This is a genomic window from Staphylococcus sp. HMSC069D12 (assembly GCF_001810405.1).
GTDB classification, from domain to species: Bacteria; Bacillota; Bacilli; order Staphylococcales; family Staphylococcaceae; genus Staphylococcus; species Staphylococcus haemolyticus.
On sequence record NZ_KV801090.1, the window covers coordinates 1 to 40767 of the forward strand.

A 40767-nucleotide genomic window follows, 5' to 3' on the forward strand; every position below is an offset into this window, starting at 1 on the left:
TTTGGACTCATCAGTCCGATTTGACGTAGAGCCTAAGTTTTAAGCACTTAGAGTTCTGTTTGCATCTTATCTCTTTTCTAAGGGAATTACTTCAATTACTTCTGAAATTTTTACTAATTCACCATTAATTTCTGAGAATCCACTTACTAAACATTCTCCTTTATTTAAAGTTGATAAATCTTTTTCCATTTTTCTTTTTTCATCATTAGTTTTATTTTTGCTTAAAAAAGTAATTTGATCTTCTGGAGGTGCAAAATGAATTTGTTCTGCTGCATTAAACAACATTGATATATCTCCACCATTATTTTTAATTGAACTAATAGATTGAGTGGCTAACCATGATGACCATCCAAATTTTCTTCCCTCTCTTAGAATTTTAGTAGTAGGTGAACTTTCTTTGTGATTTAAGTTTTGCATCTCATCTAATAAAACTGGAACAGGAAGATTTTTATTTCCATGTCTTTCAGTGTAATTATATAAATCCCATAATAAAAACTCAGTTAATACTTTCTGAATGTCTGGAATAAACCCTTTTAGTTGCATTATAGTTACTTTCCCATCATTATTAAAAACTTGCTTCCACGTAAAATTATTGTCTTCATATATGAAAGGATCTCTATCTAATAACTTATCTATTCTTCCTAATAAAGTATTTGTATTAGTCGATTCTTCATTTATTAATCTTTGTTTTAATTTAGTAAATGTAAAATTTTCTCCATATATATCTAAGCCACTTTTAATTGATTCTTTTAATAAACTACTTTGTTGGATACCCAATCTAAATACAAAATCAATTATTTGTACTACTCTATCAGCAATATCATTATTTTCTTCTGGTACTATAAATCCACCTAAATCAATATCATTTCTTTTAAATGGATTTATAGGCAATTTATCTTTGAAAATAAATTTATTTTCAAGTTTACTTCCGAGTTTCATTTTAAATTCTTCTTCAAGTTGATTGTGTAAAAAACCATCTGTATAATCAATTACTAAACTATCTATTTTATTTTTTGCCATCTCATACAATAAACATTGCATAAAATAAGTCTTTCCTTGTCCTGATTTACCGCTTATTAATATATGACGATTAGGTAATTTTTTATGACCATATTCCCAATAAACTTTTTCAGTACTTCCCTTAACATTACCCAACAATATTCTTACATTTTCTAAGTTAGATTCAATTGAATCTTTTTTTATTTTCGGTTTATTTCTATAAAGAATTTTCTCTATTTTTTTTATATTAATACGAGGAATATTTACATTCTTATTTTCCTTGTTCTCATAAATATCTTTTGTCTTATCAAGATTTTTAGCTACTGAAAGATCTAAAAGTTTGGTTAAGTCAATTCCCCTTTCATTATTCAATATTTCATTTCTAATCATTTTATAATCTTTTTCAGCATCGTTGTAAGCATCGAACTCTGTCAAATGTAGTTCATATATATTACTATCTTTATCTTTAATAAGTTTTCTAAAACTACTTTCTTGATTAAAGAGTACTACAATTCCTATACCATATTCGTCTTTAATTTTATTTGAAAAAACAACATTATCATTCAAGATTTCGGCTCTTTTTTCATAGATAGAAAACATTTTTTCATCAATAATCACTTCATTCTCAATAAATTTTTTTAAATTACCAAAGTATAAGTTCATAAAAAATTGTCTATAAAATTTTTGAGTTAAAATGTTATTTGAGTTTTTTATTAACTCTCTTTCTAAAAGATTATATAAATGAGTGATTTGTTTCTTAGCTTTTGTAACTACATTATTTTGATTCATTCCAATTTTCACTTCAACTGGCATTAAATGTACGAAAGTTTTATCCTGTTGAATTTCCAGTCCGATAAATAATAAATCATCTGTAATAGAACCATTATAATTGAGTTCTTTTGCAGAAAAAACATCAGAACTTGAATCTAACCCTTGCTGACGACTTACTCTTAATATCTCTTCAAGTGAAATAGGAATCCAAGTAATATTCTTATGACTTAGTATTGAAAGTATTTGTTTATATGCTGAAATTATACTTAATTTTTCACGTATTGAATGGTCACTGGATTTTATATTTCTATTTCCTATAATTGAAAGTAACCATTCTCCATTAAGAATATTAAAAGATCTAATAATATTATTTACATTTTCTGGTATATAGTTAACATTCACCTTTTGTAGAAATTCTTTAAGAATATTAGTATATTGTTCAGTATTATTAGTTACTGTAATGGATTCATAATTAAACGAAGAAGTTTGATCATTATAATGTATTATGAATAAATCATAATTGTTGTTGTTAAAATAGGACAAGTCAACTGAAGGATCAATAAAAGTAACCCAATTTGTATTATTAAAAACTTCATCTAAGTCTTGATTTTCAATACTAATAATATTATTTACAATACCTTCATTTTTTTTGTATGGATTCAGCCTATAATTTTTATTACTTGAAACAAAACTATTCCATAATATAGCGCTATTAATTAAATCATTAGAATCGTAAAGCCCTTTAACTCCAAAGCCTGATAGGTAAGAATCGCCTATTTTAGTGTAGCTTATATTAGATAAAAGACCTCTATTTGTAATTGATGAGTTAATATCATTTAGATTACTCACACTAAACTTAGGTTTTTGGTTAAAATTAACAAAAGTAATATGATAAATATTTTCTTGTTTTTTCATGTCCTGTGAATTAATAAATATATTTATTTTGTTTTTAATATTCTCTATAATTTCTTCAGTGCCGAATCGTTTTTTTACATTACTTGGGATTTTTATTTTATATAAATCAAAAAGTTCATCACTACTTTTCACATTATATAAAGTATATAAATCACCTATATATTCAATGTTATCTAAATAAATATCAACTGGATTTAAAGAATAAAGAGATTTAACTTCTTTTATTTGATCTAAGATATGTTCTATAGTCCCTTTTATTATAGTATTATAATCAGTAACCTCTATATACCTTGTTTTCAAAGCATATTGACTATTAATATTAAATAAATATTTAAAATGTTGTTTATAATTATTTAATCTCGTTCGAATTATAAATTGCATTTTATTTGCACTCATTTTATTAGTAGTTTCAAAAGGTCTATAAGTTATCCAACGTGCCCCTTCTTCAGTGTAATTAGCGAAATAATAATTAGTATCCGTATCAACTACATAAGGTAATAAACCTATCGGATTATATTTATGGAATATCTTTTCACTTATTTCTTTATCCATAAAATATTTTGTTTTATATAATTCATATCTCAATACTAACGGATGCAAAGAGGTTAAATAAAAATTATTTTCATCTTTAATAGTTCCTAATTCATGTATATTTAGTATCTCATGATTAGTAATTTTTTCGTCATCAGAGAGATTATTTATTACGTTTTCTACAGAATTACAAAAATTTAATATTGATAATCGTATGTCTTCATCATAATACATTAAACTTGGCACTGTATTTTTTTCTATAATTAAATCACATAATTGTTTATATGTTCTAGCAACTGATGATGGTAAATTTTTAATCTCTCCAAAAAATTCATTTTTAATTAATGTGCCATTAGTAAAATAGTTGTTTATCATCTCTTGTTCGATTTGAAGTATATTCTTAAAACCACTAAATAAATAGTATTCATTAGTATCTTGAATAACTATATTATCTTTAAATATCATCGATTCTTTTTTTTCATAAACTTTTTTAATTAAATTCGAACTTGATACAGGAACAGGCTTATTCACAAATTCATTAAGTTTAATAATATAGTTTATATTATTAATAATTAAGTTAACAAAAATATTAGATTCATCAACATTTATGAGATGACTAAAATCCAAACTTGAAGTTGTTTCTAAATTATAAATTTCACCATTTTCATATACTTTATCTTGACCTTTATTTTCACTATTAATTTGTAATTTATTTTCAATGTTATCTAAGTTGAATTCAACTTTTTTCTCTTTAGTATTATATTTTAATTTATATTTAGTTTTTAAACTATCTATTTCAGAGCTATCAAAATTAACTAATAATATTCTAAATTTAAATGTCAATGAAGAAGAATTATTATGTTTATATGTAAATTCTATGTAATATTCTTCATCTCTTCTTATATTTTTAGTATTAATCACTAACTTATTTTTACTTCTTCCGACAAATTCAACTTGAGAAGATTTTTTAGTTGATAAGTTATAAATTTTAGCTCTATTTGTATTTACATAGGCAGATTGTATGTTATCGTTTTTATCAAAAGGAAGAACTATACAACCTAAATCTTTCATATCTTTAAATATAATTATATTTTTTTCTCTAGATTTTACTTTAGTAGTACCTGAATTTTTATTCCAAACTTCTAAATCTTCAAATTGATTTTGGAATTCTTCATCATTAAATTCTATCTTAACTTTTTTTTGTTTATCCACATTCTCTTTACTTTTTCTAACTGCTTCAAATTCTGCTTCATACCAGTTATTCTTTTTAATTTTAGATGGTGCATTGTCTCCAAATTTTTCTTCTACATCCTCATTAATATTACCTCTATCATGAATTGATGAAACTAACTCAAACAAATCACTATTTTCATCCAATCTTTTTTTAATAACTTTTGAAGAATTAGAATAACTTTTTAATTGTTTATCTTCAAATAAGCCTAAGTTAAGATAATCAATTTTTTTAATTTCTCCTTGTTGAATAATACTGAACACAGCTTCAAAATCTAATAATGTGTATTTTACAAGTTCATCTGAAAATTTTCTTTCAATTACAAATTTTAAAATTTCACTTTCATGCTTTTCAAGATTATGATATTCTTTATTAACTATTTTATCTAAATTCTGTTTTAACGAATTAGGATGGAAAGGCGCACCTTTTTTTGATAAATCTAATGCACCACCTGTTATACTATCTAAATCCTCTTTCATCATAAAAATTACTATTGAATTATGCCATTGCCCTTTTTGTAAAGATATTTTATTTCTAATAGTAACTAAAAAATCACTGGTAATACCATTATATGCAAACACAAAAATCACTTTTATGTCATTTACGTAATAATAAATAGTCTCAAAATCAAATTCATCTAATCGAAATTTATTTACTATTTTATCAGTAGATGAGGTAATCGCTTGTTTGAGATTAATTAACTCATTATCATTATTTAAAATAAGGAAAAATCTATCTCCACTATTTAAATTAGTATTACTCAAATAATTTGACAACTCATCACTCAAAAAATTATAGAACTGGTTTGACATATTTAACATCTCCACTATCACTTTTTTTATCAAGTATATTCATTTTTTCGTAGAAATTTACTACCTCTTCTTTTGTATATCGATCAAAAAAAACTCCTCTTTTTTCAAACTCTAAAAATACTTCTTTTACTAATTTTTTTTCATTTTTAACAATGATAGCTGTTAATAAAATGAGCATATCTTTTTTAATAGTCAAAGTTTTTCCTAAATTACCTCTGCCTTTTAGAAAATATAAATCTCCAATTTCATCTATAGATTTGGAATATCTAGAAACTGTTTCTCTAGTCAAATCATTAATTAACCATCTTTTTAATATTTGTAGATTATTTAATAAATCATTAGATATTTGTTCTTGTTTCTCTAATCTAGTTTTATATAAATTCATCATCCTTGATAATTCTATATTTAATTTTATTTTTCTATTATCTTCAAAATTTAAAATATCTGTAAATGAATAAAATACATTTGTATTTTCAATGTCATTAATTAAAATATTTAGATATCCCAATAAATTATCATTAGCTAAAGTATATTTTTTTCTTTCTTTAAGAATATTAAAGCCTTTTTTATATGTAATTCTTGATGCAGACAATTTTTCACTATCTATAGTGTAATAAAGAGGTACTAACTCAGGGCCAATTTCAAGTTTATTTAAATTGTCTATGTTAATTATTGTTTGTGTTATATATTGAAAATAATAAAATGCAAAAAATTTATCTAAATTTCTCAAAGCAAAGTCTTTATAATTTAATAGATAATCTAAATCTTCTGCTGTAGTTTCAAACAGATTATCAATAATTGTTGTAAAATGATTATGCGTCTCATTTTCATCAATTTTTTTAACAGATTCAAAAAAAATTTTTTCCATTAAATTATTATACTTTGCTGTATTTATAAAATTTATCCAAGCTGAATTTTCTTTTAACTTTAAAATATTACATAAATATAAAGCTATATTTACTTCTCCTTTTTTATCCGGACTATCACTTAATGGGTAATAACTTAAAACTCTAGGATGATTAATTGAAGAAATTGTATTAAAATCAAATAATCTTTTCAATAAATTGTTTTTCTTATTTTCCTCAAAAGAATCTGGCCCCTCCACATTTTCATAAATATTATCAATATTAAAATTTTCATAGTTATATTCTGTTCTAAGTCCTAAACTGTATCTTGCCATTGCTCCAACAATTGGCGTAAAACCATTTTTAAATTTTGCTCTTTCTTTTTCACGAGTAAAAAAAGGGAGAATGCTGAATCCAAAGCTTCTATTATATCTCGGAGATCCTTCGTCTAACTTCAAATGTTTTATTAATTTATTTGTTGGAAAATTATCCATTATTCAACCTCCTCAAGTTGATAACCTAAAAACTCATCTCTAATCATATATGTTTCATTTGTTGAAGGAATATTTACAATTGTACTTTCAGTAGAAGTGAGATTATTAACTATATTATCTACAAATTCTGTAAATACTAACGCATCAATTTTATCTTTTTCTTTTATTACGTAACCATTTTCCACTTCTTCTAATAAATTATATAAGTTAAAATCTATTTCAATTTCATAAATAGCATTATTTATTTCTAATTTAACTACTATATTATTCTTTCCGTTAATTTCTACCGATTTTGGTTTAGGTTTAAACTCCAATCCTATTCGGACTTTAGTCTCAGGTTTTAAACTTTCATTATATATATAGTTCTTATAAGGACTTCCTTTCCACTTTATAATTCCATTAATAACTTTATTTAATATCTCTTTCTTTAAAGTTTTATTGTTTTCTATTTCGCGAAGTAGTCTAATGAAATGTTTAAAACTTGTAGGCTCATATTCTTCATAATTAAATAAATAATGTAATCTAATAATCATTTCAAATTTTCTTTTGTGTTCTAATCCATTTAATAAATATAAATAATTCGCTATTTTTTTATAGTTTTCAACTCCAAATATTTCTTCACATTTAGCTTGTAAATCTAACGTGTTGAAAAGTTCAATATTCAACTTATCTAATTTTGAATTTTGGAAAAATATTGGATCTTGTTCATGCATAGAAGTTAATATAGCTGACTTACCATTACTACCAAATAATAAATTTACTAAGAATGAATCATTACTTTTTTGATTCATTTCAGGAACAATAATGTCGTATATAAAATTTAATAGCGCTCTCGTTGAAATAATTCTTTTATTTACTATTTGAGTTTTTATAATTAAATACTTAATCGTATTTTGAACACTTTCATCTAATATTAGTGAGTAATTTTGATAAATAGGCTCATTTCTATTAAATCCATCATCTTCAATAAATGCTTTATAAAAAGGATTATTTACCTCTTTTTTAAAAATTTTCCTAAAAATAGAATTATAAAAATCACTTTTAATTCCTATTTCGTTTTCAATTTCAAATGTAGTTTCATTTAAGAAAGATACTAAAGAAATATTATTCAGTTTAAACGTAGTAGTTTCCATACCTTTATTAGAAAAAACTTCACTTTTTTTGATAGTATTTACTATCTCTAAATCAATATTTTTAGATATTAAATACTCACTCAAATTATTTAGCATACCTACGTTAATTGCTATAACCATCTTATTTATTTCTTTTTTTTCATATTGTCTTAATTTTTCTACTAAAGTCTCAACGGCTGTTTTATAAGGATTATTACTTTCTGTAGCATCATTATATATATACACGTTCTGAAATAATTCTTTATTATTTTTATTAAGATAAGACAATAAATGGGACTTCCCATCTCCAACTGAGCCCACTAAAAAAATAATTCCATTATTTTCATTTTTTAACTTCACTAATGCTTCTTTTAATCTATCTTCAATGCGTCTATGTATATGCAAATATTCATTAAAATAGTTAAATTCTTCAGTATTAACTATAGATTCTTTTGAAGATGAGCTTAAATTACTAATTACTTGTAAAAATTTATTTGTAGTAATATCACTTTTAATACTTATATATCTTTCTAAATTAATTAAAAGTTCATTTAATTTCTTATAACTATTAATGCTATCGAACATTTGTATGTCTTCTATTTCATTACTTATACTTCTTAATAACTCATAGGCTGTATTATTTATATACTTCTTACTTCGTAATTTAAAAATTTCACTTCTTAACTCTTTTAGATTTATCTCACTTAACTCTAAAAAATTTAAATTTATTTCTAGTTCTTTTAAAATTTTAAAAATTTTATTCTTAATTTCTACTTCTAGTTTCATAATATCCCTCACAATACTATATTCATCTACAATATTACCTTATTTTATTTAAAAAATATATTATATAGAGCTAACTTTACATATAAATTTATGTAAAATAAATTAGTATTTAAGTTGTTTGAATACTAATTTCATTATTAACGATATAAAAATAATATGTTGCTAAAAATTCAAATCATTTAGTAATTAAAAAGAATACTCGAAAGACTAAAAACTTTCGAGTATTCTTAAAATTTTTATTTTCTATTCTGTTACTTTACTTTCAGCCACGCGTTTAGAAATTTTACGCATAATTGGATCTAAGACTGGTTTGACTAAGATGCCTAAAATAAAGAATCCTAGTCCAAATAGTATTAAGATAATCATTTTCGTAATTAAAATTTCTGGTACAATGCCACCTACCGTTTCACGTAAGGAATCTATCACATACGTGAATGGTAAATATGGTGAAATCGTTTGGAAGAACTTAGGTGCAGTTACAACTGGGAATGTTCCTCCACCACCAGCAATTTGTAATACTAGTAAAATGATTGCAATAGCTTTACCTGGGTTTCCAAGTAATGACACGCATGTATACACAATCGTATTAAAGACAATAGCACCACACAGTGCGACTAAGATAAACAATGTCGGCGATTCAACCTGCGCTTTCAAAATAACCAAGTCACCAATCGTTACAATCAATGCTTGAATGACACCCATCATTATAAAGAAAGCACCTTTACCTAAATAAATTTGACGTTTCGTTAACTCATCTTCCAAGGCTTCATGTTTATTATCTACAGACAATAAACTTACTAGTAATAATGCCCCTACCCATATAGATAATGACGTATAGAATGGTGTCATACCTGAACCATAATCTTTAACTGGGAAGACATCTACTTGTTTCTTATGAATAGGATTCGCAACCACGTCGGCTTGTTTCTTCAAGTCATTCTTCAACGCATCAATCACTTTATCTACCGCATCATCTTCATCTAATTTTTTAAATATTTTATTCGCTTTGTTTAAATCTTTTTCAATATCTGGCAAACGGTTTTCAGAGAAATTAGCTACGTTTGCTAACGCTTCTTTCGCACGTGGTTGATTTTGATTTAATAAATCAACGGCATTGTCATACTTATTGAACAATGTCGGTAAGTTCGTATTTACTGTTGCTGTAGCATTCGCAAGTTGTTGCTCTAAATCTGGCAAATCATTACGAACAAAGTCAGCTGCATTCGCTACGTCTTTTTTCACTGTAGGGAAATATTTCTGAGCAGTTTGCATAGCATTAATATAGGTTTGTTCTAAAGCAGGTAATTCGCTTTGAATGTTAGCTATACGATTCTGTCCATCTGTAACTATATCCTGACCAGCAATGATAACACGATTAATCGTATTTAATTTAGATTGAACGTCTGATAACGTATTCTGACCTTTGCTTAATTCTTGTGTAATTTGATTAGATACAACTAACAAACGATTGTTTAAGTCGTTTTTAATGAAATCACGATAGTTACCTAACGCTTTATTTAAATCTGGTAACGAACGCAATACGTTAACTGCTTCTGCTTTACCTGAACTACCATTTTTTAGTGCATCAATGAGTTGATTCGTTGAACGTAATGAATCGCTGATACGATTATTGGCACTCTCAACTTGTTTAATTTGCGACGATAAATCGACATGTTCTCTTTTTTCTAATTCTTTTAATACGTCTATCAATTGTTGATTACTTTTCGAGCTATTTTCAAGACGTGTTTTTAAATTACGTAACATGTTATTAAATTCAGTCGGTCGATTAGAACCAATAACACCATAAGATATATCTTTCAAGGCTTTAATGTCTGACTGTGTTGCTTTCGCTTGATTATCAGAATTACTTGAAAGTGTTAATAATGCTTCTGCAAGCGCACTATTCATAGACTTCACGTCATTGTTTGAGACAATTTGATTATCATTCACAGTGTCCTGGCTACTATCTGTGCTCAACTTCTGAATTTGATATTGAGGAAGTCCCGACGTACTTTGTTGACGCAATGCACTATTGGCTTGGTTATTTACTTCTTGAGCACGCCCTGCCGCTTCTTGATAATCACCTACGCGTTGCTGAGCAGATGTAAGATAACCTTGTGCATCATTTAAACGCGTATTCGCTAAATCAAGCCCCTCACTAGCAATATCCACGCCTCTATTAATCTTAGGAAATTGTGCCGGTATATCATTAGAAGCTACATCTAATAGTTTCTCAATGTTCGGCATATATTCATTAAGTGCTAAGATGAGTTTTGCCTTTTCGTTAAGTGACGGAATGGCTGCATTCACATCATTAAGCTTTTGTTGGGCGTCTAAAATATCGCCTTTGTAATTACCTAATGCACGGAATTGATTTGCATATTTATCAAGATCATCCTGATGATCATTCAAATATTCAATACGATCCGCAATTTTATTGATTTGTGGTAATGAGTCATGTGCCGCATAAACTGCATTTTTTATTTTATTAATTGTAGGTACTTCATCTTCAAGTTGAATACCCACTTTGTTCGCTTCTTGTAGTAACGCTTTCGTGACGGTTTCGTTGAACTGTTTATTTGCTTCGTCAACGATGACCGTTGACCCTGTATCAGTCATTTTCGGTGCGACGGCATTGATTTTTTGATTAACTTTATATTCGATATCGGCTTTTTGTGGTTTCTTTCTTAATGTGCCAGTAATTTGATGCGAGAATTCTTTAGGTATGTATATGCCAGCATAATATTTACCCATTTTAATTTCATGGTCTGCCTTTTCCCGGCTAACGAATTGCCAATCAAATTTATCGTTTTTCTTAAGATTGTCTTCTAATGTATTACCAACATTAATTTTCTTGCCACGAACTTTGTCACCCTTGTCCTCGTTCACAACGGCAACCTTGATATGACCTGTATGGCTATAAGGATCCCACATAGCCCATAAGTTGAACCAAGCATAGAAAGATGGTAATATCGCAAGTCCTGTTAGTATAACCCAAACTGCTGGCGTCTTAGCAACTCGCTTCAAGTCCGTTATAAATAATTTTAGTGCGTTTTTCATTTTCACACTCCTAAAAATGAAATATTAAGATTTTATCTCAAAATGATATTAAGTATTGTTTTTTTCTTTATAGAGTTAGTATAATACTTTTATTGAGCAAAGTAATAATTAGTTGATACTTATCAACTAAAAATCATAATAAATATTATATCAAATTCTGATATATTCGCATACCACCATAGTTAATTTGATAGGAGGAAAAGAGCGTAATGTCGAAGCATAAATTCATGATTTACTTTTTAACAACAACGCTAGTATTGCCAACATTTACGACTAGCATTGCACATGCTGAAGACACAAACGAAGATGCTAAGATGAAATCATCTAGCACACAAGAAGAACAGACTGATCATAATGAAGATGTAAATGACAATAATACTAATGAACCATCTCAACCAGACGATACTCAGTCCGATAACACATCTTCTGAAGCACCTACTAAGGAAGATTCGAAGAACAAGATAAAACGAGAAAAGTCTAAGTCATCAAATACGTCATCAGAGGAGAAAGATGATGACAACACAAGCGTATCTCGCAGTCATCAAAAGCGTGATAAAGATACAAATAACACTTACCGTACACCCCTTTCTCCAATCTTTGACGCAACTCATTCTAGTGGTTTACCTGCTTCTAACTTTTTAAATCCTGATTTATATCAAAACGGATTTAGCCTAACTCATTTAATTGCATCATTATTTAATTTCGATAGTGATATTTCAGATTATGAGCAACCCGCAAGCACTAATGAAACAGATGATGACACGCTTTCTACAAATGAGCAAGATACTGATTCACAAGACCAAGATCAAACAGAACATAGTGCTTCATCTTCTGACACAACGGATCGCGAACATGATGACATACAGCAAAGTAGTGAGCAAGCTAACCAATCAGATAAGACTTCACGACAAGATGAGATAGATACAAAACAACAATCAACTGCCAATCAAGATAAGGACGATGCAAGTGTTAGTAAAGCGTTAGATGCTATTGATGATTTCGTCTCAGATGAAACAGATGATGATAAAGATAATCAAGGAAGTAATAATACAGATACCACTAATCATCAATCAGATAATGACGACACAAGCACTGACTCAAAAAATGATTCTAGTAAAACATCATCTTCTGATAGTAATAGTCTATCTGAATCTGCCTTAGACACTGTGCTCGATAAGTATAGTGAAGATGCTAAAAAGACGCATCAAGATTTCGAATCATCTAAAAAGGATAACGAAACAAACACATCTAAGGGTAAAAAAACAAAAAACAACACGACTAAAGCAAGTAACCCTCAGTTGCCAACTAAGAAGGAGCTTGAACATAAAACTACACCTGCACAGTCATTTGAAGATGACTTTAAGCAAAATAATACGCGTTCAACTAGTCTGTTCCAAACATTACCTCAACTTAATGGTAGTGACGTAACGGATGGCGATATAACAGTTGTTGAAAATAAAGGTACGCGTGACTTTATTAAGTCTATCGCTAAAGATGCACATAAGATTGGTCAAGATAAAGATCTTTATGCCTCAGTTATGATTGCTCAAGCTATTCTTGAATCTAGTTCAGGAAACAGTACCTTAGCACAAGCACCTAATTATAATTTATTTGGTATTAAAGGTAGTTATAAAGGACAATCTGTAAACTTTAATACGCTAGAAGCTGGTAGTGACAACAGTATGTTTAGTATTAATGCTGGGTTCCGTAAATATCCAAGTACTAAAGCATCATTGGAAGATTATGCTGATTTAATTAAAAATGGTATCGACGGTAATCCAACAATTTATAAACCTACTTGGAAGCATGAAGCTATAGATTATCGTGATGCGACACGACATTTAAGCCGTACGTATGCTACAGACCCTAACTATGCTACTAAATTAAATAGCTTAATCAAACACTATCACTTAACTGATTTTGATAAGAAAAAAATGCCAGATTTAGATCAATATACTAAACAAACATCTAGTGGAGAAGATACTTCAGGTAGTGAGTTTAAATCATTTGAAATCACAGATTCGTCATCACCTTATCCTCAAGGTCAATGTACATGGTATGTATACGAACGTGTTCAACAATTTGGTAAGAAAGTAGGTAGCGACTGGGGAGATGCCCATAACTGGGATAATCGTGCAGAACGTGATAACTATGATGTCAGTCAAACACCTTCTACACATAGCGCAGTCGTCTTTGAAGCAGGACAAGCTGGTGCGCATGATGTATATGGTCATGTTGCCTTTGTTGAAAAGGTAAATAAAGATGGCTCTATCGTCATCTCAGAATCTAATGTCAAAGGTTTAGGCATCGTGTCATATCGTACAATTGATGCTAGCACAGCTGAAGCCTTACACTATATTCAGCCTAAATAATGCTGATGTGAGTTAAATAAGATAACATTTAAAAAGGTGGTGCACCCGATTTGGGTGAACCACCTTTTTAATTCATCTATTATGAATAAATTAATACTTGAGTGATAAGCATGCCACCACCGAAGATGAATACGAAGGCAACGACTGGCCATACGAATTTCAACCAGTGAGAGTACTTCATGTCTAACATTTGTAATGTTGCCATTATCAATCCTGTTGGTGCTAAGAATAACATTGCATATTGACCAAATTGATATGCTGTTACGATAACAAATCTAGGAATACCTACTGTATCAGCAAGTGGTGCAAAGATTGGCATTGCAAGCACTGCTAAACCAGAAGATGATGGAATAATGAAACCTAGGAAGAAGAAGATAATCAACAATATTACAATGAAGATCGGTCCACTTACACCTTGTACAAGTGATGAACTGAAGTTCAAGATTGTATCTGAGATTAATCCATCATTCATAATCATATTGATACCACGTGCCAAACCAATGATTAGTGATACCCCTACCAAACTTGATGCACCTTCTACAAATGCATCGACGACCACTTTCTCGCCAAGTCCATCTTTACCTAATGCTACCATTAACATGATTACAATTGTAAATGCTAGGAACATTGAGGCCATGATTGGGAACCACCAACCTTGTGTCATAACGCCCCATACCATGATTGGGAATGGTAAGATGAATAAAATTAAAATGATTTTTTTGCGTAGTGTAAAAGGTTTTTCTCCGCCATCATCGTTAATAACTGACCATTGATTTTCAAATTTAGTTTTATCTTCATATGTGTAAGATGCTTTAGGATCTTTTTTAATTTTTTTAGCGTACCAGTATAAATAACCTACTGTGAAAATTGTTGCCACAATTAAGCCAACAATTCTCCAATATAAACCATCTACGAATGTTGTACCTGCTGCATTTGATGCGATAACAACTGAGAATGGGTTAACTGTTGAGAATGTACTACCTACAGAACTTGCTAGGAAGATTGCCCCAACACAGATAATTGAATCATATCCCATGGCAATAAAGATGGGTACGAGTATTGGATAAAATGCTACCGCTTCTTCTTCAATACCACAAAGCGTACCACCTAGTACCATTAATACTGACACCATGAATACAAGTAAAAATTCATGACCTTTAGTTTTTTTAGTAAGTGCTAAAAGTCCTGATTCAAATGAACCACTCTTTTGTACAACACCAATGAGTCCACCTAATACTAAAATAAATACCATTACATCGACTGCTTCAATTGTACCGTTAACCATGCTTGATGTAATTTGATCTGGTCCAGCAGGTTTTTGTTCTAATCGTTCGTATGTTCCAGGAATTGAGATAGGTTTATTGATGGCACCTGATTTAAATTGGTCTACATCAATTTTCACACCTAATTTATCTAATTGTTCTTGTGTTCCAGGGACTGTTTTTGATTTATTATGAGCATCGACAATTTTAAATTCATGAGCACCGCCATCATAGGATAACTTAGAGTATGCACCAGCCGGTATCATCCACGTTGCCATAACAGCGATTACAGTTAAAATAAATAAAATTGTAAATGCGCCAGGCATCTTAAGCGAGAATCGTTTTTTCCGTCCTTTGCTAGTGCTATTAGTAACTTCATTTGTGTGTGTCATGCTTTTCAACCCCTTCAAGTATTTTTTATCTATGAAAATGCTATACACATTTAAAACGTATACTTTGTGAAAATTTATTAATTAAGCAACTTTGTGAAAAATTTCTCAATTTCTTTTTCCACTATTAGTGTATGTCTAATGCACTTTACAATCAATATGAATATTAAATAAAGTGTAAATATTTTAGATTATTCCATAATTATTTCACATAACTTTACCAATAATTTCTCAAAATTCACTTGCTATTTTCTAAGAATTGTGCAAGCGCTTTCTTAGCCGATGTTGAGTCTCTTTTTCAAAAAAATAGGCGTAGATAACATAAGTAAGTAATGATTACCCAGTTATCCACGCTTTAAGTTTGTATTTAATGCTTAGTGTTTTGTTGTTTACGACGACCTAACCCTATTAAACTGACCCCAGCAATCACTAATAACACTGTTACTGGTAGCCAAGACTTTTTAACTACTTCTCCAGTATTTGGTAAAGATAGATTCCCTTCATCATCAAATAAGCCACTTAAAAATCCATCATCATCGCCTAATTGTCCCAATGATAATCCTTGTACAGGATTAGGAATATCTTCAATATTGTCTAACAGACTTCCTCCTGAATTAAGACCATCTAATAGACCACCACCAGTTAGTCCATCTAGTAAGTGAGACCCTTGATTAAGAAGATTAGAACTTGATGTACTACCATTAATGCGATCAAATAGTGAAGGTCTATTGGTAATAGGATCTAAGATATAATTCAAATTATTTTTTGCAGTGTCGAGTTTATTTTGCAACTGTAATAAATCACGACCTGTACCGTTTAATGCATTTTTCACTAAATCTAACGCATCAGCTTTATCCGTTTGAGCTCTAGCAATAAGATCTGCCAACGCCTTCGCTTGTGTTTGATTTAACTTTGTAGCTAATAACGTTTCAATGGTTTGTTTAGGGTCTGACGATTTATCTAGTACGTCTTTAAGAATATCATCAGCTGTTACTGACTGATTTGCATTAATTTTTTGCTTCACTTGATTTACTAATTCTGAACTAGATAAATTCTCTTTAGCAAGCTGTTTAGCTATTTGTGATGCCTCATTATTTCCTAAACGTGTTGAAAGCAATGTTTTGATTAAAGCCTCTTTATCAGGTGCTTGATCAAACATGGATGCCAAAATATCATCACTTGTTGTCGTTTTGAGGTTGTCAATATGTTTCATCATTTGATCTGTTATTTGCTTATCTGACTGACCGTTAGTTTTAATCTGCTTGGCTATCTTTTGAGCTTCGTTTTTACTAAAGACACTTCCTAAGATTTGTTCGACTGTTGCTTGCTTATTTGAAGATTGTTCTAAGCGGCCACTTATTTCATCTCGGTTCGCTTTAACATTTTGTCGAACATTTCTAATATCTTTTTCAATATTTTGCTTTTGCTCATTAGTTAAACTGTTGTTTTGTTTTACTTGTTGTTCTAACTGTCTCAATTGCTCAAGTTTATGGTCACTATAACGTTTCGATGTGTTATCTTGTTGATTTTCAACTTTTGTAATAGCTTGATCAATTTTTTGATTAGCAGATAATTCGTCAGTTAATGCATCAATATGACCCTCTTTTGAATCAATCTTGTTTGACTTATGGCTGACATCATCTTTATCTATCTGTTTGATACCACTTAGAATACTTTTATCTGATGCAGTATTAGTATTATCTTTTGAATGCGATTCTGTTGAATTGTCATCTTGAATGGATGAGTCAGTTTGATCTCGAATATCTTCTACAGATGAATGTGCACTTTCTTTAGTTGATTCTATGTCATTTTTAACATTATCCATTTCATCCAATATTGAGGTATCATCATTTTCTTCATTCATGTGATTCGTAATGTCTTGAGAAGATGCTGATTGTCCACTACTTATTTGGCTATTTTCACTATTATTTGTGGAACCTTGTTCCGACTTCATATCTTCACTTTGTTGATGGGTATCAACCTTTTCAGATAGAGAATCTAAATCGGCTATTATTTTATCTAATTCATCTAGCTTATCTTCTTCATTCGTTGATGATTGCTCAGCAGTTGAGAGTGAAGATTCATTAGAAGTGCTTGCTTTTTCACCAGTTTCTCTAGCACTTTCCTCATTTGATATACGGTCTTCTTCCTGTGCATCCCTTAAAATTTGATCAATTTCAGACTGATTACGTGCATCTTCAATATCTTCTTTATAACTCTTAATATCAGTGGCTTGTAGGTACTTCAAACGGTCAATTTTTGTTTTCGCTTTATCTATCGCTTTATCAAGTTTATTTTGAACAGATGTCATTTCACTTGAAACGTTGTCGATGCGGTCATTTGATTGTGCAAATCCATCTTTGGTAAATCCATAACCCACTAATGTTCCACTCATTAACAACACTGAACATGACACTTTTAAATACGAATTAAATTTAGAATGTTGTCTAAGCTTCTTCACGCATATCACCCTTTTTATTAATATTCCACTTCATTATATAACATTTAATTTAAAACTTATACTTCTGTTTTTTGAAAATTAATTAAAGGTTCCAAACATTGACCAGTCATAGATTTTTATAATTTTATACGTTTAGTGTTGATTTTTTTAGTATCTGTAACCTTAACAGAGTATTGGTATGCATTAGTTAAATCAATAAGAGATAAGAACTTATTATGACCAGCCCCTGTATCAATATCTAGTATATTTTTCTTTTTATATAATTCATCGTTTTTTAACCCATAGCGATAATTAGGAATATGTCCATGTATCAAATATTTATTTTTAGGGATGTTTCTATTTAAATTATGGTTATAATGACCAGTAGTATATTCCTTAATCTGTTTATTTAAAGGTTTAGACGTATCTATACCAGCATGCGCAAATATGTAATTATCTATGACCTCGATTGTCGACAATTCTCTTAAAAATTTGTGCCAGCGTTTGATTTTTTTATCTTTACTTTCTAACCAACGCATCTCATGATTGCCAGCCAAGGCAAGTGCACCTCGACGTTTTAAGCGTTTCACTAACTTCAAAGTCCCAAATGAATCGGGTCCATTATTAACATAATCTCCCATTAAAACGAGTTGATCTTTTCTCACATTAAAATTAACTGCCTTTAAAAGAGTGACGAGTGCCTTCCGATGACCGTGTATATCAGAAACCACAAGTATCCTTTCTTTCATACTTCCTTCTCTCCTAACCTACGACTTATTGCATATTAATATAAAATCACTGTTTAACTAACTTTAAACAAATTATTAACGCGTCCTCAAAATTCTTTATTTATTATAGAAAATAGTATAAACAAAATATATATTTTGGGGAAATCAATTCATGAATACAAAGCAATTACTCATCTTTAAACATTTCGTTGAGGCACAAAACGAAAACGCCGTCGCTGAAAAACTTGGTATCACACAACCAACGGTAACTTTTCATTTAAAAAACTTAAGCAAAGAATGTGGATTACCTCTATATTTCAAAAAAGGTAAACATTTCAACCTCACTGAAGCCGGTGAATTACTCTATCGGAATGCGAATAAAATGCTTAATTTAATAGAAGAAACAACAGATATGATGGAAGATTTCAAACAATCTAAACGAGGAACTTTAAGAATTGGTGCGAGTCACGCTCCAATCTTTAGCATTTTACCGTCAACATTTAAAAACTATATGCATGAACATCCAAATATAGATATTAACTTAACAGTAGATACTGCGCCAATTATTATCGAGAAAGTTAAAAACCGTAAGATTGATATTGCTGTCATAGCTGAAAAAGGTTTTAACGAGGGTGAACTACAAGTCAAACGTCTTCATGAAAATCCATTAGTGCTTGCTATGGACAAACGTCACCCACTTGCTCAAAAAGATCATCTTACTTTAGAAGATATTAGTAGTTACCGTTTTATCATTCATAATAGCGGAGCAACTCGAGACAGTATAGACGAATGGCGTAACAAGAACTTTATCAACTTAGACGTTCACATGGAAACCAATAGTATTAGCAGTATCCTTACAACAATAAAAGATTCAAATTACTTAAGTTTAGTCAGCAAAAATGCTATAAGTCATCATCCAAGCATTATTAGTAAGACTTTGACTAATGCCCCAACCACAAGTTACATCTTACTCATATACCGTAATGATAGACATCTCACTTCTATTATCCAAGATTTCATCACATTAATATATAACACTAAATAGTTCCTGCAAATTTGAGCAATCACGTTGATTAAATATTTATTAACATGATTGCTCTTTAATACTATCCGTCCTTCTACAGTTGCTTTCTGTTTCTTTTCTCAAAATAATTCAAATACGTATAGTTTGAAAAGTCAGTTTATTATTACCTTTATAAAATATTAAGAATGTATAAATTTTGTTAATAAACATTCCGAAAAGTTATAACAATTTTACAATATATTAATAAATCGCTATAAAAAAATACGCTTACATAATATAATAAATTTGAAAGAAAGATATACATATTAATCAATTTGCTATTTGTACTTTTTGATTAGGAGGTACGGTTAATGCAAGTTCTTTCCATCATTTTATTACTTTTAGGTCTAATTTTAATCGGTATTAGTAGATTTGTTGCATACCAACGTGACATTGACCTCAGAGAAAAAATTTATATTCCTGGCGTAATTTTTGTCTTAATAGGCGCATTACTTCTCCTGTTTTATTTAATGAACTAACTACATCGCAAGTCTACATACCAAATTATTTTCAGGTATACCATCATCACGAGGTTACCTGTTTTCTTATATATCCCCTTAATACACGCTATTTTCACCAACAATTTTTCCAAAGTGTTGCATTTTCCAACGACGTAAAACTTTTAATGGTACCGAACGTGGGTATAACTTGTTACATTATCAAATGTAACATTTTAAATATGCTTAATTTAAGGTATCGATTTAATGTAATTGCTCACAAATCATCAACACATTACCCATACTTTAAGCGATATAAATTAATGAAATAGGGGGAAATGTCTTGGCAAAGCTATTATACAAACTAGGAAAATTTATAGCTAAGAACAAATGGCTAAGTGTTATAGGATGGCTTGTTATACTAGGTGTCATTATCACGCCATTAATGATAAACTCACCGAAGTTTGACAGTGACATCACTATGAACGGCCTTAAGTCATTAGACACAAACGATAAAATTAGTAAAGAATTTCATCAGGACAGTGAGAAAGCCTCGATGAAAATAGTCTTCCATTCTAATAAGAATGATGGACTCAATAATAAAGATACGAAGAAAGATATTGAAGATGCTTTAGACAATATCAGACAAAATGATGATTATATCCAAAATATCTCTAATCCATATGACAGTGGACAAGTTAACGATGAAGGCGATACCGCTATCGCTAATGTAAGTTATGTAGTTCCACAAACTGGATTAAAAGATTCTTCTAAACATATCATCGACAAAGAATTAAAAGATGTAACTGACAACCACAATGTGCAAATTGAAAAAACTCAAGGTGGCGCTATGAATGCTGAACCTGGTGGTACATCAGAAATTGTCGGTATCGTCGTAGCATTCGTAATCTTACTTATTACCTTTGGTTCACTTATCGCAGCTGGTATGCCAATTATTAGTGCAATCATCGGTTTAGGTTCAAGTGTTGGTATCATCGCATTATTAACATATATCTTTGATATTCCAAACTTCACTCTTACACTAGCTGTAATGATAGGTTTAGCTGTTGGTATTGACTACTCACTCTTTATTCTATTTAGATTTAAAGAACTTAAGAAAAAAGGTGTCGATACTGTAGAAGCTATCGCAACAGCAGTGGGTACAGCAGGTAGTGCTGTAATATTCGCTGGTCTTACAGTTATGATTGCTGTTTGTGGTTTATCACTTGTAGGAATCGACTTCTTAGCGGTTATGGGATTCGCTTCAGCGATTAGTGTGTTATTTGCGGTATTAGCAGCATTAACACTATTACCTGCCCTAATCAGTATCTTCCATAAAAGTATTAAAATTAAAGATAAACCATCTAAAAGTAAAGACCCTAAAGATCATCCTTGGGCAAAATTTATTGTTGGTAAGCCAGTTATCGCTGTTATTGTAAGTTTAATTATTTTAATTTTAGCTGCTATACCAGTCAGTGGCATGCGTTTAGGTATTCCAGATGATAGTTTAAAACCAACTGACTCATCAGAATACAAAGCCTATAAATTAATCTCAGATAATTTTGGCGAAGGTTATAACGGACAAATTGTCATGTTAGTAAATACAAAAGATGGTGGAAGTAAAAGCACTATCGAACGTGACTTAAATAATATGCGTAGTGATTTAGAAGACATTGATAATGTTGATACAGTTTCAAAAGCACAACTAACTGACAACAACAATTACGCATTATTCACAATCATTCCTGAAAAAGGACCGAACTCACAGTCAACAGAAAAACTAGTATATGATTTACGTGATTATCATAGCCAAGCGCAAGAAAAATATGACTATGACACTGAAATTTCAGGACAAAGTGTTATTAACATCGATATGTCAGAAAAACTAAACAACGCTATTCCAGTATTTGCAGGCGTTATCGTTGTATTAGCATTCTTCTTATTAATGATTGTGTTCCGTTCAATCTTAGTTCCATTAAAAGCAGTACTAGGATTTATCCTTTCATTAATGGCTACATTAGGTTTCACAACATTAGTCATTCAACATGGCTTTATGGGTAGCTTATTTGGTATTGAAAACACAGGACCATTACTTGCATTCCTTCCAGTAATCACAATTGGATTGTTATTCGGACTTGCCATCGACTACGAGCTCTTCTTAATGACACGTGTACATGAAGAATACAGTAAGACTGGCGACAATGATCATTCAATCCGTGTAGGTATCAAAGAAAGTGGACCTGTTATCGTAGCTGCTGCACTTATTATGTTCAGTGTATTCATCGCATTCGTCTTCCAAGATGACGGTGCAATTAAGTCAATGGGTATCGCATTAGGTTTCGGTGTGTTATTCGACGCATTCGTCGTACGTATGACATTAATTCCAGCATTGACGAAACTCTTTGGTAAAGCTTCATGGTACCTTCCTAAATGGTTAGGTGCAGTATTGCCAAACGTTGACGTTGAAGGTAAAGCTTTAGAAGAAGATAATCATCACGACACATATTCTGAAAAAGGTCATGTCAACGATAAAAATAATGAATACGCTAGACAAGACAAAGATAACTATGTTTATCAAAATGACAAACGTAACCACAATCGCAATTATAATGACGAAGATTATAACCGTTCTGTGCATTTAGATAATCATCATCGCCAACATCATTATGATAATCAACGTGATGATATCGACTATGAATCACTTTATACTCAAGATGGCGACCATACTTATCATGATGAACGTAATTATAATGATCGACACTATCAAGACAATTACGATAGAAACGATGATTATAGTCATAACAATCATGATCAACAAAATGATAACCATGATTATCATGATGCAAATTTCGATAAAACAACAAACTTATACAAAGAATTAACTGATAGCAATATTGATCAAGATGTATTATTCAAAGCATTAATGTTATACGCTCGTGAAAACAACAAAGGTGTTTACGATAGATATAACCGATCATCTCAACATCGTCATGATGACGAACTTAGAGACTAATATTAAAAAGGAGGAAACACGTTATGTTAAAACGACGTAGTTCGAAATTCTTAGGACTACTAGCCACACTAGCCTTAGCCATAGTGCTAAGTGCTTGTGGTAATAGTGGTAGCGGTAGTGGTTCATCAGACGATAGTCAAACATCACTTGGTAATAAAGAAATCGAAATACCTTATATCGCGAGTGATAATTCAACACCACGTTCACTAGTTATAGCAGAAGTATTGAAAAAAGCAGGTTATGATGTAACAACTACACCAGTAACAGCAAGTGGCCCGTTATATGCTACTGTATCAGAGAACTCTGATTCATTCCATGCATCAGGTATCTTCCCTACTACTGATAAAAGTTACTACGATAAGTTCAAAAGTAAATTAACAATTTATGATGATAAACATTTAATTGATAACGCAAAAGTAGGTTTAGCCGTACCTAAGTACGTGCAAGATGTCGGCTCAATTAGTGACTTAAAAAACAGTGACTTCGGAAAATCTGTAGATTGGACAATTCAAGGCACAGACGCACGTAATGGCGTTATGCAAGAAACTAAAGATGAACTTGATAGTGACAACTTGGATAAATATAGCTTGAAAGAAAGTTCTGACCAAGACCAATTCAAGAAAATTCAATCTGCTTTTAAACAACAAGAACCTATCGTCTTCACATCAATGGAACCTAGCTGGTTCTCTAAAGAATTAGACGTTAAAATGTTGAAAGATCCAGACAACATTTATGGTAATAATAATCAACATATTGACTTAGTATTTAACAAAGACTTTAAAGAAGCACATCCAGCTGCATACACAATTGCAACACGTATGGCAGATGATTGGAGTAAATCTGAAGAAGACAAATTAGCTAAAAAAATCTTTGTTGATAACAAAAATCCAGAACAAGTAGCTAAAGACTATGTGGATGATAATGATAATAAAGTAGATGAATGGTTAGAAGGTATTGAGACTAACTAATTACAAAGTTAAGAAAGACAAATAAAGAATATGCTCGTTTGGTGTAGCATATTTAAAACTCATAATGCAAATTTATAGTAGCAAACCGAGTTGAGAAGGCGCTTAAGACAAACTCTTCTCAATCGTAGCTATATTGCGAGGGAGTGAAACTAAACTCAGTTTCGCTCCCATTTTTTTATATCGCTCTTATAGTATTAAACGTTTCAAATAACTTATTTACTCTTTTTTTATAAACAAATTTAAACGTAATATCAGTTGTTATGTTTGGAAAAATCAACTTTATTGTGATAAATTACTCTTATTATGTCAAGCTATCTGACTAGATTAAATAAATAGGAGAATCAGATAATGCCGTCAGCAAATCAAAAGCGTATGATTAAACATATTCATGAAACTGTATTTATACTTTTACATGATTATCATTTTGATGAAATCACCGTACAAAAAATATGTGACATTGCAGAAATCAACCGCAGTACGTTCTACAGATACTTCCAAGATAAATATGAATTACTCTACACTTTACCTGACTTTATTGGACAACAAATTATAGCTAAAGGTGACACATCAGCAGACATTACAACCCCTGAATCATTTGAAGACTTTCTCTATTACATTGGTAATAATAAAAAGATTTTTAAGCACCTATTAGTTTCGTCTCGACAGGCAGATGTATTTAGAAGCTTATCGAATGTGAGTCGCGAAATGGTGTTAAATAACTCAACTCGTAAGCGTGACCCCTTAGCGCAAAAGATTAGAGAAAGTAAACATCCTGAAATTGTAGCTGATTTTTACAGTAGTGGCGTAATAGAAGTACTACGACGTTGGGTAGAAAATGACTATAACTATACAGTTGAAGAAGTGTTTGAAACATTAAATAATGTGCTTGAAACGTCATTATATTGTTATGATAAATAAAAGCAATCTCACTCTTAATTTATGTGAGATTGCTTTTTTGTCATTTGCGTTTTTTAACGTCTACTGTCTTGTAAACCATAAAAATACTATTAGCTATGATTAATAATGCTAGAATGACCATTGGCCAAATACCTATATTAATCATATTAAATATAATGAGTACTATCATCAAAATAAGATTTAATGCGTTTGAAATCATTAATGATTTATCCACTGAAACCACCTCTTATTACGTTATAACCTAATTCACTAAATTTAATTAGAAATTGGTTACCTCAATTAATATTTCCTACGTGGCATGCATAGTGCAATCATAATAGCGATAATACCAATCATAGCTATAATGTTAAATTGTACTGTGAAACTTGAAATCGTATTTAAAACAATGCTTAGAATAGGTGCAATCGCAGTACCTAAGAATAAAATAAATGTGTTTACTGATAAGAAGAACCCTTGGTTACCTCGAACAGTTAAGCCTACTTTAGAAATTGTTGATGGAATTGCGAAGGCGATACCACATACAAACAGCACACTCCAAATAATTAGTAACACAATGTTTGTTGTTACAGACATTAAGATAAGTGCTACTGTACTCACAACTAATGCACTTAAAATAAGATTTTTAACACCTATGCGATCACTGATTCGTCCTGCAATTAGAGACAACAACATACCAATAATACCAAACAGTTTAGCATTAATCGCAGTTGTTTCATCGCCACCAATTGTATCGGAAGTGACGTAATGATTAAACACTGTATACATACTAATAAACATCGTCAACAATGTTAGCGACACCCCATAGCATAAGAGCACGGCTTTATTCGTTTTAAAATCACTAAAATTATTAAAGAATTTAAGTAATTGGATGTTGGGGTTCTTCACAGGACTTTCAGGAATTTGTCTATGAATAACGAAGGCTAAGATGATATATAGCACCGTTAAAGTGAAATAAACCATATGCCAATTTGAAAAACCTACTATGATCTCACTTAAATTTTGACCAATAATTCCTGATAACATGAAACTCGTACTAATGAAACTAATCGCAGTCATACGTTTGACCGGTGAATAAGTTTCTGTCACGTATGTGATAGATACTGGTGAAAAGGCAGCAGCAAATATACCTTGTATCGCTCTTAAAACGACCAGTATTGCGAAAGAATGTACAAAACCTATAACCATACAAATCATTACAAGCCCACAAATTCCAAATAATATGGTGCGAATTCTCCCATATTTTTCTGAAATAGTTCCATAAAACAAACAACTTACTGAATATGTAACGGAAAATGCAACACCATTTAAAGTTGCAACTGATTGTGGAATTTTAAAGTCTTTAGCAAACTCTGCAGTTAATGGAATTGCCGTATATAAACTGCTCATTACTATAATTCCTGCAATAAAGAATATGGTTGTTATTTTGTTGTAATTCATTGTTTTTTGGATAGACATTTGCTTCTCCCTTCTTTTTATTTTCTACAACATTCCTATTATGACACTTTCACTTATTTTTCAAAAGACTATTTGGAATTGACAAAATACTTTTAAAGTTCTTTCATTTAAAAATCACATATTCGCTTTTTAAAATAAAAATCTCTAATTCGAAACATTTCTATTGACTAATCCTAAAATAAGGACTACAATTCTAGTATAAAATTTATACCAATGGAGGTGACGTGTTGAAAATAGAATTAGGATTGACTTCATTTGCAGATAATGGTGATATGGTTATGCCTGATGGTACACAAGCTGCTGTTTCAAATGCTCAGAGAATTCGCGATATTGTAGAAGAAATTGAACTAGCTGATCAATTAGGATTAGATATATATGGATTAGGTGAACATCATCGTCCTGATTATGCTGTATCAGATCCAGTGACCGTACTTGCTGTTGCAGCATCACGTACTGAGCATATTAAATTGTCATCTGCAGTAACTGTGTTATCATCAGATGACCCAGTACGTGTGTATCAACGATATGCGACATTAGACGCCGTATCTAATGGACGTGCTGAAATTATGATTGGACGAGGGTCATTCATCGAATCTTTCCCATTATTCGGTTATAATTTAAATGACTACGAAGACTTATTTAATGAAAAGTTGCAATTATTACTAAAAATCAACGAACATGAAGTTGTAAGTTGGGATGGTAAATTACGTCCAAGTTTCGACCCAACAGGTATTTATCCACGTGTCGAACATGGTAAGTTACCTATTTCCATTGCAACTGGTGGTACACCTGAATCATCATTAAGAGCTGGTGCCTTTGGGTTACCAATAACGTATGCGATTATTGGTGGTAATCCTAGACGATTTACACGCAATATTGAGATTTATAAATCTGTCGCAGAATCTTACGGTCATAATCCAGACGAATTATCCGTATCGGTACACTCATGGGGGTACATCGCTGAAACAGACGAGGACGCTAAGAAAGAATTCTTCCCTTCTTTAAAGGCACACCATGATATTTTAGGTCGTGAACGTGGATGGCCTAGCTTTGACGAGAATATGTTTGAAAGAGAAGTAGGAAGTCAGGGCGCAATCTATCTGGGTAGTCCTGAGACGGTTGCCCAAAAAATTATTGAAACTGTTGAAACGTTAGGTCTTAACCGTTTTATGATTCATACACCTGTAGGTTCAATGCCTCATGAGTATGTAATGAAATCAATCCGTCTATTTGGCGAACGCGTTAAACCTATTGTTGATAAATATTTTGAAAACAAATAAAAAGGAGATTTTTAAATTATGATTTTACGTTATGCTGCAAACTTAAAACTTGCTAAAGAATTATACACTGCTTCAAAACCTAAATTAAAAGGTGACCAAGAAATGAAAGATACATTCCAAAATGTATTCGGCTTACCAGAAAGCTCAGTTAAATTAGCTGGTACTGTAGAAGCTGCTGCCGCTGCTTTTTATGCTGCTAGTTTCTTAAACAAAAACTTATCACGTTTAGGTTCAATTGCTACTTTCGGTGTATTAGGCGTTGCTGCTTACAAACACTTTGAAGCTGGACATGGTAAAGAAGGCGCTCAACACGCTTTAGACTTATTAGGTTTAGCTGCATTAAGCTTTGCTGATACTTTCGATTGCGATAACAAATAGTATCGTTAAACTTTATAATGTAAAAGTAGGACGTGCGATGACTATCATCACACGTCCTATTTTTAATGTTCACTTTTTTAAAAATTCTGGGAAAGTTTGTGGTTTATCATGCACTAGTTGTTCAAAATCATTTGAATGTTGATCAAGTAACCCTCTTGCACCTGCTTCGTACATTGATGCAAGCAATGCACCAAACCCTTTAGGTTCATCATACATTTCTGAGAACTTTTCCAAAGAAACAGGACTATATTCAATCTTAGAACCTGCTGCTTCAGACAAAATTGCTGCTAATTCTGTCATAGAATAACTATAGCCAGATAGTAAATATCTGTGTCCAAATTTATCTGGTTGTTGTAATAATGCTACGATACCTCTAGCAATATCATCTCTAGAAATATAATTAATGCGGCCATCACCCGCTGGATAAATGAGTTTCCGCATATCTGCAAGTTCTGGTAAATAAGGTTTCAATGGATCCATATACATCGCCATTCTGACATAAGTATATTTAAGACCACTAGATGCAAGTAAACGTTCAGCGTAACCAAAGTATGGACTCATATGGAAAGGATTATTATGTTGATCTGCATAGTATCCAATAAACATAATGTGTGAGACATGTGCTTTATGAGCTGCACTAACTAAATTCTCCACTTCTGGGAGTCGCTTAAATGACGGATGAATAATACTCGGAATAAATATAACCGTATCAATACCTTTGAATGCACGAACCATACTTTCCTCATTAAAATAATCTAATTCTCTAACGCCTACTTTATCTTTCCAGTGTGATGGCATTTTATCTGGATTACGTATCCCAATATTAAAATCAGACACCTGTTCTTTAACTGCATGTTCAGTGATATGTGACCCAAGATGCCCGGTTGCGCCTGTAAGTAAAATCGTCATTACTATCGCTTCTTTCTTTTATAATTTAATTACTTTCTATAGTACTGTATTGCCCAAATTTGTCTGGATATACGTATTCTTAATGACATTGTTTCGAACTAACCTACACAAAATAGTGATTATTGTAACAGCTCATATTTTTCAAAGATATTTTTTCAACATGTCAGGCGTAACATGACAGTATGAGATATCCTCTGGATGTTTATCGAGTCTGTCTTGATGTTCCTCATCACTTGCAACGTAATTATTTAAATGTAACACTTCTACGGCAATTAGCTCTTTATCAGGTCGTTTTGAGATGAAGTCGCGTGCTTCTTCAAGATGCTTCTGTTCATCACTATAAATACCTGTACGATATTTGGGTCCTTCATCAACACCTTGTTTGTTAATACTATATGGATCTATTATCTCAAAAAGATAATTCATTAAGTCGGTAATTGATGTCTGCATAGGGTCGAATGTCGTTTTGACACATTCTGCATAGCCGTCATATTTGTCACTAAGTGTTTCAGATATCCCATTTGCACGTCCCGCTTCAGTCGATAAGACACCTGGCAATGTTTTTATAAACGCTTGAACTCCCCATAAACATCCACCTGCAATGTACACAGTTTCCATCTTTAACACCTCATTTCGAATCATAATTAAAAAAATAAAAGGAACTTTGTCATAGTTTCTTCTATTCTATCAAATTATTTCCTAACTAATGCGATAATCCCAGCAGCGAGGATTAGAATACCTGATAAATAACCAAAAAATCCTAATAAATATATATGAATTATTGCAGCAACAAATGTATAATACTAATTAAAACACGTCTTTTATTAATTAAACAGCTTAATGTTAAAGTTATTGCTGATAAAATAATAGAGCTGGTTGCCACAATAGTCATTAATCCAACTAGTTCTGAACCATAACTTTTATCATAGTTTGTTAGAATTAGCGCAATCAATCCACCAATAATTCCAAATATACTTCCTGTTATTCCAAGAATCATTTCAATAATTCTGTTAGTTGGTTTAGGTTCATTCATATAATTATGTTCCATTGTTGTCTCCTTTTCTATGCTGCGTCATCTTCAGAAGAAGTATCTTCTGTATCTTCTGTTCCACTGTCTAATGATGAATCATCAGAACCAAGACCATTTGAATTGTCATCAGATTCAGATGCTTCATTTTCAGCTTGTTCTGCTTGTTGTTGTTCATATTCTTCTTGAGTCAATTGGTCTTCATAATCTTGCATTGCTTTTTCGTATTCTTTTTCGCTTTAGCATTCTTTCTCATACAATGCTTCTACACGAGCTTCTAATTGATCATACTCACTTTCTAACACATCTTTAGATACATGGTTCATCTTTTCACCATCAGTGAGTGAATTATATTCATCTACTAAAGCATTATACATATAAGCAGGGTATGTCACGCCCACGTCCGCTTGATCAAAATCATCATTTTCTTTTTTACTAGAAGATGTTGTATCTGATTCGTCCTCAACATCTGTAGTTGAGCTAGTCGAAGTATCTTTAGTGACATTTGAATTCTTAATTTCTGATTTATTAATAATCCATTGTGCCCTAACTTTGTTGAAATTAGGTACGGTATCTAATTCTAAAGTATAATGATCACTATCCGGTACATCATAAGTAATGTAGCCTGATGCAGTGTTATGTTGATTTAATTGGTGGCTAAACCCTTCATGCATATCTTCACTACCATACCATTCTTGATAATTCTCGTTATTTACTTTCATACTGAAATCAGTATTATCCATTAAAACTTGATCATCGTTATTATTTCTAAACTTTATGTATACTCTCAAGGCTTTGCCATTTACAGGCGCACTATACTCATCATGGTTATCTACGAATTCTACTTTAACTACTTTAATATCTACACCGTCAGCATCCACGACTTGACCTATTTTAAATTTTTTCATTTTGTCTGTAGCTTTAGCCTTGTTATTGGCTTCTTCACCTTCTGCTTTATCTTTGTTGTCACTGAAGGAACATCTTCCTAAAAATACTAAAAATATAATACTTATAAAAAATAATCTTTTCATATTAGCCTCCTCATCTTTTTTGTAAATTGAAAAGATACTATTTACATATATTTTTTATACTTGATTTAGATTTTTTAGTGACATAAATAATTAATTGTTATCCCAACCTTTCATACTCTTTTATATGAATTTAAGAAGATAATACGAATTATTCATAACTTTTTCAGAATTAGTTTTTAAAATGGAATTACAAAATCAGATAAAGGAGTGCATATGAATGACTGGTATCATATCATCAGTATTATTACTCATTTCAATGGGGAGTTTAGCAGTAGCTTTTTTAACAGGAATATACGAAATACTTTCATGGTTAAGAGATAAAGATTATTCTCCTACATTTAAAATTCCCGTATTATTCTTTGGTTTATACGTGCTATTCTATATACCAACATTTATATTAATTAATTAATAAAACATGGAGGTGAAATATATGGAGGGGTTTCATATTTTATTAGTAGAAGACGATGAAACCATCGCTAAAAATTTAAAACAAATATTACAACAAAAAGGTGCACAGGTGACATTAGATAGAACTGGAGATAGCGTTTTTAACGTATTGAATGACGTTCATATCATTATTATGGATATTATGTTACCCAATAATGATGGTTTGTCTATCACTGATGGGATAAGAAGCATTTCTACTATACCTATTATTTATTTATCAGCAAGAGTTGATATCGATTCTAAAGTTAAAGGTTTGAATAATGGCGATGATTACCTTACCAAACCTTTCAATCCGAGAGAACTTATTTCTAGGATTAATAATCTTTTAACTATCCATTATGCTGATAAAGAGGCTCAATTTTATGAGTTTAAAGTTAATGCTAAAGACAAGATAATCAAATCTAATGATGGAAACCAATTATCTTTAACTAAAACGGAACGTCGATTATTTTTCTATATGTATGAAAACAGAAATTTGATTTTAACTAAGGATCAAATTATTGATTACGTTTGGCAATTTGAATCCGCTTCTGAAAATACTTTGAACGCTTATGTAAAAAAATTAAGAACTAAGTTATTAGATTCTGGAACAATTATTGAGACAATTTATGGTATTGGTTATAGATTAAATGGGGGCTAATTTATGAGACTATTAAAAAAATACTATATGTTCATGGGATTGGGTTTATTATCGATACCTCTAGTTTTTTTAGCTATCAATAGTATGATACTACTATGTATTCTATTTATTGAAAAAGTCTTGGGTTATCCAATCGGTTTAAATTTTAAATCCAGTGGTCTTACAATAATTTTTTATATCTTTTTCTTCTTAATTCTAATTACTTTAGTTATTATTGCTTCACGCTATGTATATAAAATTGTGGATCGTTTACGTTTACTTAATGATAAATTATTAGACATTGCTAATAGTGACAAATTACCTAATAAATTAGACATACCTACTCATATAAATGACGAAATTGATGAAGTTGGCCAATCTATAAATATCTTAATAGACAGACTAAGATATAGAGAGTTAGAAATCATCGAAAACAAAAAGCAAGAACAAAATTACATTAATCAACTTGCCCATGATATTAATACGCCTCTAACTGCATTAAATTTAGAGTTATACCAACTCGGATTTCAATACCAAATTAATGATAATGATATAGAGTTATCTTATGAAAAGATAAACTATATTTCTAATTTAATTAAAGCATTACCTAACAAAGATGATATTTCTAGATTTTATACGTTTAACCACCAAGTTGATATACAAGCATGTATAAACACAACAATTGATAAATGGCACTATCTATTAGATTCAAAGAACATTCTAACCATTCTAAATGTTGAAGGTAACCCTATTTATTGGCTTGGTGACCAATTATGGTATGAGCGTTTATTTGATAACATTATTTCTAATATTTATAAACATTCTGATTCATCGCGTATTACCATTTTTCTAAACGAGGATTATATTACTATTCAGGATAATGGTATTGGCTTTAATGATATGTCTACTAAATCTAAAGGTTTGACTATTATTAAAGATATTTGCGAAAGATTCTCTTTAAAATTAAATATTAAATCTGATTCTAACGGTACTATAATCACTATTGAAAACAACAGAGAGTAATTATTTATATAAATCATTTATTTGTTAAAACTAGATATACTTTCTTAAAAATTGTTTTAAATTAAAACCACATAAGAAACATAAGCGTTCACATTCTTTCGTGTGTAGTTCTAAGATAAATTACGAAACATAGTTGCGAAGACTCCTAGGGGAGCATCTCAACTAAAGTGGAATGATGAACCTAAGTGCTATGACACACCAGGAACGCGTATCAACTTATTTGAGTAATCATCTATCTAAGAACACCTTTACAAAACAAAAAAGCTTTTGAGTAAAAGTAGACTTTTTGTAAGTCTTCATTTATCTCAAAAGCTTTATTATCCTCATTTAATGATTTAACGCATTCGTAATGACATTTTTAAACGTAGTTTCTTCAATACGATTATTCTGTTCTTGTTGTGCATTGACTCGCTCTTTAAATACACTTGGTTCCTTAGCAATTTCATTTAATATATCAATTAATTGTTGAGGTTCGTCTTGCTTTGTAATATTCTTTTTAGCAATAAATGAACGACGATGCGCAGTTTCATCATAAGCCAAAATTAATTGATTATGGAGCATTGCACGTTCAATAGCATTAACGATTTCTCCACCTTTATTGATATCTAAATAAACATCACATGTTTGGAATAATTGATCAATCTTCGCTTGGGTGATTGTTGGATGAAGTTTAACGTTATCATATTTACCCAACCCCATTAATTTAGGTGACATTTCGGTAATAGCACCAATATGAAATTCATAATCTTCACACTGTCGTATAATTTCTTCTAAATTTGGAAGATCATCAGAATTCGTTAAATTAAGTACTTGCTTGTTATAATTATTAGCCTTCTGATAATCATACAAGTAGCCCAATTGACTGATGAAAGGACGATACTGCGCCTCAACATTTGATGTAATAGCCTCAAATTCTGCACTATCTGGGATAATTACTTTTGAATTCAGCGTCTCTTTATCTAACAATAACTTCATATTTCCCGGGACATTACTATGACTTTGTTCTTGCCAGAATAACACTGCATTCGACATATGATTCGATTGATATAACACGAAAAATGGTGTTGCCAATGAATTGATGAAGACAGTTGAAGTATCAACATCTATTTGGTCTAAATAGAAGCTAATGAAGTCTTGTTTTGACGCAAAGAAATGCGATTGACCTTGCCAATCTAATATAATATCTTTTGTGACAAAGTTTTCATATAATACTTCTTTCCCTTGACGATCGACGTAAGTCTTCAAGATGGGCTTTTTATTTAAATCATATACCGTTTCCGCAAATTTAAATCCATCTTTGTTATAAAAATCGACCGAACGCAAACGGTCCTTTGTATCAAACCACTCCACAAAACTCACAATTCGATTTTTAAAATGCTCGCGATAAAATATTCGCCCTCTTACATTACCATTATCTATAATTTCTGCATGATTATAATTACCTTTAATTTCCCATAATGGTGGCACTTGAACCTCATTAAAAAATGCTGGTTTATCGTCATCATTTCGTTTATAATTTGCAAAAAATTGATACGGCGTCATGACGTTATCGGGTAAAAAACCGTCATCATCCATCACAATGGTCTCATGTTTAAATCCTGCAAATTGAAGTGATTGTTGAAGTTTTTGTGATGCTTCATCAAATATTTCAAATAAATTAATCATATAGCACCTCATCAATTAGATTTTGCCACTTTTGCGTAATATGCTCAGTTTTAAATGATTCTGCAATTTTATAAGATTTCTCATGCGAATGCTTAAGCCCATCATTAAAATACTGAACAATTTTTTCAGCCATAAGATTTGTAATGACTTCGACATCTTGGTTATCTTTATCAATTGGTATGAGATATCCATTCTCACCGTGACTAATAAATGTTGGATTACCGTAATTCACATCGAATCCTATCATGCCTAATCCAGAACCTACCGCTTCCATTAAGGTCAAACCGAACCCTTCACTTGTTGAAGCCGATACAAATAAATCATAGTTCACATAGATTTCATCTAACTTCTTATGACCTTTAAGTTGAATATAATCTTGTGCTTCATTTTCTTTAATGATTTCTTCAATTTTCGATCTTTCGTTACCATGACCATATATATCAAATGTTAATTTTGGGACTTTCTTTTTAGCTTTAATTACAGCTTTCGCAATCCAATCTATATGTTTTTCACTAGCTAACCTAGAAGCCGTAAGCATAGAATATCGCTTTCTTTCCCCAATTGGATAACTTAATTGATGTAGACTACCTACTGGGATAGTTCTGACACGAGGTTGATGTGATGTATATTTTTGGAATTGCTCGGATAAAACTTGATTTTGTAAATCCGTCGCAGTGATATAAAAATCGATATATGGTGCTTGTGCAAATACATATTCGTAATAGTTATTCCACAAAATGTAGCTATCATTTGTAGCATTTTCGCTATAATGTTCCGCATGTACAACAATACCGACTTTACTTGATCCTTTATGTTCTAATATACTTTGACCAACTTCAGTCGATCTATCAATAATAACGATATCTTGTTCAGTCAGATGCAACTTTTTCATAAAATAAGCTACAAATTCCTGTTTACTGTATAATCTAGCATCCTCAAATACATAGACACTCGATTCTCCGTCTATATATTCTTTATAAGCAATAGAGCCATCCTCATTGTAAAACTGTCGCTTATATAATTTGGCACGATTCTCATATGGTGCATAATATTCCGAGAAAGTTCGTACATAGCTATAGTAATCTTTCCGAACTAACATACCATTGACGACAAATTCTGCACGATCGACAATAATGTCATCTTCATTCTTCAAATAACAGCTCACATAGGATTTATCATTCCCGATGTATAAGCGCATAGTTTTACCAGTAACCACTTGGGCAGTGACAGGATTACCTAAATCCTTTTTCAAGTCATCAACCGTATACGTTGTTGGTGCGATAGGTATATCACTGAAATATTGATACAGCCATATCACTTCATCATCTTTAAACCCGATATTGTCAGTTAACGTTTGAATGTTCTCTGCGGAAATAAAGTCTAGAAAGATAAATTTAGCTGGTTGATTTACCTCTCTTAATAATTTGGCACGATAAGCTTGAGCATATTCTACACCACTGCTCGCCCACCCAATGCCAAAATTAATATTATTTATTGTCATCTATGAACACCTCATTTTAAGGAAAATGTACTACTAAATCTTGATCTTTATCAAACGTTAGAATACTTAAACATAAATTACGAATCGTTGCCCGTTTAATATTTATCAGCATCATTTCATATGTTTCTAAAGCTACTTTATGATATTCGAATATTGCATTTCGTTGACCATTTTGTCGATTATTAACACTCGCTTTAAGTTGTTGAAGTTGATCAACTTGATTTATCCATTCTACATCTATGGCTTTCAATATTGCTTTTTGAAGAAATCGTAATTTAAAATAATCGTTATTTGCAATTTTCATATTCTCTTTTAATTGTTTGTTAAATTGTTGCACTAGATAATCAATGGTTTGTTCACGTGTTTGAATCTGTTGGCTAATAGCGTCATCTTTGAAACTAAAGCTCAACTGCTCATAAATATATTTGATGATGTCATCTTTATTATGAATATGCTTTGTTCTCAAATCATAGTCAAAGACATCACGCGCTAGCGAATCAAAGTCAAATGCACTGAAGTCTGACGTTTCAAGAATACGATTGCGCTCTTCATACACACGATCACGTTGAATGCCGATACTTTTTTCGAATTCATTAGCCATTTCACGCGCCATCATTGCGGTTTCTTCAGATACACGCTGTGCTTTAGAGACAATCCCTCTTACTCTTCTTCTGAAAAAAGGGCTATCTTGTAGTTTGTCTGGATCAACGTCTTTTAGTTTTTCATTTTCAGCTAGTTTAGAGTTACTCCAACGTTTAACAATATAATCATCTAATGATACATAAATCTGTGAAACACCTGGGTCACCTTGACGACCAGAGCGTCCACGCAATTGTCGGTCAACTCTGCTATTCTCCATATGTTCATTGATTATGACTGCAAGTCCTCCGAGCTCATAGACTCCAGAGCCAAGCTTAATGTCTGTACCACGACCAGCCATACTAGTTGAAACTGTAACAGCACCCAGTTGTCCTGCCTCAGCAATCATTTGTGCTTCTTTAGCAACATTCTGTGCAATTAATAAGTTATTAGGGATTTTGTCTTTAAATAATTGGGTTGAAAAATATTCAGCCGCTTCTGCAGTTCTTGTTATTAAGAGTACTGGTTGTTTAGTGGCATGAATTTCTTTTACTTTCTCAAGTATCGCTTTATTCTTTTCATCGGATTTCGCATATACCCGGTCTTCTTTATCATTTGGATCAGTTACAGTAACTTTTTGACCATTAAAAAAGTCAGTACCACCTGTCACAGATGTAGAGTATGGATCAAATGTAAACGATGTATCGCCCCCAGAATTAATAGGAACTGTCCATGTCGTTGTTAAACCATAGCCCTTTTAGCCTGAGTTCCATTCATTTGATAACCATTTGCCCAAGTATATCCATTACCTTGTTTAACCATAACTGTTGTATTTTCTTTTGGAACGCTAATCTTTGCACCTGTTGAGTCTGTAATATAGTTCGTGGCAGATGAAGGAGTTCCATATCCGTTACCTAATGTAAACATTGTTTGATTAGATGTACCTGTATTGTATATTGCATAACCATCTTTTAATGAAGTCGGTATTTCAACCGTTGTAGTTGCTGGATTATCATATGTAACTGTATAAGTAAATGTCATAGACGTTCCATTATTAACAGTTGTTAATTTATAGTAAATTGGTATGTTATAATTTGTGTCAGTCCCTGCACCTGTATAAGTATTTGTAGTTGACGTTGCTGCGAATGTTGTTGACAATCTACTAAATGTTCTAAGTTTTAGTGGTGCTGTACTTGTAGATGTACTTGTTGAATCGCTCACTAATAATGTAGAACCTAAATCTGTATTTATCTGACTTTCTGAAGTACTCGTTAACTGTGACGTCGTTGAATTAGTAGAAACTGTTGAACCACTATTACTGTCTGATGTAGAATTTGATGCCGTTATACTATTTGATTCTGTTGAATTTTTTCTTATTTGATTATCTTTTGTACTTGTTGACGTAATACTATTATCACTGGTTGAAGTACTACCTTTTTGACTATCAGTAGATGTCGTGTTGGCTTGACTATTAGTATCTTTCTCTGAAGTGGCGCTATTATTACTTGTTGAATTATCAGTAGTTGATGAACTTGAAGCTTTAGTATCAGAATTTGATGTAGATTTATCTGACGTTGAATCTGTACTTGTTTGACTATCTGTTGTAGATGATGAAGTACTTTTTTCTGTTAAATTTGTACTAGATGTAGCATCTTGGGAGGTACTTGTTTGACTTGAAATAGACTCAGTTGTTGAGGTTTCAGAGTTTGTAACTGTGGTTGAGTTTTGATTTGCAACTGTTTCACTATTAGATGCAATTTCTGAAGTCATTGGTGTTTCAGAAGCTGCGTATGCGTGATGATCATTCAACATTGCAAATGTAAAGGCGCCTCCTACTAAACCTGTCGCCTTCATCGCTTGATTTTTAAAATTTTTATCTTTATTAGTATCTAAATTATTAATTTGTTCAACATCTTTATTTAAAAAGGGTAGACCTAACACTTTAAGTAATTGAACTTCTCTAATCCCAGCTTTAATCCATTGTTTACCAGATTTATAAAGTTTGACCCTAGCTTTTTCTTGACCAAAGGAACGTTTAAAATTTCTCTCTTTTCTCGACATAATACTCTCCTTTATTCTCACACTTACTTCCCAATTGACTAATTGACCACAATTAATTTGAATGTACATCATTATAGTTCACTTTACATGTAAATTTCAACAGAATTAGAACATCTATATATATAGTTTTTCTAGGTTTTATTGCACAAAACTCAATAACATTCAATCATCTATTCAAAATTGATTTTAGTGTTAATCTTGCAATACGTATATGAAGCTTGATTTAATAAGATATAATGGTAAAAATAACCTCAACCAATAAACATAAGCACATAACCACTTCAATGATTAGGGTTAAAATTCATTAAACTGCATGTAAATACATAGAATTAAACTATATAACAATTTTGTAACTATCCTAATTTTATTCATCGTATTTAAAATAAGGATGTATTGAAGAATTATTATTGAATACAGAATATTTAAGTTGAAATAGAACTCGTTTCTTCTTATTGAAATATAGTTTTCTTATACTTTTAAAATTGAAATTTAAAAATTAATCAAAAACTTTAAAAAGAAAGTATTATTTAATTACTGGAGTGAATGTCCAAAGAGGGAAATATCTATTTAAAATGTGAGAATAAAAAATGTTAGAACACTCAAGAAATAATTTAAACATAATATAGATATAAGGTTGAAATGTATTCGTCTCAACCTTATCCTTACACTTCTTTAACCATGTTATACCACTTTATACTAGCATGTTGTGAGGTTGACTCTCCCTCATTGTTGTAGCCATAACGTTCATACAATGACACTAAAGCTTCTCGACATGTGAGTGTCACACCGCATCTTAATTGTTGCTTCGCCAGTTTCTCAAATTGCTCTAACAGTTTGCCCGCAATCCCTTGTCCTTGATAATCTTTGTTAACGACTAGACCTAATACACTAAGATAACCACCACTGTTAGGGTTGGATTGAATCTCTTCAAATAAGTCGTCGGTTATATATCGTTGATTAATTACAGGTCCATTAATATATCCGATTATGCGTCCTTCCTTTTTAGCGATAATGAATGTATCAGGTATTTTATTGATTCTCTGTTTCAAAGTTTTTGGCGTTGCCGCTTCATCTGGCGTAAAGCCCTCATTTTCAAGTTGAATAAGTGAGAACAAGTCTTCTTCTGTAACTTTGCGTAATTGCATTAAAACACCCTCTCTTAGTTTCAAAAAGTTGATTATATAATATCATACGCTTGTCTTAAATAAATGTATGACAAAACTGTCATTCAGTTGATAGAAGATATTAAGGTTTAAATTAAATTATTATGTTAAGTTATTAATATACATATTTATGATATTTTTAATTATTAAATAATCATCTTTATGTATGAAGAATGCTTTTTACTAAGGAGTGAATAAATTGATTAAAAGACGTTTTAAATATGCTTTTGGAACAACATTGGTAACATCATCACTATTACTTATGTCACACGGCCATGCTTTTGCAGCAACAAGTAACATTGACCAAGAGTTCAACCATGATAACAATGGTCACCCAATTACATCCCAAGATAGTAACAACAATGTAGATCCTGGTTTCAACCATGATGTTGATGACAATAACGATACTGATCCTGGTTTCAATCATGATGTAATTAACAATAATGACCCTACTAAACACCAAGCTGAAGATAATGACATGGG

At 31.1% G+C, this 40767-nt stretch carries 29 protein-coding genes and 2 pseudogenes; 12 read left to right on the forward strand and 19 right to left on the reverse strand.

The genetic code is table 11. The features are described from left to right. Window positions 1-66 precede the first annotated feature (66 nt). From HMPREF2737_RS01055 to HMPREF2737_RS01070, 4 genes are all read right to left on the reverse strand, one after another. Window positions 67-5259, reverse strand: a complete 5193-nt coding sequence (locus HMPREF2737_RS01055) for a helicase HerA domain-containing protein (RefSeq protein ID WP_037552166.1) — start codon at window positions 5257-5259, stop codon at window positions 67-69. Continuing rightward, window positions 5240-6598: a DNA phosphorothioation-dependent restriction protein DptG gene (gene dptG / locus HMPREF2737_RS01060; RefSeq protein WP_037552162.1), complete on the reverse strand. Its 1359-nt coding sequence runs from the start codon at window positions 6596-6598 to the stop codon at window positions 5240-5242. The genes HMPREF2737_RS01055 and dptG overlap by 20 nt, the downstream gene beginning before the upstream one ends. After that, entirely contained in the window at window positions 6598-8496 is a 1899-nt protein-coding gene (gene dptF / locus HMPREF2737_RS01065; RefSeq protein ID WP_037552159.1) for a DNA phosphorothioation-dependent restriction protein DptF, read from the reverse strand. The genes dptG and dptF overlap by 1 nt, the downstream gene beginning before the upstream one ends. 243 nt (window positions 8497-8739) lie before the next feature. Next, complete coding sequence (locus tag HMPREF2737_RS01070; RefSeq protein ID WP_037552156.1) at window positions 8740-11556, reverse strand: YhgE/Pip domain-containing protein; 2817 nt, start codon at window positions 11554-11556, stop codon at window positions 8740-8742. Between the two features lie 209 nt (window positions 11557-11765). Between HMPREF2737_RS01070 and HMPREF2737_RS01075 the strand changes: the two genes are divergently transcribed. Beyond that, window positions 11766-13928, forward strand: a complete 2163-nt coding sequence (locus HMPREF2737_RS01075) for an amidase domain-containing protein (RefSeq protein WP_037552155.1) — start codon at window positions 11766-11768, stop codon at window positions 13926-13928. A 79-nt stretch (window positions 13929-14007) separates the two neighbouring features. Here HMPREF2737_RS01075 and HMPREF2737_RS01080 read toward each other — a convergent pair whose 3' ends face one another. The 3 genes from HMPREF2737_RS01080 to HMPREF2737_RS01090 all read right to left on the reverse strand — a co-directional run bounded on the left by HMPREF2737_RS01080 (window position 14008) and on the right by HMPREF2737_RS01090 (window position 18768). Beyond that, complete coding sequence (locus tag HMPREF2737_RS01080) at window positions 14008-15582, reverse strand: YfcC family protein (protein WP_016930623.1); 1575 nt, start codon at window positions 15580-15582, stop codon at window positions 14008-14010. 364 nt (window positions 15583-15946) lie between these two features. Further along, a complete protein-coding gene (locus HMPREF2737_RS01085) occupies window positions 15947-18040 on the reverse strand; it encodes a hypothetical protein (RefSeq protein WP_037552153.1) in 2094 nt (697 codons plus the stop codon). Between the two features lie 116 nt (window positions 18041-18156). Beyond that, window positions 18157-18768 (reverse strand): metallophosphoesterase, encoded by a 612-nt coding sequence (locus tag HMPREF2737_RS01090; protein WP_016930621.1) that lies wholly within the window; start codon window positions 18766-18768, stop codon window positions 18157-18159. A 151-nt stretch (window positions 18769-18919) separates the two neighbouring features. Here HMPREF2737_RS01090 and HMPREF2737_RS01095 point away from each other — a divergent pair, with 151 nt between their 5' ends. The 5 genes from HMPREF2737_RS01095 (at window position 18920) to HMPREF2737_RS01110 (ending at window position 25146) form a co-directional block, all read left to right on the forward strand. Next, window positions 18920-19792, forward strand: a complete 873-nt coding sequence (locus HMPREF2737_RS01095) for a LysR family transcriptional regulator (protein ID WP_037552150.1) — start codon at window positions 18920-18922, stop codon at window positions 19790-19792. A 329-nt stretch (window positions 19793-20121) separates the two neighbouring features. After that, on the forward strand, window positions 20122-20289 hold the full coding sequence (locus tag HMPREF2737_RS11530; RefSeq protein WP_176744050.1) for a hypothetical protein: 168 nt from the start codon (window positions 20122-20124) through the stop codon (window positions 20287-20289). A 301-nt stretch (window positions 20290-20590) separates the two neighbouring features. Next, the gene (locus tag HMPREF2737_RS01100; protein WP_037552147.1) at window positions 20591-23260 is read left to right on the forward strand and encodes an MMPL family transporter; all 2670 of its coding nucleotides are present in this window, start codon (window positions 20591-20593) and stop codon (window positions 23258-23260) included. Between the two features lie 23 nt (window positions 23261-23283). Continuing rightward, window positions 23284-24228 carry a glycine betaine ABC transporter substrate-binding protein gene (locus HMPREF2737_RS01105; RefSeq protein WP_037552146.1) on the forward strand — a complete coding sequence of 315 codons (945 nt, stop codon included), beginning with the start codon at window positions 23284-23286 and terminating at the stop codon, window positions 24226-24228. Between the two features lie 348 nt (window positions 24229-24576). Beyond that, on the forward strand, window positions 24577-25146 hold the full coding sequence (locus HMPREF2737_RS01110; RefSeq protein ID WP_037552144.1) for a TetR/AcrR family transcriptional regulator: 570 nt from the start codon (window positions 24577-24579) through the stop codon (window positions 25144-25146). A 40-nt stretch (window positions 25147-25186) separates the two neighbouring features. On the opposite strand, the gene HMPREF2737_RS11535 is transcribed toward HMPREF2737_RS01110, so the two are convergent. After that, window positions 25187-25360 carry a hypothetical protein gene (locus HMPREF2737_RS11535; RefSeq protein ID WP_174165700.1) on the reverse strand — a complete coding sequence of 58 codons (174 nt, stop codon included), beginning with the start codon at window positions 25358-25360 and terminating at the stop codon, window positions 25187-25189. Window positions 25361-25425: 65 nt separating this feature from the next. Beyond that, the gene (locus HMPREF2737_RS01115) at window positions 25426-26595 is read right to left on the reverse strand and encodes an MFS transporter (RefSeq protein ID WP_176744051.1); all 1170 of its coding nucleotides are present in this window, start codon (window positions 26593-26595) and stop codon (window positions 25426-25428) included. 233 nt (window positions 26596-26828) lie between these two features. Here HMPREF2737_RS01115 and HMPREF2737_RS01120 point away from each other — a divergent pair, with 233 nt between their 5' ends. Next, complete coding sequence (locus tag HMPREF2737_RS01120) at window positions 26829-27881, forward strand: LLM class flavin-dependent oxidoreductase (RefSeq protein ID WP_037552140.1); 1053 nt, start codon at window positions 26829-26831, stop codon at window positions 27879-27881. An 18-nt stretch (window positions 27882-27899) separates the two neighbouring features. After that, window positions 27900-28259 carry a DoxX family protein gene (locus HMPREF2737_RS01125; RefSeq protein WP_037538195.1) on the forward strand — a complete coding sequence of 120 codons (360 nt, stop codon included), beginning with the start codon at window positions 27900-27902 and terminating at the stop codon, window positions 28257-28259. 69 nt (window positions 28260-28328) lie between these two features. Here the strand turns inward: HMPREF2737_RS01125 and HMPREF2737_RS01130 are convergent, their stop codons facing one another. The 5 genes from HMPREF2737_RS01130 to HMPREF2737_RS01145 form a co-directional block, all read right to left on the reverse strand. Beyond that, complete coding sequence (locus tag HMPREF2737_RS01130) at window positions 28329-29168, reverse strand: SDR family oxidoreductase (protein WP_037552138.1); 840 nt, start codon at window positions 29166-29168, stop codon at window positions 28329-28331. A gap of 141 nt (window positions 29169-29309) precedes the next feature. Continuing rightward, window positions 29310-29786: a peptide-methionine (S)-S-oxide reductase gene (locus HMPREF2737_RS01135; protein ID WP_037552136.1), complete on the reverse strand. Its 477-nt coding sequence runs from the start codon at window positions 29784-29786 to the stop codon at window positions 29310-29312. Between the two features lie 160 nt (window positions 29787-29946). Next, window positions 29947-30216, reverse strand: a complete 270-nt coding sequence (locus tag HMPREF2737_RS01140) for a hypothetical protein (protein ID WP_229664827.1) — start codon at window positions 30214-30216, stop codon at window positions 29947-29949. Window positions 30217-30230: 14 nt separating this feature from the next. Beyond that, window positions 30231-30410, reverse strand: a complete 180-nt coding sequence (locus HMPREF2737_RS11700) for a hypothetical protein (protein ID WP_229664826.1) — start codon at window positions 30408-30410, stop codon at window positions 30231-30233. Window positions 30411-30434: 24 nt separating this feature from the next. After that, the gene (locus tag HMPREF2737_RS01145) at window positions 30435-31226 is read right to left on the reverse strand and encodes a DUF4352 domain-containing protein (protein ID WP_229664825.1); all 792 of its coding nucleotides are present in this window, start codon (window positions 31224-31226) and stop codon (window positions 30435-30437) included. A gap of 217 nt (window positions 31227-31443) precedes the next feature. Here HMPREF2737_RS01145 and HMPREF2737_RS01150 point away from each other — a divergent pair, with 217 nt between their 5' ends. The 3 genes from HMPREF2737_RS01150 to HMPREF2737_RS01160 are packed head-to-tail and all read left to right on the forward strand — an operon-like array spanning window position 31444 to window position 33315. After that, a complete protein-coding gene (locus HMPREF2737_RS01150; protein ID WP_037538190.1) occupies window positions 31444-31635 on the forward strand; it encodes a hypothetical protein in 192 nt (63 codons plus the stop codon). Between the two features lie 21 nt (window positions 31636-31656). Further along, window positions 31657-32313 (forward strand): response regulator transcription factor, encoded by a 657-nt coding sequence (locus tag HMPREF2737_RS01155; protein ID WP_037552134.1) that lies wholly within the window; start codon window positions 31657-31659, stop codon window positions 32311-32313. Window positions 32314-32316: 3 nt separating this feature from the next. Beyond that, window positions 32317-33315, forward strand: a complete 999-nt coding sequence (locus HMPREF2737_RS01160; RefSeq protein WP_037552131.1) for a sensor histidine kinase — start codon at window positions 32317-32319, stop codon at window positions 33313-33315. 327 nt (window positions 33316-33642) lie between these two features. Here the strand turns inward: HMPREF2737_RS01160 and gtfB are convergent, their stop codons facing one another. The 5 genes and pseudogenes from gtfB to HMPREF2737_RS01185 all read right to left on the reverse strand — a co-directional run bounded on the left by gtfB (window position 33643) and on the right by HMPREF2737_RS01185 (window position 40266). Then, the gene (gene gtfB / locus HMPREF2737_RS01165) at window positions 33643-34980 is read right to left on the reverse strand and encodes an accessory Sec system glycosylation chaperone GtfB (protein ID WP_037552130.1); all 1338 of its coding nucleotides are present in this window, start codon (window positions 34978-34980) and stop codon (window positions 33643-33645) included. Beyond that, on the reverse strand, window positions 34973-36481 hold the full coding sequence (gene gtfA, locus HMPREF2737_RS01170; RefSeq protein WP_037552128.1) for an accessory Sec system glycosyltransferase GtfA: 1509 nt from the start codon (window positions 36479-36481) through the stop codon (window positions 34973-34975). The genes gtfB and gtfA overlap by 8 nt, the downstream gene beginning before the upstream one ends. Before the next feature lie 16 nt (window positions 36482-36497). Continuing rightward, window positions 36498-37751, reverse strand: a pseudogene (locus HMPREF2737_RS01175) (accessory Sec system translocase SecA2); the annotation flags it as partial. 50 nt (window positions 37752-37801) lie between these two features. Then, entirely contained in the window at window positions 37802-39121 is a 1320-nt protein-coding gene (locus HMPREF2737_RS01180; protein WP_052071621.1) for a KxYKxGKxW signal peptide domain-containing protein, read from the reverse strand. 662 nt (window positions 39122-39783) lie between these two features. Beyond that, window positions 39784-40266 (reverse strand): GNAT family N-acetyltransferase, encoded by a 483-nt coding sequence (locus HMPREF2737_RS01185; RefSeq protein ID WP_037552126.1) that lies wholly within the window; start codon window positions 40264-40266, stop codon window positions 39784-39786. Between the two features lie 217 nt (window positions 40267-40483). On the opposite strand from HMPREF2737_RS01185, the pseudogene HMPREF2737_RS01190 reads away from it, so the two are divergent. After that, window positions 40484-40767: pseudogene (locus HMPREF2737_RS01190) on the forward strand (hypothetical protein); the annotation flags it as partial.

Coding starts and splice junctions, on each gene's coding strand:
- HMPREF2737_RS01055 (WP_037552166.1), bottom strand. CDS start 5,259: ATGTCAAACCAGTTCTATAATTTTTTGAGTGATGAGTTGTCAAATTAT.
- dptG (WP_037552162.1), bottom strand. CDS start 6,598: ATGGATAATTTTCCAACAAATAAATTAATAAAACATTTGAAGTTAGAC.
- dptF (WP_037552159.1), bottom strand. CDS start 8,496: ATGAAACTAGAAGTAGAAATTAAGAATAAAATTTTTAAAATTTTAAAA.
- HMPREF2737_RS01070 (WP_037552156.1), bottom strand. CDS start 11,556: ATGAAAAACGCACTAAAATTATTTATAACGGACTTGAAGCGAGTTGCT.
- HMPREF2737_RS01075 (WP_037552155.1), top strand. CDS start 11,766: ATGTCGAAGCATAAATTCATGATTTACTTTTTAACAACAACGCTAGTA.
- HMPREF2737_RS01080 (WP_016930623.1), bottom strand. CDS start 15,582: ATGACACACACAAATGAAGTTACTAATAGCACTAGCAAAGGACGGAAA.
- HMPREF2737_RS01090 (WP_016930621.1), bottom strand. CDS start 18,768: ATGAAAGAAAGGATACTTGTGGTTTCTGATATACACGGTCATCGGAAG.
- HMPREF2737_RS01095 (WP_037552150.1), top strand. CDS start 18,920: ATGAATACAAAGCAATTACTCATCTTTAAACATTTCGTTGAGGCACAA.
- HMPREF2737_RS11530 (WP_176744050.1), top strand. CDS start 20,122: ATGCAAGTTCTTTCCATCATTTTATTACTTTTAGGTCTAATTTTAATC.
- HMPREF2737_RS01105 (WP_037552146.1), top strand. CDS start 23,284: ATGTTAAAACGACGTAGTTCGAAATTCTTAGGACTACTAGCCACACTA.
- HMPREF2737_RS01110 (WP_037552144.1), top strand. CDS start 24,577: ATGCCGTCAGCAAATCAAAAGCGTATGATTAAACATATTCATGAAACT.
- HMPREF2737_RS01125 (WP_037538195.1), top strand. CDS start 27,900: ATGATTTTACGTTATGCTGCAAACTTAAAACTTGCTAAAGAATTATAC.
- HMPREF2737_RS01130 (WP_037552138.1), bottom strand. CDS start 29,168: ATGACGATTTTACTTACAGGCGCAACCGGGCATCTTGGGTCACATATC.
- HMPREF2737_RS01135 (WP_037552136.1), bottom strand. CDS start 29,786: ATGGAAACTGTGTACATTGCAGGTGGATGTTTATGGGGAGTTCAAGCG.
- HMPREF2737_RS01140 (WP_229664827.1), bottom strand. CDS start 30,216: ATGGAACATAATTATATGAATGAACCTAAACCAACTAACAGAATTATT.
- HMPREF2737_RS11700 (WP_229664826.1), bottom strand. CDS start 30,410: ATGCAAGATTATGAAGACCAATTGACTCAAGAAGAATATGAACAACAA.
- HMPREF2737_RS01145 (WP_229664825.1), bottom strand. CDS start 31,226: ATGAAAAGATTATTTTTTATAAGTATTATATTTTTAGTATTTTTAGGA.
- HMPREF2737_RS01150 (WP_037538190.1), top strand. CDS start 31,444: ATGACTGGTATCATATCATCAGTATTATTACTCATTTCAATGGGGAGT.
- HMPREF2737_RS01155 (WP_037552134.1), top strand. CDS start 31,657: ATGGAGGGGTTTCATATTTTATTAGTAGAAGACGATGAAACCATCGCT.
- HMPREF2737_RS01160 (WP_037552131.1), top strand. CDS start 32,317: ATGAGACTATTAAAAAAATACTATATGTTCATGGGATTGGGTTTATTA.
- gtfB (WP_037552130.1), bottom strand. CDS start 34,980: ATGATTAATTTATTTGAAATATTTGATGAAGCATCACAAAAACTTCAA.
- gtfA (WP_037552128.1), bottom strand. CDS start 36,481: ATGACAATAAATAATATTAATTTTGGCATTGGGTGGGCGAGCAGTGGT.
- HMPREF2737_RS01180 (WP_052071621.1), bottom strand. CDS start 39,121: ATGTCGAGAAAAGAGAGAAATTTTAAACGTTCCTTTGGTCAAGAAAAA.
- HMPREF2737_RS01185 (WP_037552126.1), bottom strand. CDS start 40,266: ATGCAATTACGCAAAGTTACAGAAGAAGACTTGTTCTCACTTATTCAA.